General features: G+C 72.8%; 56 protein-coding genes (2 of these 56 cut by a window edge). 14 read left to right on the top strand and 42 right to left on the bottom strand.

The features are described from left to right. Positions 1-812: the 5' portion of an amino acid ABC transporter permease gene (locus miv_RS28070; protein WP_207180199.1), read on the bottom strand. The gene continues 46 nt to the left of window position 1, outside the view; only the first 812 of its 858 coding nucleotides appear in the window; it begins with the start codon at positions 810-812; its stop codon lies beyond the left edge, outside the window. Between the two features lie 32 nt (positions 813-844). Next, on the bottom strand, positions 845-1774 hold the full coding sequence (locus tag miv_RS28065; RefSeq protein ID WP_244749101.1) for an N-carbamoyl-D-amino-acid hydrolase: 930 nt from the start codon (positions 1772-1774) through the stop codon (positions 845-847). Positions 1775-1953: 179 nt separating this feature from the next. Here miv_RS28065 and miv_RS28060 point away from each other — a divergent pair, with 179 nt between their 5' ends. Together miv_RS28060 and miv_RS28055 are read left to right on the top strand one after the other, a co-directional pair. After that, positions 1954-2862 carry a LysR family transcriptional regulator gene (locus tag miv_RS28060; protein ID WP_207180195.1) on the top strand — a complete coding sequence of 303 codons (909 nt, stop codon included), beginning with the start codon at positions 1954-1956 and terminating at the stop codon, positions 2860-2862. Positions 2863-3028: 166 nt separating this feature from the next. After that, a complete protein-coding gene (locus miv_RS28055; RefSeq protein ID WP_207180192.1) occupies positions 3029-4390 on the top strand; it encodes a pentapeptide repeat-containing protein in 1362 nt (453 codons plus the stop codon). Positions 4391-4428: 38 nt separating this feature from the next. Here the strand turns inward: miv_RS28055 and miv_RS28050 are convergent, their stop codons facing one another. From miv_RS28050 to miv_RS28040, 3 genes are read right to left on the bottom strand one after another with little or no spacing between them, the layout of a single operon-like run. Next, positions 4429-5178 carry an ABC transporter ATP-binding protein gene (locus tag miv_RS28050; protein ID WP_058618603.1) on the bottom strand — a complete coding sequence of 250 codons (750 nt, stop codon included), beginning with the start codon at positions 5176-5178 and terminating at the stop codon, positions 4429-4431. Next, positions 5166-5921, bottom strand: a complete 756-nt coding sequence (locus miv_RS28045) for an ABC transporter permease (protein ID WP_207180190.1) — start codon at positions 5919-5921, stop codon at positions 5166-5168. Before miv_RS28045 ends, miv_RS28050 begins: the two co-directional genes overlap by 13 nt. Positions 5922-5931: 10 nt before the next feature. Continuing rightward, the gene (locus tag miv_RS28040; RefSeq protein ID WP_207180187.1) at positions 5932-6972 is read right to left on the bottom strand and encodes an ABC transporter substrate-binding protein; all 1041 of its coding nucleotides are present in this window, start codon (positions 6970-6972) and stop codon (positions 5932-5934) included. Between the two features lie 332 nt (positions 6973-7304). Here miv_RS28040 and miv_RS28035 point away from each other — a divergent pair, with 332 nt between their 5' ends. Next, positions 7305-8819 carry an amidase gene (locus miv_RS28035; protein WP_207180185.1) on the top strand — a complete coding sequence of 505 codons (1515 nt, stop codon included), beginning with the start codon at positions 7305-7307 and terminating at the stop codon, positions 8817-8819. Between the two features lie 22 nt (positions 8820-8841). Here the strand turns inward: miv_RS28035 and miv_RS28030 are convergent, their stop codons facing one another. The 4 genes from miv_RS28030 to miv_RS28015 all read right to left on the bottom strand — a co-directional run bounded on the left by miv_RS28030 (position 8842) and on the right by miv_RS28015 (position 11963). Next, a complete protein-coding gene (locus tag miv_RS28030; protein ID WP_058618627.1) occupies positions 8842-9165 on the bottom strand; it encodes a YnfA family protein in 324 nt (107 codons plus the stop codon). A gap of 54 nt (positions 9166-9219) precedes the next feature. Then, positions 9220-10218 (bottom strand): SDR family oxidoreductase, encoded by a 999-nt coding sequence (locus miv_RS28025; RefSeq protein WP_048426441.1) that lies wholly within the window; start codon positions 10216-10218, stop codon positions 9220-9222. An 84-nt stretch (positions 10219-10302) separates the two neighbouring features. Next, positions 10303-11151 (bottom strand): formyl transferase, encoded by an 849-nt coding sequence (locus miv_RS28020; protein WP_048426440.1) that lies wholly within the window; start codon positions 11149-11151, stop codon positions 10303-10305. Between the two features lie 38 nt (positions 11152-11189). Beyond that, on the bottom strand, positions 11190-11963 hold the full coding sequence (locus tag miv_RS28015) for an SDR family NAD(P)-dependent oxidoreductase (protein ID WP_048426439.1): 774 nt from the start codon (positions 11961-11963) through the stop codon (positions 11190-11192). Between the two features lie 387 nt (positions 11964-12350). On the opposite strand from miv_RS28015, the gene miv_RS28010 reads away from it, so the two are divergent. Then, positions 12351-14207 (top strand): capsular polysaccharide biosynthesis protein, encoded by a 1857-nt coding sequence (locus miv_RS28010; RefSeq protein ID WP_244748751.1) that lies wholly within the window; start codon positions 12351-12353, stop codon positions 14205-14207. Between the two features lie 93 nt (positions 14208-14300). Here the strand turns inward: miv_RS28010 and miv_RS28005 are convergent, their stop codons facing one another. Next, complete coding sequence (locus tag miv_RS28005) at positions 14301-15599, bottom strand: capsule biosynthesis protein (RefSeq protein ID WP_048426437.1); 1299 nt, start codon at positions 15597-15599, stop codon at positions 14301-14303. A gap of 773 nt (positions 15600-16372) precedes the next feature. On the opposite strand from miv_RS28005, the gene miv_RS28000 reads away from it, so the two are divergent. Continuing rightward, the gene (locus miv_RS28000; RefSeq protein WP_058618611.1) at positions 16373-17605 is read left to right on the top strand and encodes a polysaccharide biosynthesis/export family protein; all 1233 of its coding nucleotides are present in this window, start codon (positions 16373-16375) and stop codon (positions 17603-17605) included. A gap of 102 nt (positions 17606-17707) precedes the next feature. Here the strand turns inward: miv_RS28000 and ettA are convergent, their stop codons facing one another. The 4 genes from ettA to miv_RS33560 all read right to left on the bottom strand — a co-directional run bounded on the left by ettA (position 17708) and on the right by miv_RS33560 (position 21033). Next, a complete protein-coding gene (ettA, locus tag miv_RS27995) occupies positions 17708-19360 on the bottom strand; it encodes an energy-dependent translational throttle protein EttA (protein ID WP_048426435.1) in 1653 nt (550 codons plus the stop codon). A gap of 186 nt (positions 19361-19546) precedes the next feature. After that, complete coding sequence (locus tag miv_RS27990; RefSeq protein WP_058618612.1) at positions 19547-19819, bottom strand: hypothetical protein; 273 nt, start codon at positions 19817-19819, stop codon at positions 19547-19549. A gap of 12 nt (positions 19820-19831) precedes the next feature. Next, positions 19832-20737: a DNA/RNA non-specific endonuclease gene (locus miv_RS33565; RefSeq protein ID WP_425312995.1), complete on the bottom strand. Its 906-nt coding sequence runs from the start codon at positions 20735-20737 to the stop codon at positions 19832-19834. 59 nt (positions 20738-20796) lie between these two features. Next, the gene (locus miv_RS33560) at positions 20797-21033 is read right to left on the bottom strand and encodes a hypothetical protein (protein ID WP_244748750.1); all 237 of its coding nucleotides are present in this window, start codon (positions 21031-21033) and stop codon (positions 20797-20799) included. A gap of 271 nt (positions 21034-21304) precedes the next feature. Between miv_RS33560 and dxs the strand changes: the two genes are divergently transcribed. The 7 genes from dxs (at position 21305) to miv_RS27950 (ending at position 30762) form a co-directional block, all read left to right on the top strand. Continuing rightward, complete coding sequence (dxs, locus tag miv_RS27980; RefSeq protein WP_207180180.1) at positions 21305-23278, top strand: 1-deoxy-D-xylulose-5-phosphate synthase; 1974 nt, start codon at positions 21305-21307, stop codon at positions 23276-23278. Positions 23279-23462: 184 nt separating this feature from the next. Further along, entirely contained in the window at positions 23463-24500 is a 1038-nt protein-coding gene (gene hpnA / locus miv_RS27975) for a hopanoid-associated sugar epimerase (protein WP_244748749.1), read from the top strand. Then, positions 24497-25381 carry a squalene synthase HpnC gene (gene hpnC / locus miv_RS27970; RefSeq protein ID WP_048427287.1) on the top strand — a complete coding sequence of 295 codons (885 nt, stop codon included), beginning with the start codon at positions 24497-24499 and terminating at the stop codon, positions 25379-25381. The genes hpnA and hpnC overlap by 4 nt, the downstream gene beginning before the upstream one ends. Further along, positions 25378-26238, top strand: coding sequence for a presqualene diphosphate synthase HpnD (hpnD, locus tag miv_RS27965; protein ID WP_207180179.1), 861 nt, complete (start codon positions 25378-25380; stop codon positions 26236-26238). Before hpnC ends, hpnD begins: the two co-directional genes overlap by 4 nt. Continuing rightward, positions 26235-27530, top strand: coding sequence for a hydroxysqualene dehydroxylase HpnE (hpnE, locus tag miv_RS27960; RefSeq protein WP_207183661.1), 1296 nt, complete (start codon positions 26235-26237; stop codon positions 27528-27530). Before hpnD ends, hpnE begins: the two co-directional genes overlap by 4 nt. A 77-nt stretch (positions 27531-27607) precedes the next feature. Further along, positions 27608-29647 (top strand): squalene--hopene cyclase, encoded by a 2040-nt coding sequence (gene shc, locus miv_RS27955; RefSeq protein WP_207180178.1) that lies wholly within the window; start codon positions 27608-27610, stop codon positions 29645-29647. An 83-nt stretch (positions 29648-29730) separates the two neighbouring features. Then, positions 29731-30762: a TIGR03885 family FMN-dependent LLM class oxidoreductase gene (locus miv_RS27950; protein ID WP_207180177.1), complete on the top strand. Its 1032-nt coding sequence runs from the start codon at positions 29731-29733 to the stop codon at positions 30760-30762. 78 nt (positions 30763-30840) lie between these two features. Here miv_RS27950 and miv_RS27945 read toward each other — a convergent pair whose 3' ends face one another. Together miv_RS27945 and miv_RS27940 are read right to left on the bottom strand one after the other, a co-directional pair. Then, the gene (locus miv_RS27945; RefSeq protein WP_048427284.1) at positions 30841-31137 is read right to left on the bottom strand and encodes a GCG_CRPN prefix-to-repeats domain-containing protein; all 297 of its coding nucleotides are present in this window, start codon (positions 31135-31137) and stop codon (positions 30841-30843) included. Positions 31138-31319: 182 nt separating this feature from the next. Further along, a complete protein-coding gene (locus miv_RS27940; RefSeq protein ID WP_207180176.1) occupies positions 31320-31745 on the bottom strand; it encodes a Ros/MucR family transcriptional regulator in 426 nt (141 codons plus the stop codon). A gap of 329 nt (positions 31746-32074) precedes the next feature. On the opposite strand from miv_RS27940, the gene miv_RS27935 reads away from it, so the two are divergent. Further along, a complete protein-coding gene (locus tag miv_RS27935; RefSeq protein ID WP_058618620.1) occupies positions 32075-32956 on the top strand; it encodes a L,D-transpeptidase in 882 nt (293 codons plus the stop codon). An 81-nt stretch (positions 32957-33037) separates the two neighbouring features. Here the strand turns inward: miv_RS27935 and miv_RS27930 are convergent, their stop codons facing one another. From miv_RS27930 to miv_RS27815, 24 genes are all read right to left on the bottom strand, one after another. Continuing rightward, entirely contained in the window at positions 33038-33307 is a 270-nt protein-coding gene (locus miv_RS27930; protein ID WP_048427281.1) for a Pam3-gp28 family putative phage holin, read from the bottom strand. Positions 33308-33339: 32 nt separating this feature from the next. Then, complete coding sequence (locus tag miv_RS27925) at positions 33340-33912, bottom strand: glycoside hydrolase family 108 protein (protein ID WP_207180175.1); 573 nt, start codon at positions 33910-33912, stop codon at positions 33340-33342. A gap of 94 nt (positions 33913-34006) precedes the next feature. After that, on the bottom strand, positions 34007-34627 hold the full coding sequence (locus tag miv_RS27920) for a hypothetical protein (protein WP_207180173.1): 621 nt from the start codon (positions 34625-34627) through the stop codon (positions 34007-34009). Between the two features lie 8 nt (positions 34628-34635). Next, positions 34636-36114, bottom strand: coding sequence for a DUF2793 domain-containing protein (locus miv_RS33555; RefSeq protein WP_244748748.1), 1479 nt, complete (start codon positions 36112-36114; stop codon positions 34636-34638). Then, positions 36107-40048, bottom strand: a complete 3942-nt coding sequence (locus miv_RS27910) for a baseplate multidomain protein megatron (protein WP_207180171.1) — start codon at positions 40046-40048, stop codon at positions 36107-36109. Before miv_RS27910 ends, miv_RS33555 begins: the two co-directional genes overlap by 8 nt. Continuing rightward, positions 40045-40545: an NlpC/P60 family protein gene (locus miv_RS27905; RefSeq protein ID WP_207180169.1), complete on the bottom strand. Its 501-nt coding sequence runs from the start codon at positions 40543-40545 to the stop codon at positions 40045-40047. Before miv_RS27905 ends, miv_RS27910 begins: the two co-directional genes overlap by 4 nt. After that, the gene (locus miv_RS27900) at positions 40523-41410 is read right to left on the bottom strand and encodes a DUF2163 domain-containing protein (RefSeq protein WP_207180167.1); all 888 of its coding nucleotides are present in this window, start codon (positions 41408-41410) and stop codon (positions 40523-40525) included. The genes miv_RS27905 and miv_RS27900 overlap by 23 nt, the downstream gene beginning before the upstream one ends. Positions 41411-41415: 5 nt before the next feature. Beyond that, complete coding sequence (locus miv_RS27895) at positions 41416-42051, bottom strand: DUF2460 domain-containing protein (protein WP_207180165.1); 636 nt, start codon at positions 42049-42051, stop codon at positions 41416-41418. 36 nt (positions 42052-42087) lie between these two features. Further along, entirely contained in the window at positions 42088-43455 is a 1368-nt protein-coding gene (locus miv_RS27890; RefSeq protein WP_053220770.1) for a hypothetical protein, read from the bottom strand. Next, positions 43452-44015, bottom strand: coding sequence for a gene transfer agent family protein (locus miv_RS27885; protein WP_207180164.1), 564 nt, complete (start codon positions 44013-44015; stop codon positions 43452-43454). The genes miv_RS27890 and miv_RS27885 overlap by 4 nt, the downstream gene beginning before the upstream one ends. 7 nt (positions 44016-44022) lie before the next feature. Next, positions 44023-44469, bottom strand: coding sequence for a phage tail tube protein (locus miv_RS27880; RefSeq protein WP_207180162.1), 447 nt, complete (start codon positions 44467-44469; stop codon positions 44023-44025). Positions 44470-44495: 26 nt separating this feature from the next. Further along, positions 44496-44915, bottom strand: a complete 420-nt coding sequence (locus miv_RS27875) for a DUF3168 domain-containing protein (RefSeq protein ID WP_048426033.1) — start codon at positions 44913-44915, stop codon at positions 44496-44498. Beyond that, positions 44915-45199 carry a hypothetical protein gene (locus miv_RS27870; RefSeq protein WP_122982730.1) on the bottom strand — a complete coding sequence of 95 codons (285 nt, stop codon included), beginning with the start codon at positions 45197-45199 and terminating at the stop codon, positions 44915-44917. The genes miv_RS27875 and miv_RS27870 overlap by 1 nt, the downstream gene beginning before the upstream one ends. Next, on the bottom strand, positions 45196-45498 hold the full coding sequence (locus miv_RS27865; RefSeq protein ID WP_058618026.1) for a hypothetical protein: 303 nt from the start codon (positions 45496-45498) through the stop codon (positions 45196-45198). Before miv_RS27865 ends, miv_RS27870 begins: the two co-directional genes overlap by 4 nt. Continuing rightward, positions 45498-45872 carry a DUF4054 domain-containing protein gene (locus tag miv_RS27860; protein WP_048426031.1) on the bottom strand — a complete coding sequence of 125 codons (375 nt, stop codon included), beginning with the start codon at positions 45870-45872 and terminating at the stop codon, positions 45498-45500. The genes miv_RS27865 and miv_RS27860 overlap by 1 nt, the downstream gene beginning before the upstream one ends. A 1-nt stretch (position 45873) precedes the next feature. Continuing rightward, a complete protein-coding gene (locus tag miv_RS27855; protein ID WP_207180160.1) occupies positions 45874-46128 on the bottom strand; it encodes a hypothetical protein in 255 nt (84 codons plus the stop codon). A gap of 15 nt (positions 46129-46143) precedes the next feature. Beyond that, positions 46144-47091, bottom strand: coding sequence for a DUF2184 domain-containing protein (locus miv_RS27850; protein ID WP_207180158.1), 948 nt, complete (start codon positions 47089-47091; stop codon positions 46144-46146). 14 nt (positions 47092-47105) lie between these two features. Next, entirely contained in the window at positions 47106-47549 is a 444-nt protein-coding gene (locus miv_RS27845; protein ID WP_207180156.1) for a structural cement protein Gp24, read from the bottom strand. After that, a complete protein-coding gene (locus miv_RS27840; protein ID WP_207180154.1) occupies positions 47549-48550 on the bottom strand; it encodes a DUF2213 domain-containing protein in 1002 nt (333 codons plus the stop codon). Before miv_RS27840 ends, miv_RS27845 begins: the two co-directional genes overlap by 1 nt. 360 nt (positions 48551-48910) lie before the next feature. After that, positions 48911-50176 carry a DUF1073 domain-containing protein gene (locus miv_RS27835; RefSeq protein ID WP_207180152.1) on the bottom strand — a complete coding sequence of 422 codons (1266 nt, stop codon included), beginning with the start codon at positions 50174-50176 and terminating at the stop codon, positions 48911-48913. Further along, positions 50176-51525 (bottom strand): phage terminase large subunit, encoded by a 1350-nt coding sequence (gene terL / locus miv_RS27830; RefSeq protein ID WP_244748747.1) that lies wholly within the window; start codon positions 51523-51525, stop codon positions 50176-50178. The genes miv_RS27835 and terL overlap by 1 nt, the downstream gene beginning before the upstream one ends. A gap of 40 nt (positions 51526-51565) precedes the next feature. Further along, a complete protein-coding gene (locus tag miv_RS27825) occupies positions 51566-52000 on the bottom strand; it encodes a hypothetical protein (RefSeq protein WP_048426025.1) in 435 nt (144 codons plus the stop codon). Between the two features lie 502 nt (positions 52001-52502). Next, on the bottom strand, positions 52503-53174 hold the full coding sequence (gene nusG / locus miv_RS27820; protein ID WP_244748746.1) for a transcription termination/antitermination protein NusG: 672 nt from the start codon (positions 53172-53174) through the stop codon (positions 52503-52505). 34 nt (positions 53175-53208) lie between these two features. Then, positions 53209-53373: a hypothetical protein gene (locus tag miv_RS27815; protein WP_165602303.1), complete on the bottom strand. Its 165-nt coding sequence runs from the start codon at positions 53371-53373 to the stop codon at positions 53209-53211. A 329-nt stretch (positions 53374-53702) separates the two neighbouring features. On the opposite strand from miv_RS27815, the gene miv_RS27810 reads away from it, so the two are divergent. Next, on the top strand, positions 53703-54401 hold the full coding sequence (locus tag miv_RS27810; protein ID WP_244748745.1) for a LexA family transcriptional regulator: 699 nt from the start codon (positions 53703-53705) through the stop codon (positions 54399-54401). Between the two features lie 28 nt (positions 54402-54429). On the opposite strand, the gene miv_RS27805 is transcribed toward miv_RS27810, so the two are convergent. Beyond that, positions 54430-54834: a hypothetical protein gene (locus miv_RS27805; protein ID WP_058618020.1), complete on the bottom strand. Its 405-nt coding sequence runs from the start codon at positions 54832-54834 to the stop codon at positions 54430-54432. 261 nt (positions 54835-55095) lie between these two features. Continuing rightward, on the bottom strand, positions 55096-55251 hold the end of the coding sequence (locus tag miv_RS27800; protein ID WP_207180150.1) for an aldo/keto reductase. The gene runs 768 nt beyond the window's last position; 156 of the gene's 924 nt are visible here — the last part of the coding sequence; its start codon lies off the right edge, out of view; it ends in the stop codon at positions 55096-55098.

Here is a 55251-nt window from a genome sequence, read left to right as displayed (position 1 = left end):
AGCATCTGCAGCGGCGTCAGGATCGAGACCACCAGCAGGTACCAGAGGCCGGCGACGATCAGCAGTTCGATGACCCGGGAATTGGCGTAGTAGATGTTCTCGGCGGCGTGCAGCACCTCCGGGTACTGGATCACGCTGGCGAGCGAGGTCGCCTTGACGAGGCCGATGAACTCGTTGCCGAGCGGCGGCAGCACCACCCGCATCGCCTGGGGCAGGATGATGCGGACGAGCGCCTTCAGCCGCCCCATGCCGATCGCCTGCGCGGCCTCGTACTGCCCGGCATCGACCGAGAGCAGGCCGGCGCGCATCACCTCCGAGGTGTAGGCGCCCTGGTTGATGCCGAGGCCCAGCAGGGCCGCGAGGAACGGCGTCATCAGCTCGACCGACTTCGCCGACCACAGGCCGGGGATGCCGATGACGGGAAAAACCAGCGCCAGGTTGAACCAGAGCAGCAGTTGCAGGATCAGCGGCGTACCGCGAAACAGCCAGGTGTAGCCGGCCGCCACCCCCTTCAGGACCGGGTTCGGCGAGAGCCGCATCACCGCGACGACGAGGCCGAGCACGATGCCGAGGCTCATCGCCAGCACGGCCATCACCAGGGTGTTGACGATGCCGTGCAGGATCACCGGCACGGTGAGGAAGCGGCCGACATAGGCCCACTCGATCTGGCCTTCCGCGAAGGCGCGCCCGACGAGGGCGAGGACGACGACGATCAGGCCGGCGGCGATCCAGCGGCCCCAATGCGTCCGCCGGGCGGTCGGCAGGCCGGTGAGATCGGGAAAGCCCTCGGCGAGGGCGCGTCCGCTGCTCATGGATCCCTCGTTCGTGGGGAAGGGTCGTGCGCTCAGGCGGCGGAGGACGCCGCCCGCGGCGGCTCGATCACGCCGGCGCGCTCGGTGATCGGCCCGTACTGCGCCGGCTGCCGGTGCTGGCCGAAGTTGAACATCTTGTCCTTGCCCTGCCGGCAGCGGTCAAGGTCGCACAGGGCCGTCACGACCTCGTCCCCCAGGGTCTGCGCCTGCGCGACGATCCGGCCGTCGGGATCGACGATGCAGGAGCCGCCGATCAGGCCGGAACCGTCCTCGTCCCCGGCCTTGGCCACCGCCACCGCCCAGGTGGCGTTCATGTAGGCGTTGGCCTGGGCGACCAGGGTCGAGTGGAAGGTGCGCAGGGACGCGTCCTCGCTCGTGCCGCCATTGGGGTCGTAGGCCGCCGAGTTGTAGCCGACGCAGACGAGCTCGACCCCCTGCAGCCCCAGAACCCGCCAGGCCTCGGGCCAGCGCCGGTCGTTGCAGATCATCATGCCGAGGATCGCGCCGCCCCAGGCCTCGCCGGCCCGGAAGGCCGGGAAACCCGTGTCGCCATACGAGAAGTAGCGCTTCTCGAGCTGCTGGAAGCGCGCGCCCGGTCGCGGCTCGACCGAACCCGGCAGGTGCACCTTGCGGTAGCGCCCGAGGATCGACCCGTCCGGCTGGACCAGGAGGCTGCTGTTGAAGCGCTGCCCGTCCGGGGTCAGCTCGGCATAGCCGATGTTGAACCCGACCCCGAGTTCACGGGCGCGGTCGAACAGCGGCTGCACTGCCAGATTGGGCATCGCGCGCTCGAAATACCGGTCGAGGTCGTCCCCTTCGAGGAGCCAGCGCGGGAAGAACGTCGTGAAGGCGAGTTCGGGAAACACCACGAGGGTCGCGCCGCGTCCCGCCGCGTCCTCGAGCAGGCGGATCAGCCGGTCGAGGGTGTGGGCGCGGGAATCGGCGCGCTGGGTCGGTCCCATCTGCGCGGCCGCGACGGTGACGATACGGGACATCATGACCTCGAAATGGGCATAATGCCGATTCAGGGAGCATTATGCGGTGGCAATCCACCTCGTTGATCCGATCATGCACAAGGCTTGATCGATCCACAATCCTCTCATCTATGATAAATACCGTCAGACTATAATGTGGAGTGATGATGAACCTGCGGCAGCTGGAGATCCTGCGGGCGGTGGTCCGGCACCGCACTACCCTGGCAGCGGCCGAGGAACTGGCGGTGTCGCAGCCGGCCGTCAGCAACGCCCTCAAGGCGATGGAGGCGCAGGCCGGCTTCCCGCTCTTTGACCGCATCAACAACCGGCTGTTTCCGACCGCCGAGGCGATGACGCTCTACAAGGAGAGCGAGGCGATCTTCGCGCTCCACGCCAAGCTGGAGGGCCGTCTGCGCGACCTGCGCGAGAACCGGCACGGGCACCTCGCCCTCGTGGCGACGCCGCCTCTGGCCTACGGCCTGCTGCCGCGGGTGCTCGCCGCCTTCATGCGCGGGCGGCCCCAGACGCGGCTGTTCTTCGACGTGCGCCGCTACGAGGGCGTGGTCGAGGGCGTGACCAGCCGGGTCGCCGAGCTCGGTTTCGCGCTCGGCCTATCGAACCATGTCGGCATCGCCCACGAGGTGGTGCACCGGGGCGAGATGGTCTGCGTGATGGCGCCCGATCATCCGCTGAGCGAGCGCGACGCCGTCACGCCCGCCGATCTCGCGCGCCATCCCTTCATCGGGCTGGAACGCGGCACCCGCCTCGGCGAGGCGGTGCGCGACAGCTTCGCGCGGGAGGGCGTGCCGTTCGCCGCCGCCGTCGAGGTCCGCTACTGCAACACCGCCTGCGTGCTCGCCGGAGCCGGCGTCGGCGTCGCGGTGGTCGACCCGTTCTCGCCCTCGCAGGGCGGCGCCCATCCGGTGGTCGTCCGCCCCTTCGTGCCGGTCACGCCGGTCGAGGCCTTCATGCTGTGGTCGGAGGCCGAGCCGCTGTCGCGCCTGGCGCGGGCCTTCCTGGCGGAGGTGCGGGCGGCGCGGGTCGGGCCGGTGGGCGGCGACCCGGCCTCGGGATGAGCGGCTCGCGCTTGGTCATCCCAGGTTGCCCCGTTTGCCCCTTGGCCCCGCCGTTGCATTCCCGGCGGGTCCGTGGCTGATACCGCCGGCATTTCTTCGGTTTCGACAAGGAACACCCCTGCGCCATGGCATGGACGGGCTCGTCACGCGCGGTCGGTTCCGAGCGATGACCCTTCGACCCCAGACACCGCTCGACCCGCGCGTCGGCGCGCTCCTTGCCGAGATCGCCGCGCAAGATGGCGCCCTGCGCCGCGACGCCCTCGACCTGCGCGCGGCGAACCTGAGCCGCGACCGGCTCGCGCCGCTGGCCGGCGAGGCGGCGTGGTGGGACGCCGACCGCCAGGGGCTGAACCTCGCCGGTGCCCAGATCCCCGGCAGCACCCTCGAACAGGCCGATCTCACCGGCGCCACCCTGAAGCGGGCCCGGCTTCCCGGCGCGCTCGCCCGCTCGGCCGACTTTTCCGGCGCGCTGATCGAGGAGGCGGATTTCGGCAAGGCCGACCTCAGCGGCGCCCGCTTCGTCGGCGTGGCCGGCGGACAGGCCGATTTCACCGAGGCGATGCTGGAGGATGCGAGCTTCCGGGACGCCTCGCTGCGCTTTGCCCGCCTGCCCCGCAGCCTGCTCGACGGAGCCGACTTTTCCGGCGCCGACCTCTGGGGCGCCGACTTCACCGGGGCGGATGCCGACTACACCACCTTCCGCGGCGCGCGTCTCGACGAGGTGACGCTCTCCGACACCAACCTGACCCACGCCGATTTCGAGGGCGCGAGCCTGACCAAGGCCCGGCTCGTCGGCTCGCGCCTGCGCAACGCCAAGCTCACCGGCGCCAAGCTCGACGGAGCGGACCTGTCGGAGGCCGACCTCGCGGGCGCGACCCTGGTGCGGCTCGACCTGACGTCCTGCAACCTGCGGGCGGCCCGGTTCGCCGGCGCCTGGCTCAACGGCACCCGGTTCCGGGCCGCGCAGATCGGCGAGGCGGTGGGCGAGGAGATCGCCGGCGACTACGAGGCCGCGAAGGCGAGCTACCTCGCCCTGGAGCAGAATTTCGAGAGCATCGGCAGCCGCGACGAGGCCGGCTGGGCCTATCGCCGGCGTCGGCGCATGGGGCGGCTGCATGCCGGCGCTCTCTTCCGGGCCGCCTGGCAGCGGCGCGATCAGGGGCGCGACCGGCGCGGCCTCCTGCGCCACGGCTACCGCTGGATCGCCGACCGCTTCGTCGAGTGGCTGTGCGATTACGGCGAGAGCCTGTCGCGGCTGTTTCGCGCCTTCGCGATCCTGATCGTGGTCTTCGCCGGGCTCTTCGGCCTCACCGGCGGGCTGATCCCGGAGGGCACGAGCGCGGCGACCTACAACGCCCTCGACCTCCTGAGCTACAGCGCCCTCAACATGATGACGGCGAACCCGCCGGAGATCGGCATCAAGCCGGTGGGACGGGTCACCAACCTGCTGGTCGGCGTGCAGGGCGGCACCGGCATCGTGCTGATGGGGCTGTTCGGGTTCGTGCTCGGGAACCGGCTGCGGCGCTGAGGCGGCCGGCCCTCGTCATGATCGCCGGGGGCAGCCTCTCAGACCCCCGTCCCCACCAGTTCGTCGCGGATCACCTGCGTCATCGCCTTCAGCTCCGGCGCCGCGCGGTCGCGCGGCTGGCCCGCCGCGATCCGGTGCGCCGCGACGATCCGGCCGGGGCTCCCGGCCAGCACCACCACCCGGTCGGCGAGGTAGACCGCCTCCTCGATGTCGTGGGTGACGAACAGGACGGTCTGGCCGGAGGCGCGGCAGAGCCGGGCGAGCTCGTCCTGCAGCGATTCGCGGGTGAGCGCGTCGAGGGCCGAGAACGGCTCGTCCATCAGGAGGACGTGCGGCTCGACCGCGAGCGCCCGGGCGAGCGACACCCGCTGGCGCTGGCCGCCGGAGAGCTGGAACGGCCAGCGCCCGGCGAGATCGGCGAGGCCGACCCGCGCGAGCGCCGCGAGCGCCCGGCGTCGCCGTTCGGCCCGGGGCAGGCGCAGCTTCTCGAGCCCGAAGGCGACGTTGTCGAGGACCCGGCGCCAGGGCAGCAGCCGCGAATCCTGGAAGACCAGGGCGACGGCCCGGCGGCCGGGCTCCGGCTCGCTCACCGTGACCGTGCCGGCGCTGGGCCTGACGAGATCGGCGATGACGCGCAGCAGCGTCGACTTGCCGACGCCCGATGCACCCACGATCGCCAGGAACTCCCCGGGCTCGATGTCGAGGTCGAGATTCGACAGCACGGTGGTCCGGGTGCCGTCGCGGGTGAAGGTGAGGGCGAGGCCCTGGATCGCGATCAGGCCCGCCATCTGAGCATCCAGCGTTGGAGGGCGGTGAAGCCGGCGTCGAACACGCCGTAGAGCAGCGCCATGGTGAGCATGTAGACGACCACGATGTCGGTCGCGAGCAGCGTCGAGGCCTGCATCATCCGCTGGCCGAGGCCCGCGACCCCGAAGATCTCGGCCGCCACCACGGCCATCCAGGCCTGCCCGATGGCGGTGCGCACGCCGACGAGGATCCCCGGCATCGCGGCCGGCCACACCACGGTGACCAGGCGCTCGGGCCCGGAGCGGAAGCCGAAGGCGGCGGCGAGCTCGATCAGGTCACGATCGACGCCGCGGATCGCCCCATGGGCGGCGAAGTAGACGATCCAGAACACGCCGATCGCGACGATGAACAGGGCCGCTTCCGGGGTGACCCCGAACCAGATGATGGCGAAGGGCACCCAGGCGAGGCCCGGCACCGGACGCAGCACCCGCACCACCCAGGCGGTGAGCCCTTCCGCGGTGCGCGACATCCCCGTCACGGTGCCGGCGGCGATGCCGAGGCCGACGCCGAGGCCCAGGCCCGCGAGGTAGTGGCCGAGGCTGCCCCCGACCGCGGCGAGCCACTGGCCCGAGCGCAGCTCGCGCAGGAAGGCCTCCGGCAGCACCGAGGGCGGCGGCAGGAAGGCCGGGTTGACGAGGCCGAGACCGGGCACGGCCTCCCACAGGGCGAAGAAGGCCGCGAGCCCGACGAGCGGGAGCAGGGCCGCGGTGGCGCGGGCTCTCACGGGGCCGGTCTCACTTCCCCGCCACGGCGCGCTCGTAGAAGCGCGGCTCGAACAGCCCGTCGAGGGGCACCTCGCGGTCGAGCGCCCCGATCTTCACCTGGTAGCGCTGCATCGCCGCCGTCGCCTCGACGATGGCGCGGGGATCGGCGGAGAAGCGCGTCGCCGGCGAGACGAGGGCGCGGCGGATCGTGGCGGTGTCGACGAGGCCCTTGCCGAGGCTCGCCTCGATGATCGGCGCGACGCGCTCGGGGTCGCGGCCGATGAGGTCGATCGCCCGCACGATGCCGGTCACGATCGCCTGCACGGCGTCGGGCTCCTTGTCCACGAGCGCGCGGGTGACCGCCACCACCGTGCCGGGCTGGCTCGGGAACATCTCGCCGCCGAGCGCCATCAGGCGGATCGCGGGGTTGCGGCCGGTGACGATCGAGACCGCGGGCTCGCGCAGGATCCCGCCCTCGACTGCACCGGCGAGGATCGCCTGCTGGGTCGCGTCGATGCCCATCGACACGATGGTCACGTCCTTCGGGTCGGCCTTCGCCACCTCCCACAGCCAGTGCTGCAGGGTGGTGTTGGGCACCGAGCCGAGGGGCTGGGTAGCAAGCCGCGCCGGCGTGCCGTTCGCCGCGCGGTAGCGCCGAAACACCTCCGCGGGGGCGATGCCGGCCTCGGCGAAGCGGGCGAGCTTGGGGCCGGCGACGAAGACGTTCTCCTCGACGGAGGTGGCCGCCACCACCTTCACGTCGATGCCCTTCGAACGGGCGACGCCGAGCGGCGCCACGCCGGCGACGTAGACGTCGAGGGTGCCGGAGGCCAGCGCCTGGATCATGTTCGGGCCGGACTCGAAGGTCGTGATGCTAAGGGAGAGCCCGGCCTCCTTCAGCCAGCCCTCCTTCTCGGCGACGATGATCGGCGCCACCGCCAGGATCGGGATCAGGCCGACCCGCAGGGGGGCGCTCCGCCCCTGCGCGAGAACCTGCGTCCCGGAACCCAGCACGGCCCCGGCTGCGAGGGCCGGGGCTGCCCCGAGGATGCTGCGTCGCGTGAGAGTCATGGCTGGCCGTCTGACGGAAAGGATCACGCCCGCTTAGGGTATCGTCCTGCCGCAGCGCAAGAATGGCGGCGACATAAGAAATTATCGCTACATCCGTGCTGTATGGTGGTTGGAAATTCTCTCGATAGGCATTGCTGGAGAAAATCATCCGGGGCGCGTCCGGGCCGTGCACCTTGTGCCGGGGATGCGCCGCGCGGCCTGGCTGCGTTCTTGCCTCCCGGTCCATCATGCCCGTGCCGGCCCGTCGTTGCGCCGGAGGGCGGAAAGCCCGGGCGGAGGGGAGGCGGCGAACGACGCCTCCTCGTTTCGCCGACCAGACGAGGAGACGCCCCATGGCCATCACCCGCCCGAGCGCGGCCCAGGTCCGCGATCTCGCCACCAGCCTCCACATAACGCTGTCGCCCGAGGAGGCCGCCGCCTACCGCGCCCTGATGGATGCCTCGTTCGACGCCTACGACCTCGTCGACGCCCTGCCGGACGTGACGCCCCCGGTGAGGTTTCCCCGCACCCCCGGCACCCGGCCGGCGCCGGAGGACAACCCCCTCGGTGCCTGGGCCTGGAAGAGCACCGTGACGGGTGCGCCGGAGGGCAAGCTCAAGGGCAAGACCGTGGCCCTGAAGGACAACGTCGCGCTCGCCGGCGTGCCGATGATGAACGGGGCCTCGACCCTCGAAGGCTTCGTGCCCGTCGCCGACGCCACCATCGTGACCCGGATGCTGGAGGCCGGCGCCACCATCCTGGGCAAGGCGACCTGCGAGCATTTCTGCCTCTCGGGCGGCAGCCACACCTCGGATCCGGGGCCGGTCCACAACCCGCGCCGCCGGGGCTACTCGGCCGGCGGCTCGTCCTCGGGCAGCGGCGCCCTCGTCGCGGCCGGCGAGGTCGACCTGGCGATCGGCGGCGACCAGGGCGGGTCGATCCGCATCCCGGCCGCGTATTGCGGCGTCTACGGCATGAAGCCGACCCACGGCCTCGTGCCCTATACCGGCGTGATGCCGATCGAGACCACGATCGACCATACCGGGCCGATGACCGCGAGCGTCGCCGACAACGCCCTGCTGCTCGAGGTGCTCGCCGGTCCGGACGGGCTCGACCCGCGCCAGGCTGCGCCGCAGGTCGCCGCCTACGCGCAGGCCCTGGGCAAGGGCGCGCGCGGCCTGCGCATCGGCCTGATGCTGGAGGGCTTCGCCGCCCCCGGCATGCAGGAGGCGGTGGCCGACAAGGTCCGGGCCGGCGCCGCCCGGTTCGAAGCCCTGGGCGCCGTGGTCGAGGAGGTCTCGGTCCCGGCCTACCGGCTCGCCGCCGCGATCTGGCAGCCGATCGCCCTCGAGGGGCTGACGCAGCAGATGATGCTCGGCAACGGCATGGGCTTCAACTGGAAGGGCGCCTACGATGTCGGCCTGCTCGATTGGCATGCCGGCTGGCGCGAGAGGGCCGACGACCTCTCGCAGACCCTCAAGATCTCGATGCTGATCGGCCAGTGGGGCCTGACGCATTACCGCGGCCGCTACTACGCCAAGGCCCAGAACATCGCCCGGCAGGTGCGCGCCGAGTTCGCCCGGGCCTTCGACCGGTACGACCTCCTGCTGTGCCCCACCCTGCCCTGCACCGCCACGAAGCTGCCGGAGCCGGGCGCGCCGCTGGAGGAGGTCATCGTCCGGGCCTTCGAGATGGTGGCCTCGACCTCGCCGATGGACGTGACCGGCAACCCGTCGATGTCGATTCCCTGCGGGCTCGTCGACGGCCTGCCGGTCGGCCTGATGCTCACGGCCAGGGACTGGAACGAGGGTGCGATCTACCAGGCCGCCGCCGCCTTCGAGGCGGCGGGCGACTGGACGGCGGTCTGAGCCGGTCGCCCGGTCCTCCGTCTCATCCCCGCGGCGCCAGCAGGATCACGCCGGCGCCGGCGAGGCAGAGGACGGCGCCCGCGCAGTCGAACCGGTCTGGCCGCTGGCCTTCGGCGGCCCATAGCCAGACCAGCGAGGCCGCGATGTAGATGCCGCCATAGGCCGCGAAGGCGCGCCCCGCGGCCTCCGATTCGGTGAGCGCCAGCAGGAACGCGAAGGCCCCGAGGGACGCGGCTCCCGGCACGAGCCAGAGCGGCGAGGCGCCGAGCCGCCACCAGGCCCAGACCGAGAAGCACCCGGCGATCTCGGCCAATGCCGCGGCGGCGTAGAGAAGGAGGGTCGGCATCGTGGGCGGCATGGCGTGGCTTGTTCCACGCCATGCCGGTCCGGGGAAGCGGTCTCAGGCCCGCCGCTTCATCAGCGCCGCCGCCGCGAGGCCGACTCCCGCCATCACGGCGCCGGTGGTGAGCGGGTGGAGCTTCGCCCGCGTGTAGGTGCTGGTGTGGCGCACCATCCCCGGATGGTCGCCGCGGACGTGGCCGTCCTGGGCCGGCCGGTGGAGCGCGCCGTGCGGGTCCCGCGGCGGCTCGGAGCGCAATTGCTGCGAGGCCATCACGGCGCCCAGCCGGTCGAAGGTGCCGGGGGCGAGCTTCTTGAGGCCGGTCATCGCCCGGCCGCCGCCGCCGACGATGATGTCGCGCTGGGGATAGACCGCGGCGTGCAGGATGGCGTGGGCGACCTCGTCCGGGTGGTAGACCGGCGGCGGCAGCTTCGGCTCGCGGTCGAGGTAGTTGCGGGCGTGCTGCGGCAGCGGCGTGTCGATCGCCGAGGGCTTGATCAGCGTCACCGAGACGGGGGCCCGGTCCTGCTCCAGTTCCGAGCGCAGGGCGTCGGTGAAGCCCCGGATGGCGTGCTTGCTCGCCGAGTACATGCCCTGGAGCGGGATCGCCATGTCGGAGGCGATGCTGCCGAGGTTGATGATCGCGCCGCCGTGCCGGCGTAGATGCGGGGCCGCCACCAGCGAGCCGTAGACCACGCCCCAGAAGTTGGTCTGGAAGAGGCGGTCGTGATCCTCGTCCGAGACCTCCTCCAGGCGTCCGTAGAGCGAGATGCCGGCATCGTTGACCCAGGTATCGAACCCGCCGAAGCGCTGCACCGCCCTGTCGGCGATGGCCTGGACGTCCTCGCGCCGGCCGACATCGGCGACGACATGGGTCGCCTCCCCGCCCGCCGCCTCGATCTCCTCCTGGATCGCCGCCAGCGCCTCGGCGTTGCGCGCGGCGAGGACGACCCGGGCACCGGCCCGCGCCGCCATCCGGGCGGTGGCGAGGCCGATGCCGCTCGAGCCGCCGGTGATCACGATCACCTGCCGGTCGAGTGGCTTGTGCGCGTGGCTCATGAATTCCTCCGTACAGGGTGGGGGTATCATGGCCACAACGAAGCCGGACGCGCTTCGTTCATTCGGGTCGAACCCCGCGCGGCCTCACGGCCGGAGCGACAGGCTCAGCGCCTCGCGCAGGTCCCCGGCATCGACCAGACGCCGGCCTCGCCGCTTCAGGTCGCGCAGCTGGCCCGGCGTGGGAAAGCCGCAATAGGGCAGCACCGGGACGCGCCGCCCCTCCGGCAGCGCCCCCGCCCGCTCGGCCTCGGCCAGGACACTCTCGAGCAGCGGACGTCCGGCCTCGTGCAGCAGCATCGCGGCGCGCGAGGCGGTGACGCCGGAGGGCAGCGCCACCGCCTCCTGGGCCAGGATCCCGCCGGCATCGATCTCCGGCGCGAGCCGATGCACCGTGACGCCGAATTGCGGCCTCTCGTCGAGGAGGGCGTGCAGGGTCGGCACCGGGCCGCGATGGCGCGGCAACAGCGAGGGGTGGACGTTGAGCCCGCCCCCCGGCGCCGCCGCCAGGGTCGCGGCATCGAAGATCTGGTCGAAGTGGAACGACAGGATCAGGTCGGCGCGGTGCTGGCGCAGGTGCCCGGTCGTCTCCGGCCCGTTCACGTCCGTGATGGTGGCGTGCGGCAGGCCGAGGCGCCGGCACAGGGTGCGCAGCGGGGTCGCCTCCGGCACGTCGCGGCTGCCCGACAGCGCCTGGGTCGCGGGAGCGAGGCCCCGGGCGAGGTCGGGCAGCCCGAAATTGACCGCGAGATAGGGCAGGAAGCCGGGGCCGGAGCGCCCGAGATGGCGCCGGACCTGCCCGGTCAGCCCGCCGGTGCTCGGCCGCTCGGGGTCGGACAGGCCGACGAAGGCGATCCGCGCGGCGTTGTCGGCGACGAAGCGGCGCACGGCCCGGGCGTTGGGCAGGGCTTCGAGGGTGAACAGGGCGATCCGCAACCGGGTCTTCTCCGCGACGGGATTGTTTTGAGGTGGGATCAGCGCTGCTGGCGCTCGCTCATGCGGAAGCTGAAGCCGCGCATGCCGAGGCGCCGCCAGGATTCCGGGATCAGCGCGGCGCCCCGCGCCGCCGCGGCGAGCGCCGCCGGGAAGGCGATCACCCCCTCGTCGCGGGCGAGCCCCTTGGCGATGCGCGCCGCCGCCGCCTCGGCGCTCATCTCGAGCGGGCGCCAGCCCTCGTAGTCGGCGCCCATCGCGGTCTTCACGTAGCCGGGGCAGACCACGTTCATCCGCACGCCGCGGGGCGCCAGCTTCTCGCGTAACGCGAGGCCGTGGGCCAGCAGCGCCGCCTTGGTGCCGCTATAGGCCGGGGCGTCGGGGAGCGGCGCGTAGGCCGCGAGCGAGGAGATCAGCGCGATCTGCCCGCGGCCCCGCTCCGCCATCCGGGCGACGGCCGGCAGCGCGACGTTGAGGGCGCCCATCAGGTTCACGTCGAGGACGAGGAAGGCGGTCTCCTCGGTCTCGAGCCCGCCCTGCGGGTGGCCGCCATTGACCCCCGCATTGGCGATCACGAGATCGAGACCGATCCGTGCATCCACCTCGCCGATCCAGACCCGCACGTCGTCCCGGTCGCGAACGTCGAGGGCCCGGGTCTCGACGGTCGCGCCCTTGCCCCGGCAGGCTTCGGCCACGGCTTCCAGGCGCTCAGGCCCGCGGGCGTTCAGGACCAGCGTCGTGCCGGGGGCGGCGTAATGCCGTGCCAGGGCCGCGCCGATGCCGCTCGAGGCGCCGGTGATCAGGATGACGGGCATGGCTTCTCTCCTGACGATCGGAATGCCGCGGCATGGCGCGCGCCTGTAGCATGCCGGCTCCGGCGGGCGCGCGAAAAAATCCCGCACCGGCAGGACTGGGTTCATCGGAATTCGTCTAAGGAGGGACGGCGTGGGGCCGCGGTTGCTGCGCCGGAGCGCGGCGCGGACCCCGCGACCTCGCCCGGTGCGTGTGCTTGACGGGCCGGAATGAGTGTGGAACGGCGCCTGCTCCGGGTCGCGAGCGCCCGGGCGGCACGGTCCGCAGTGAGTGAGAGGCGGATGGATCGCGGCAAGCTGAAGCGGTTGTGGCCCCGGATGCCGTCGGAGTCGGAAGGACCCGGCCCGCGACGCTCGCGGCGTCTGGGCAGCGAGCCGACCTCGCGGCGGGTGCGTCTGAGCGACCGCTGGGACGAAGGCTTCCTGCGCCTCGGCGACGTCCGGGTGGAGCGCTCGCTGAGCTACATCATCGACGGGCTCGGCATCCACTACGACGCGACCGCGCCGAGCGAGCTCGAGGTCATGCTCGAGGAAGGCGGCTGGGAGGCGGACGAGCTGATGGGCCGGGCCAGAGCCGGCATCGCGCGCCTGCGCGAGCGACGGCTCGGCCTCGACAACGACCCGCGCCGCCGCGACCTGCCGGGCCGGAATGCGGGGCGCCGGCGCGTCGTCATCGTCGACCAGGCGGTCGGCGACCCGACGGTCGGCTTCGGTCTCGCCGGTGCGAGCGCCTTCCGGGCGATGCTGGAGGCGGCCGCCGCGGACGCGCCGGAGGCCGAGCGCCTGGTGGTGATGGACCCGGCCGCTCCGATCGGCCGGCGCGGGCATATCGACGAGGCTGCCGCGACCGCGGCCGGGGCGCGTCTCGTGAGCGACCCCGTGACCGCCTGGTCGGTGGCCGAGGACAGCGATCGCGTCTACGTCGTCTCGGCCCATTCCGGCTTCGAGGCGGCGCTCGCCGGCACGCCCGTGACCTGCTTCGGCCTGCCGTTCTATGCCGGCTGGGGCTTCACCGACGACCGTCTGCATCTGCCCCGGCGCACCCGCCGGCGCAAGCCGGAGGACGTCTTTGCCGCCGCCTACCTCGTCTGCTCGCGCTACTTCGATCCCTATACGTGTGCGCCGGTGCGGTTCGAGGATGCGGTGGCGATCCTCGACCTCGTCGCGTCGCGCTGGCGCGAGAACGCGGTGCCCACGCTCTGCGTCGGCTTCTCGGCCTGGAAGCGGGACTGGATCACCAAGACCCTGTCGGCGCCGGGCCACCGCCCGGTGGTGCGCCGGGGCGATGCCCCGGTCACGTCCGACGAGCTGTCGGGGATGCGCCGCGTCGTGTCCTGGGCGAGCCGGATGCCGGCCGGCACCGAGGAGGCCTGCGCCCGGGCGGGCCTGCCGCTCCTGCGCATGGAGGACGGCTTCCTGCGCTCGATCGGCCTCGGCGTCGCCCTGCGCCCGGGTGCCTCGCACGTCCTCGACGCCAGCGGCGTCTACTACGACGCCACGGGTCCGAGCGACCTCGAGCAATTGCTCGAGACCGGGGCCTTCCCGGACGACCTCCTCGCCCGGGCCGCGCGTTTACGCGAGGCGGTGATCGCCGCGCGGGTCAGCAAGTACAATGTCGGCAGTGCCGCGATGCCGCCGATGCCGCGACCGGGCCCGGTGGTGCTGGTCGCCGGCCAGGTCGAGAACGACGCCTCGATCCGCCTCGGCGGCGGGTCGGTTTCCGGCAACGCCGCGCTCCTGCGGCTCGCGCGCGAGCGCAACCCGGACGCCGTCATCGCCTTCAAGCCGCATCCCGACGTCGAGGCGGGCCTGCGGCCCGGCTGGGTCCCGCCGGACGTGGTCGCGGCCCATGCCGACGTGGTGCTGCGCGACGTCTCGGCGATCGACGCCGTCGATGCGGCGGACCGGGTCGAGACCGTGACTTCGCTCATCGGCTTCGAGGCGCTCCTGCGCGGCAAGGCCGTGACCACCCACGGCCTGCCGTTCTATGCCGGCTGGGGCCTCACCGACGACCCGGGCAGCCCGCGCCGCACCCGCCGCCTCACCCTCGACGAACTGGTGGCCGGCGCGCTCGTTCTCTACCCGCGCTACGTCGATCCGCGCACCGGTCTGCCCTGCCCGCCCGAGGTGCTGGTGCAGCGTCTGGCGGCCGGCGATCCGGAGCTGGCACGCCGCGCCCGCACCCCCGAGGCCGTCCTCAAGCAGGTCTGGTCGGTGATCTGGCGCGGCGTGCTGCGGCGGGGGTGATCGGGGGCGCCGGTCGACGCGTAGGCGGCCTTCGCAAAAAAAGACGGGGCCGTTTCCGGCCCCGTCTAGTTTCTCGGTCGAAGCGGATCGCGGTCAGGCGTTCTGCAGCGCCTCGATGCCCGGCATCTCGTCGCCGGTGTCGAGGGTGCGCGCCCGGGAGCGGGTCTCGAGCCAGGCGCCCTGGGTGAGGTCGAGGCGCGAGGCGGTGGCCTCGACCGCCGCCGCCATGCCCTCGGCCTTGTAGTAGACGCCGCGGATCTGGATGTTGGCGACGATCGCCTTGATGAAGGCGTCCCATAGCTCGCGCCGGGGCGGCTCGGCCTGCGTCCAGAATGTCTCCAGCGCGCCCTGATAGGTCAGGCCCTGGATGTCGTAGATCGCGGCGCCCAGCGTCATGGTCGGCTTGTTGGCGCGCATCGACCACAGGCCGACGGTGCTGTTGACCGTGACGACGCCGCGGCAGCCGTCCAGCATCTTGCCGAGGTCGCCGCCATCGGCGAAGTCGACCCGGTCGGACACGCCCCACTTCTCCGCGGAGCGGCGCACGATGCGCGCCCAGTTGCGGATGCCGGGATCGAGAGGATGGATCTTGACCAGCAGCCGTGACTCCGCCGGCGCGTGCTCCGCGAAGGAACGGATCACCGCGTGGATCGGCGTCTTCAGGTCGAAGAACGGCGAGTAGGCGCGCAGCTGGAAGTCGTTCTCCATCTGCAGCGGCAGCACGTAATAGGTCGTGCCGGCTTCCCGCAGGCGGCGGACCAGCGCGTCGACCCGCGGGCCGGTGCGCCTGGAGCGCAGCATGTGCAGGCCGGTGCCCAGATAGATCAGGGCGTTGTGGTGCACCTGATGCGACTTGTAGCCGGGATACAGCCACCAGAGCCAGTTGCTCATCAGGTGGTAGCCCATGTCCCAGACCGCCTGGAGCCAGAAGCTGTCGCGGTAGCGCGGCACCAGATCGGGCTCCGGCGCCTGGGCGGCCAGCGCCAGCACCGCCTCCGGGTCCTTCGGGAAGCAGCTGTCGCCCGACATGCCGTCGCGCTCCAGCGTGATCCAGTCCGGACGCAGGTAGCCGAAATCCGTCACCGTGACGTTCAGGCCGCGCGCCTTGGCGGCGGCGACGGCGACCTTGTGGTAGTAGCGCTGCTCGCCGAGCAGCATCAGGTCGGTCACGCCCTCGCGGTCGATCAGGTCGGCGATGAAGGCCGGCCAAGTCTCGCGGGTGCCGCGGAAGTTCACCCCGCCGGCGCGGCGCCAGAACATCCAGTCGCCGAAGCAGAGGTTCACCCGCAGGCAGCGATGGCCCCGCGCCTCCAGGGCGTCGGCAACCCGGGCGAAGTACGGCGTGATCGGGCCCTGCAGGAACAGGAACACCTGGCGCCGGCCCGGCTGCATGGCGCGAGAATCCTGAGAGCGGGCGTCTTGAGAGCGGGAGTCCTGGCGGGCCTGGTCGACGTTACGCACGGGATCAGCACTCACGGGCACACCTCGGGTCTGGGCGGGGCCGGCGGCCGCAGACGACCTGCCGGCGGAGCCCTGGGACGGCGAAGGACCGAGCGGACCGCGGATGCAGCCTGCCCGGACGGACATTCGGGGCGCGCGAATCGCGCGCGAGCCGCTGACGAGGCGGACAGTACCGACGACTCCGGTGTCGACAATGGCATGAATGCAACAGTCTCGAAAAAATCGTGGTGTTGCACAACGTCAATGCGGAGCGTCCCGAAGGGTCGGTCGTCCCTCGGACGACGACGGCCATTAGGCTGGTGATCTGGGCAGGAACATGGAGAGCGGACGTCATGCCCGTGATCCACACGGCCGATGCATCCGTGCCACGGACGGGCCAACCGCCACGCTCGCGACGCATTTCCGGTCGACGGGCTCCCGGGCCGGGTCCTGCGCCGGATCTTCCGCAGGGTCCCGGGCCGTGGGCGTGGCGCCACACCGGCGGGACTTGTGCACACCGGAGGCCCCCGGGCCGCCCCGTCGATTCGATCGCGGCGGTCCCGAGTGCTAAAGGGAGGGTGGCGAAGCGTGGCCGCAGGCGGCCGCATTCGTCGGAGTTTTCGCGGACCGGGCCGAATCCGGGCGGCCCGCGGCGGGACCGGCGTCGAGTGAGAGAGACCGAGCGGTCGTCGCGGACGGCCCCGCGTGGTTCTGGAGGGTGAGGCATGGTGCGCGTCGGAATGCCAGCGGTCCTGGCGATGGCTTGCCTGGTCGGGGGCTGCAGCAGCTTCCTGCCCGCGGCCGGCCCGACGGCGAGCGCGATCGCAGACGGGGCCGACGTCGCCACCGACCAGGGCCTGCTTGCCCGCTACGAGATCATCGACGTCGACGCCGCCGTGGTCGAGGCGCTGCGCGGCCGGCCCCTCGACAGCCTCCTCGCCTCCTTCGGCGACCGCCGCCCCTCGGTGCAGCCGGTGATCGGCGTCGGCGATGCGGTGACGGTGACGATCTGGGAGGCGGGCAGCGGCGGCCTGTTCTCCGCCCCCATGATGGGGGGCCTGTCCACCGGTTCAAAATCCTCCAGCATCCCCGAGCAGATCGTCGCCCGCGACGGCACGATCTCCGTGCCCTATGCCGGCCGCATCAAGGTGGCGGGCAAGCGCGCCCCAGACGTGCAGGCCCAGATCGAGCAGGAGCTCGCCGGCAAGGCGATCCAGCCGCAGGTGCTCCTCACGGTCAACTCGCCGCTCAGCACCAGCGTGACGGTGCTGGGCGAGGCCGCGGCCCCCGGCGGCGGCGCCCGCCTGGCGGCGGCGAGCCGCGGCGGTCCGGTCTCCAACCTCGGCGGCGGTCGCGTGCCCCTGACCGAGAAGGGCGACCGCCTGCTCGACGTCATCGCCACGGCGGGCGGCGTCGCGGCGCCGGTGAACGAGACCTTCGTGCGGCTGTCGCGCGGCTCCACCACCGCGACGGTGCCGCTCACTGCCGTCGTCTCCAACCCGCGGGAAAACATCTTCCTGCGGCCGGGCGACACGCTCACCCTGGTGCGCGATCCCCAGACCTTCCTGGCCGTCGGCGCGACGGGAGCGAATTACGAGATCCCGTTCTCGGCCGAGGGCATCACGCTGGCTCAGGCCCTCGCCAAGTCCGGGGGCCTGCGCGACTTCCAGGCCGATCCGGCCGGCGTGTTCGTGTTCCGGTTCGAGCCGGCCTCCGTGGTGCGCCGCCTGCACCCGAACAGCCCGCTGCTCACGTCGAACTTCGTGCCAGTGGTCTACCGGATCAACATGCGCGATCCCAACAGCCTGTTCGTCTCCCAGGCGTTCCGGATGCGCAACCGCGACCTCGTCTACGTCTCGAACGCCCCCTTCACCGAGGTCCAGAAGGTGCTCAGCGTCTTCTCCACCGTCACCTCGCCGATCGCCTCCGGCGCTTCGCTGTACTCGGCGACGAGGTAAGCCCGGCACCGGATGCCGGACACGAGAAAGGGCCCCGCGGGGCCCTTTTTTGTTGTGCGGATCCAGATGATGCGGGGCGGCCGGCGCCGCCCCGCTCACGGTTCAGCGGCTGAACTTCTTGTACTTGATCCGGTGCGGGATGGTGGAATCGACGCCCAGGCGCCGCTTCTTGTCCGCCTCGTAATCGGCGAAGTTGCCCTCGAACCACTCGACGTGGCTGTCGCCCTCGAAGGCGAGGATGTGGGTCGCGATCCGGTCGAGGAACCAGCGATCGTGGCTGATGATCACCGCGCAGCCGGCGTAATCCTCCAGCGCCTCTTCCAGCGCGCGGAGGGTGTCGACGTCGAGGTCGTTGGTCGGCTCGTCGAGGAGCAGCACGTTGGCGCCGCTCTTCAGGATCTTGGCGAGGTGGACGCGGTTGCGCTCACCGCCCGACAGCACGCCGACCTTCTTCTGCTGGTCGGAGCCCTTGAAGTTGAAGGCGCCGCAATAGGCTCTGCTGTTGATCTCGCGCTTGCCGAGATACAGGATGTCGTTGCCGCCCGAGATCTCCTGCCACACGGTGGCGTCGGGGTTCAGGGCGTCGCGGGACTGGTCGACGTAGCCGAGCTTGACGCTCTCGCCGACCCGGATGTCGCCCTTGTCGGGGGTCTCCAGCCCGTTGATCATCCGGAACAGGGTGGTCTTGCCGGCGCCGTTCGGGCCGATCACGCCGACGATGCCGCCCGGCGGCAGCTTGAACGACAAATCGTCGATCAACAGGCGGTCGCCGAAGGCCTTCTCGAGGTGGTCGAACTCGATGACGTTGTTGCCGAGCCGCTCGGCGATCGGGATGACGATCTGGGCGGTCGAGGGGCCCTTCTCCTGCGCCTTGGCGACGAGGTCCTCGTAGCGGGCGATACGGGCCTTGGACTTGGCCTGCCGGGCCTTCGGCGAGGCCGAGACCCATTCCTGCTCGCGCTCGATGGTGCGCTGGCGCGACTCCTCCTCGCGGCCCTCCTGGGCGAGGCGCTTCTGCTTCTGGACCAGCCAGGACGAGTAGTTGCCCTCGTAGGGAATGCCCCGGCCGCGATCGAGTTCGAGGATCCAGCTCGTGACGTTGTCGAGGAAGTAGCGGTCGTGGGTCACGATCAGGATCGCGCCCGGGTAGGACCGAAGGTGGCCTTCGAGCCAGCCGACCGTCTCGGCGTCGAGGTGGTTGGTCGGCTCGTCGAGGAGCAGGAGTTCCGGCTGCCACAGCAGCAGGCGGCAGAGCGCGACGCGGCGGCGCTCGCCGCCCGACAGGGTGGCCACGGCCACGTCGTCGCCCGGGCAGCGCAGGGCGTCCATCGCCTGATCGACCTTGGAATCGAGATCCCACAGACCCTTGGCCTCGATCTCGTCCTGGAGGCGGGTCATCTCGTCCGCCGTCTCCTCGGAGTAGTTCATCGCGAGCTCGTTGTAGCGATCGAGGATCGCCTGGGACTCGGCGACGCCCTCCATCACGTTCTCGCGGACGGTCTTGTCCGGATCGAGCTGCGGCTCCTGCGGCAGGTAGCCGACCCGCGCGCCCTCGGCCACGAAGCCGTCGCCGTTGAACTCGGTGTCGATGCCCGCCATGATGCGCAAAAGCGTCGACTTGCCGGCGCCGTTGACGCCGAGCACGCCGATCTTGGCGTCCGGGTAGAAGGACAGGTGCACGTTGTCGAGCACCTTCTTGCCGCTGGAATAGGTCTTGGTCAGACCCCGCATGTGGTAGATGAATTCACGGGCCATGGCGGTGATCCTTCAGAGTTCTGGCGCGCGGTCCGGATCGGGCGGCGTCTGCCGGATTCGGGCCATCTCCCGGGACACGATCGGATCGCCGGGCGTCGACGCGGCCGGCCGCGCGCGGGAATGGGGAGTGCTCCCGCGCTTACCAGGGCCGCCGGGGGGGTGCAAGGCGGCGGGACGAGGCGCCCTTCACCCGAACGGGTTCTTGACCTCGGTGGTCGCCCCCCGGGCCTCCTCCGCCCGTTCCGGCAGGTCGGCCTCGTCCTCCAAAGCCGTGACGATCGCCGTCAGCGTCGTTGTCAGCGCGCGGGCCCGCTCCAGGCTCTCCCGGTCGCGGGCGAAATCGAGGGAGCCGTGGAGCGCGATGCGCGTCGTGCCGTTCTCCAGCGTCAGGTCGCCGAGAGTCTGGACCGCGGCATCGTCGGCGAAGGGGGTGAAGGCGGACTTCGCGGGTGCGGGCATGGGAAGCGTCCGTCAGAACAGCGAACGGAGGAAGTCGCGCCAGGCACGGCGGGCGGCGCGGCGCAGCTCGGCGGCGAGCCAGTCGAGGAAGCCCGGCTCGCGGCGGCTGCGCGGCCCGCCGACATATTCGTCGCGCTTCGGCTCCGGCAGGGGCATGATGCGCCGGCGGACGGAATCCGGCAGGTCCGGAAAGGCGACGATGCCGCCGATCGCCGCGAGCCGATCGAGGGAGATCGCTTCCCACTCCTCGCCCGGGGCGTTGCGGGCGAGGTAGACACCCGCCTCCCCCCGGTTGGCGTCATAGACCGCCTTGAACAGGCGGGTCGGGATCAGCACCCGGCCGCGCAGCGATTGCACGCTCGCGCCCTCGAACAGCGGTCCGGTGACGACGAACAGATCGCCGCGCTCGATCGCGAGCGCCCGCACGCTGCTCTCGATCCCGGCCCAGAGCCGGCGGTTGAGGTCCGGGTTCTGCGGGACGATGTTGGCGAGGCTGAAGGATTCGCTCTGCGTGCCCGGGCTCGGCATGTCTCCGGAGGGCGCCATGTGGCCCCGGTCCCAGCCGCTGCCGGCGTAATCCGCGAGTTCGGAGCGGGCCGCCGCCGGCAGTTGCATCTCCTCGTGGAAGGCATCGACCCGGTCGATCCGGCGGGCCGCCTCGACCCGCGCCGCGGTGAGGTGCTCGGCGGCGTAGAGCGGCGTGCGGGCGAGGCCCGAATAGAGGACGGCGAAGGCCTGGTAGCACAGGAGCGTGGTGTCCGCGGCAAGCCGCGGATTGGTCAGCACCGGCTGCGTGCCGCCGGCGAAGTCGCCCAGGCAAGTCCGGGCCTCCCCCGCCGCCGGCAGGGCCACGAGCAGCAGGCAGGCAAGGCCGGCCGCCGGCCGCGCCGTTCCGAGACCGGTCTTGCTGGATCCGATCTCTTTCGAACCCGTCTTGCCCGCGCCGGTTCTGCCCGCGCCAGCTTGGCCGGAGCGGATCACGCGCAGATCCGGACCCGCCGCGGGCCCTCGGGTGTCGGTCGCACCCGCCAGGTGCAGACGGGAATCCGCCGCCGCGAGATGGTGTCGCAGGTGCGGTCGGTCGGCCGGCAGGTGGGCCAGTGCGGCAGCCAGGCGGGATCGAGCGCCGGATAGAGCGGCACCGCCCGCGCCTGACCCGGGGCCAGCAGCACGAGGCTCAGGACGAGCCCGCACGCCGGTATCGATCGTCCCATCTGAACTCCGTGCGGGAATGCGTATTGGCGCAATCGCGCCGTCGACTCGCAGCCTAGCGCATCCCCGCGCAGCTGTCGCCTCGCGGGCGAAATTCACCGTGAGTTCAGGATGTTCTTGGGAGTTGTTGTGCAGCATGCGGTCGCAACCGTGGCGTTCGCGGGCCGGCGATGGCGCGAACGGCCGCTTGCGGTATAACGGCCGCCATCTGCGAGGATCCCGGGGCCGCGAGGCCGGGCGGGGTCCACCTTCGACACGAGCGAGCGTCACCCCTTGTCCGATCTGGTCCTTCCCCTCCTCGACCGCGTCCGCGTTCCCGCGGATCTGCGCCAGCTGCCCGAGAGCGACCTCGCCCAGCTCGCCGCCGAACTGCGCGCCGAGACCATCGACGCCGTCTCGGTCACCGGCGGCCATCTCGGCGCCGGCCTCGGCGTCATCGAGCTCACCGTCGCCCTCCACTACGTCTTCAACACCCCCGACGACCGCATCATCTGGGACGTCGGACACCAGGCCTACCCCCACAAGATCCTCACCGGACGCCGCGACCGCATCCGCACGCTCCGCCAGGGCGGCGGCCTCTCGGGCTTCACCAAGCGCTCCGAGAGCCCCTACGATCCCTTCGGCGCCGCCCATTCCTCCACCTCCATCTCCGCCGGCCTCGGCATGGCGATCGGCCGCGACCTCGCGGACGCCGCCGCGAAGGCGCGCGGCGAGACGCCCCCGCGCCGCAACGTCGTGGCGGTGATCGGCGACGGCTCGATCTCGGCCGGCATGGCCTACGAGGCGATGAACAATGCCGGCGCGCTCAAGAGCCGCCTCATCGTCATCCTCAACGACAACGACATGTCGATCGCGCCCCCCGTCGGCGCCATGTCGTCCTATCTCGCCAGGCTCGTCTCGGGCGACACCTACCGCTCGCTTCGCGACACCGCCAAGCAGTTCGGCCGGCTGCTGCCCAAGGCCCTCTACGACACCGCGGCCCGCGCGGAAGAGTATGCCCGCGGCATGCTGGCCGGCGGCGGCACGATGTTCGAGGAGCTCGGCTTCCACTATGTCGGCCCGATCGACGGGCACAACCTCGAGCACCTGCTGCCGGTGCTCAAGAACGTGCGCGACGCCCCCGACGGCCCGGTTCTGATCCACGTCGTGACCCAGAAGGGCAAGGGCTACGCCCCGGCCGAAGCCGCGGCCGACCGCGGCCACGCGGTGGTGAAGTTCGACGTGGTGTCGGGCAAGCAGACCAAGGCCAAGCCCAACGCCCCGGCCTATACGCGGGTGTTCGGCGAGAGCCTGATCAAGGCGGCGGATGCCGACGACAAGGTGGTGGCGATCACCGCGGCGATGCCCTCGGGCACCGGCGTCGACCTCTTCTCGAAGGCGCATCCCGACCGGACCTTCGACGTCGGCATCGCCGAGCAGCACGCGGTGACCTTCGCGGCGGGGCTGGCGACGGAGGGGTTCAAGCCGTTCTGCGCGATCTACTCGACGTTCCTGCAGCGCGGCTACGACCAGCTGGTGCACGACGTGGCGTTGCAGAACCTGCCCGTGCGCTTCGCGCTGGACCGCGCGGGTCTGGTCGGCGCCGACGGGGCGACGCATGCGGGCGCCTTCGACCTGGCGTATCTCTGCTGCCTGCCGAACATGACCGTGATGGCGGCGGCCGACGAGGCCGAGCTGGTGCATATGGTGGCGACGGCCCACGCGCATGATACGGGGCCGATCGCGTTCCGGTATCCGCGCGGCGAGGGCGTCGGCGTCGAGATGCCCGAGCGGGGCGAGGTGCTGGAGATCGGCAAGGGCCGGGTGATCCAGCGCCCGGAGGGAGCGCGGGTGGCGCTGCTCAGCCTCGGCACGCGTCTGGCGGAAGCGCTGAAGGCGGCGGAGCGTCTGGAGGCGGCCGGCATCGGCGTGACGGTGGCGGATGCGCGGTTTGCCAAGCCGCTCGACGAGGCGTTGATCCTGGATCTCGCGGGAAGCCACGAGGTTCTGGTGACGCTGGAAGAGGGGTCGGTCGGCGGCTTCGGCGCGATGGTGCTGCACCTGTTGTCGTCGCGCGGGGCGCTGGACGAGGGCAAGGTTCGGGTGCGGACCCTGACGCTGCCGGACAGCTACCAGGACCACGACACGCCGGACCGGATGTACGCCGAGGCCGGGCTCGACGCGCCGTCGATCGTCAAGGTCGTCGAGGCCGCGCTGCCGGTGCACGAGGCCTCGGCCGAGCGGTCCGGGCGTCTGCGCCTCGCCTGAGACGTCTCGCTGGCCGATTTCATCCCGGGGTCACGATGCTGATGCGCGGGCGGCACGCCCGGCCGCGATCGGCGGCCTGCGCCTTGCGAGCATGGCGCGGGGCTGGCAGAAGCGGCCCGGCTTCCCGAATTGATGTCACTGTCGGACGAGTGGGCGCGCCGCCCGAGCCGCCGAGAAGGAACGCATGACCGAGGCCCCGCACAGAACCGCGTCCACCCCCGGATTCGAGCCCGGCCCGATGCTGATCACCGGCGCCAGCGGCTTCCTCGGTCCGGCGCTGGTCGACGTGTTCCGCGCCGCCGGCTTCCCGGTGCGGGTGCTGGTGCGCGCCACCAGCCCGCGCACCAACCTGACCTGGCCCGACGTCGAGATCGTCGAGGGCGACATGCGCGACCCCGAAGCGGCGGCGGCGGCCATGCGCGGCATGCGCTACCTCGTCCACGCCGCGGCCGATTACCGGCTCTGGGCGCCGGATCCGGAAGAAATCGTGCGCACCAACCGCGACGGCACCCGGGCCCTGATGCGGGCGGCGCTCGATGCGGGCGTCGAGCGGGTCGTCTATACGTCGAGCGTCGCCACCATCAAGCCGCATGACGACGGCACGCCCGCCGACGAGACCCGGCCGCTGACGCCCGAGACCGCCATCGGCGCCTACAAGCGCAGCAAGGTGGTGGCCGAGCGGGTGGTCGAGGAGATGGTGGCCCGCGACGGTCTGCCGGCGGTGATCGTCAATCCCTCGACCCCGATCGGCCCCCGCGACGTGAAGCCGACCCCGACCGGGCGGATCATCGTTGAGGCGGCGAACGGCAAGATGCCGGCCTTCGTCGATACGGGCCTCAACCTCGCCCATGTCGACGACGTGGCGAAGGGCCATCTCCTCGCCCTGCACCGGGGCCGCATCGGCGAGCGCTACATCCTCGGTGGCGAGGACGTGCTCCTGTCGCGCATGCTCGCCGACATCGCCGGCCTCGTCGGGCGCAAGCCCCCGACCGTGCGGCTGCCGCGGGCCGCGGTCTACCCGGTGGCGTTCGTGTCCGAGCTCGCCGCGCGGATCACCGGCAAGGCGCCGCTCGCCACGATCGACGGCATCCGGATGTCGCGCTACCGCATGTTCTTCTCCGACGCCAAGGCGCGGGCCGAGCTCGGCTACGCGGCCCGGCCCTACCGCGACGGCCTGTCTGATGCCGTCGCCTGGTTCCGTCAGGCGGGATACATCCGATGACCACCGTCACCGAGGCGCGCTCCGGCAAGGGGCACCGCGACGAGAACTTCCCGGTCGCCTCGCACCTGATCCATCCGCGCCACCGCGGCCCGATCCTGGACTTCTACTACTACGTCCGGGCCGGTGACGACGTCGCCGACAATGCCGGCCTGTCGCCCGAGCGCAAGATCGCGCTCCTCGATCGTCTCGCCGACGCGCTGACCGGCAAGGGGCCCGACGATCCCGAAGCCGCGCCTCTGCGCCGCTCGCTCGCCGAGCGTGGGCTGCCGCCGCGCCACGCACTCGAACTCCTCGACGCGTTCCGGATGGACGCGCACAAGACGCGCTACGAGACCTGGGACGAGCTCGCCCATTACTGCCGCTACTCGGCGGTGCCGGTCGGCCGCTTCGTCCTCGACGTGCATGGCGAGGATCCGGGCCGCACCTGGCCGACCTCGGACGCGATCTGTACCGCCCTGCAGGTGATCAACCACCTCCAGGATTGCGCCAAGGATTTTCGGAGTGTCGACCGGGTCTACCTGCCGCGGGAGACCCTCGAGAAGCACGGGGCCCGGATCGAGGATCTGGGGCTTGCGCGCGCCACGCCGGCGCTCCGCGCCGTGATCGCGGATCTGGCGCAACGCTGCCTCGACCTCCTCGAGGAAGGACGCGCCCTGCCCGACCTCATCGACGACACCCGGCTCGCCATGGAGATCGCGGCCATCCATCGCCTGGCGGTGCTGCTCGCCCGCGGCCTGCTGGTCCGCGATCCGCTGAGCGAGAAGGTCCATCACGGCAAGGCCGCCTTCGCGCTCACCGCGCTCGGCGCCGCCGCCACCACGCTCGCCCGGCGGCCGTTCCGCCGCCACCTCCATCCGGCCCTGCGGGGAGCCCGCCCGTGACCGCCCTCGCCTCCCAGCCCGCGCCGCAGCTCCAGGCCTCCGAAGAAGCCCCGGCCCTGCCGGCCGCCGGGTCGTCGTTCTACACCGCCATGCGGCTGCTGCCGGCCGAGCAGCGCGACGCGATGTACGCGGTCTACGCCTTCTGCCGCGCGGTCGACGATGTGGCCGACGACGGCGGTGCCCGCGAGGTCCGCGCCGCCGAGCTCGATCGCTGGCGCGCCGACATCGACGCCCTCTATGCCGGCCGGCCGGTGCCGCGGACCCAAGCCCTCGTGGGGCCGGTGCGGCAGTTCGGGCTGAAGCGCGAGGATTTCCAGGCGGTGATCGACGGCATGGCGATGGATGCCGAGGCCGACATCGTCGCGCCCGATTCCGCGACCCTCGATCTCTATTGCGACCGGGTGGCGAGCGCCGTCGGCCGGCTCTCCGTGCGGATCTTCGGCCTGCCGGAGGAGCCCGGCATCCGGCTCGCCCACCATCTCGGCCGGGCGCTGCAACTCACCAACATCCTGCGCGACATCGACGAGGATGCCGAGCGCGGCCGGCTCTACCTGCCGGCCGAGCCGCTGGCGGCGATCGGGCTTTCGCACCCGACCCCGGAGAGCGCGCTGGCTCATCCGCGCCTCGGAGAGGTCTGCGCCCGGCTCCTCGACGAGGCGCAAGGGCATTACGATGCGTCCTGGGCGATCATGAACGGTCAGTCGCGCCGTGCCACCAAGGCGCCCCGCATCATGGGGGGGGCCTACCACCTGATCCTCGTCGGCCTGCGCAAGCGCGGCTGGGCGGCGCCGCGTGCGCGGGTGAAGCCCGGCAAGCTCGCGCTGATCGGCGTCCTCCTGCGCCACGCGATCGTCTGATGGGTACGATCCATGTCCTCGGCGCCGGTCTCGCCGGCCTCTCCGCGGCCCTCAGGCTCGCCAAGGCCGGCCGGCGCGTCGTGGTGCACGAGGCGGCCAAGCAGGCCGGCGGGCGTTGCCGCTCCTACTTCGATCCGGCCCTCGGGCTGACGATCGACAACGGCAACCACCTGCTGCTCTCGGGCAATCGCGACGCCCTCGACTTTTTGAAGCTCGCCGGTGCGCCGGACGGCGTGCTGGCCGGGCCTGACGAGGCCGCGTTCGCCTTCGCCGACCTCGCGACGGCCGAGCGCTGGACCCTGCGCCCCAATGCCGGGCGCCTGCCCTGGTGGGTGCTCGATGCCCGTCGCCGGGTGCCGGGCAGCCGCGCCCGCGACTACCTCGCGCCCCTCGGCATCTTTCGCGGAGCCGCCAAGGCCGCCACGATCGGCGAGAGCATGTCGTGCGAGGGGCTGCTGTGGGACCGGCTCTGGCACCCGGTGCTGCTCGCCGCGCTCAACACCGAGCCGCAGGAGAGCGATGCGGGGCTTGCCGCCACCATCCTGCGCGAGACGCTGGGAGCCGGCGGCCGGGCCTGCCGGCCGCTCATCGCCGTCGAGGGGCTGTCGGCGGCCTTCGTCGATCCCGCACTGACAGCTCTGGCGCAGGCCGGTGCCGAGGTGCGCTTCGGCCGTCGCCTGCGGGCGCTCGGGATCGAGGGCGGGCGGCTCACCCGGCTCGACTTCTCGGACGGGCCGGAACACCTCGGGCCCGACGACGCGGCGGTGCTGGCCCTGCCGGCCTGGGTCGCCGCCGACCTGATGCCGGGTCTGAGCGTGCCGCAGAGTCACCGCTCGATCGTCAACGCGCATTTCGCGCTGGCCCCGAAGCCGGGGGCACCGCTGCTGCTGGGCGTCGTCGGCGGCGTCACCGAGTGGCTGTTCTCCTACCCCGACCGGCTCTCGGTGACGATCAGCGGCGCCGACCGCCTGCTCGACGTCCCGCGCGAGGAACTGGCCCGCACGATCTGGGACGAGGTCTCGCGGCTCTCGGGGTACGCCGGCGAGCCGCTGCCGCGCTGGCAGATCGTCAAGGAGAAGCGCGCCACCTTCGCGGCGACGCCGGCGGAAGCCGCGCGCCGCCCGGGTGCGCGCACGCACATCGAGAACCTGGCGCTCGCCGGAGACTGGACCGCGACCGGGCTGCCCTCGACGATCGAGGGGGCGATCCGGTCCGGTGCGACGGCGGCGCAGGTTCTGACGGGGACCGGCGCCGGTAACCGTGTCAACGCTGCGTTGCGTGGAGCGGCTTGACGCCGGGGGCCTGTTTCGGGAACAGCGTGGGCCTGCGCGGCGTTTTGTGCGCTGCGAAAACATATCGGGATGGCATCATGGGCGGCGGGGCGGAGCCGCCCTCCCTAGAGGAAGGCAAGGATACCGTGGGCAAGGTCGAGACGCTGCAACGCAAGAGCACGCAGGACATCACCCTCGACGAGGTCGAGCGGCGGGTCTCGGCCGCGTCCCGGGCCTTGACGCAGATGGCCCATGGCGACGGGCATTGGTGCTTCGAGCTCGAGGCGGACGCCACCATCCCGTCCGAGTACATCCTCTACCACCAGTTTCGCGGCTCCGAGCCCGGGCGGGAGCTGGAGGAGAAGATCGCCGTCTACCTGCGCCGCACGCAGAGTGGGCTGCATCACGGCTGGTCCCTGGTCCATGAGGGGCCGCTCGACATGAGCGCGTCCGTCAAGGCGTACTTCGCCCTCAAGATGATCGGCGATTCCCCCGATGCGCCGCACATGCGCCGGGCCCGGGACGCGATCCTGCAGCGCGGCGGCGCGGCGCATGCCAACGTCTTCACCCGCACGCTGCTCGCCCTCTACGGCGAGGTGCCGTGGAACGCCGTGCCGGTGATGCCGGTCGAGGTGATGCTGCTGCCGCGGTGGTTCCCGTTCCACCTCGACAAGGTGTCGTACTGGGCCCGCACCGTGATGGTGCCGCTCTTCGTGCTCCAGGCCAAGAAGCCGCGGGCCAAGAACCCGCGTGGCATCGGCGTGCGCGAATTGTTCACCCAGGATCCCGAGCGGATCCGGCGGTGGCCCTCCGGCGCCCAGGAATCCTCGCCCTGGCGCCCGGTCTTCGCGGTCATCGACGACGTCCTGCGGGTGGTCGAGCCCCTGTTTCCCAAAAAGCCCCGGGCCCGCGCGATGGACAAGGCGGTGGCCTTCGTCAGCGAGCGCCTGAACGGTGAGGACGGCCTCGGAGCCATCTTTCCGGCCATCGCCAATTCAGTGCTGATGTACGAGGCGCTGGGCTATCCGGAGGACCATCCCCTGGTGGTCACGGCGCGCTCGGCGGTGGAGAAGCTCGTCACCGTCAAGGAGCACGAGGCCTACGTCCAGCCCTGCCTGTCGCCGGTCTGGGACACGGCGCTCGCCGCCCACGCCCTGATGGAGGCCGGCGGGCCGGAGAACGAGCGCCAGGCCCGCGCCGCCCTCGAATGGTTGAAGCCGCTCCAGGTGCTCGACATCAAGGGCGACTGGGCGGCCCGCAAGCCGGACGTGCGCCCGGGCGGCTGGGCGTTCCAGTACAACAACGCGCATTATCCCGATCTCGACGACACCGCCGTGGTGGCGATGGCGATGGACCGGGCGCAGACCCGCCTCGGCCCCGGCGAGGGCGGCTCGGACTACACGCAGTCGATCGCCCGCGCCCGGGAATGGATCGAGGGCCTGCAGAGCCGCGACGGGGGCTTCGCGGCGTTCGATGCCGACAACACCTACCACTACCTCAACTACATCCCGTTCTCCGACCACGGCGCGCTGCTCGATCCGCCGACCGCCGACGTCACCGCCCGCTGCATCTCGATGCTGGCGCAGCTCGGCGAGACCAAGGAGACGAGCGCGCCCCTGGCCCGGGCCGTCGACTACCTGCTCGCCGACCAGGAGGAGGACGGCAGCTGGTACGGCCGCTGGGGCATGAACTACATCTACGGCACGTGGTCGGCGCTCTGCGCGCTGAACGCCGCCGGCCATGACCCGGCTTCCGCACCGGTCCGCAAGGCCGTCGACTGGCTGGTCTCGATCCAGAACCCCGATGGCGGCTGGGGCGAGGACGCGACGAGCTACAAGCTCGAATATCGCGGCTACGAGCGCGCCGGCAGCACCGCCTCCCAGACCGCCTGGGCCTTGATCGCCCTGATGGCGGCCGGCGAGGCCGACCACCCGGCGGTCGCCCGCGGCGTCAACTATCTCGCCCGCACGCAAGGGGCGGACGGGCTGTGGGGCGAGGAGTTCTACACCGGCACCGGCTTCCCGCGGGTGTTCTATTTGCGCTATCACGGCTACGCGAAGTTCTTCCCGCTCTGGGCGCTGGCGCGCTACCGCAATCTCCAGCGGGGCAACAGCCGCAAGGTCGCGGTGGGGATGTAGCGAGGGGCCGGGCCCGCGGCGCAACCGCGCCGGCCCGGAACGACCGCCCGGGCTCGGGCATTCCCCGGGCCGGGAGCCCCGCCATGACCCTGTACAGCTACCACATCTCCCACGAGCAATGCCCGCCCCGGGCGCTGCTCGCACTCGCCCAGCGGGCCGAGCAGGCCGGCTTCGACGGGGCCTTCTCCTCCGACCACCTCCAGCCCTGGTCGCCGAGCCAGGGCGAGTCCGGCTTCGCCTGGGCCTGGCTCGGCGCGGCCCTCCAGGCCACCGAGCGGCTGACCTTCGGCATCATCTCGGTGCCGGGCGGCTGGCGCTATCATCCGGTGGTGCTGGCCCAGGCCGTGGCGACCCTCGGGCAGATGTTCCCCGGCCGGGTGCCGTGGGTGGCGCTCGGCAGCGGCCAGGCGATGAACGAGCGCGCGACCGGCGGTCCCTGGCCCGACAAGGCCGAGCGCAACGCCCGCCTGCGCGAGGGCGCCGAGATCATGCGGGCCTTGCTCGCCGGCGAGACCGTGACCCAGCGCGGCCGCCTGACCGCCGTCGACGCCAAGGTCTGGTCGCTGCCCGAGACCCCGACCCGCCTCGTGGGGGCGGCCACCAGCGTCGAGACCGCCGCCTGGCTCGGCACCTGGGCCGACGGGCTCCTCACGGTCGGGACGAGTCCGGAGGTCCTGGGGCCGATCGTCGACGCCTTCCGGGAGAATGGCGGCGCCGACAAGCCGGTCTTCCTCAAGATGGACTTGAGCTACGCCCCCGACCCGGCCGAGGCCCTGCACCAGGCCCATGCCGAGTGGCGCTTCAACGCCATCCCGGCCTCGGTCGCCTGGGAGCTGCCCCGCCCCGCCGATTTCGAGGCCGCCGCGCGCCATCTGCGGCCGGAGGACATGCACGAGACGGTGCTGATCTCCCACGACCTGCCGGCGCTGACCGAGCGCATCGCGGCCTGTGCGGCGCTCGGCTTCGACAGCATCGACCTGCATCAGGTCGGCGGCAGCCAGCCCGCCTTCATCGACGCCTTCGGCGAGCGGGTCCTGCCGGCCCTGCACGGCCGCAAGGCACCGGTGATCGAGTTCGATCCGTTCGGGCGCAAGCCCGCGGCGCGGGCCGGGTAGCACCGGAATTTTCTGGCCGAAACGCGAAAAGGCGCCCGACCGGCCGGTCGGGCGCCTCGTTCTGTCGTGCTCGCCGGATCAGTAGCCGTAGTAGAAGCGCCGCGGACCGTCATACGGGCGGCGCCAGTACGGCCGCGGGCCGTAATAGTAGGGACGCGGCCCATAGACCGGCCGGGGTCCGTAGAACGGGCGGCAATAGCCGAAGCGGTTCGGGACGAAGCCGGGGCCGCAGCCACCGGCCACTGTCGTCACGGCCGTTTCCGGCGCGAGCGAGTCCGCCGCGCCGAGGCCGATCGGGCCGGCCTGCGCCGCCGACGCGAGAACCAGGCCGCCCGCAACGAGGCCGGCCATCCCGAGCACCTTGACGTGCATCATCGTGGGATCTCTCCTTCAGGACGGGAGCGACCGCGAGGACCGCCCCGACGCCTGCAGGATAAGAGCTAACGACCTGAACGCAGGCTGAGCGAGCCGGTCGGCTCCCGCTCATCGGGATGGGCCACCGATCCGTCAGTCCGTCCCACCGGCGCCCCGACCTCAGGGGACCGCGGGGCTCGCGTCTATCTGGCCCCGCCGCGGCCGCGCTGGTTCTGGCCGAGGCCCGAGGTCTTGGCGAGCTCGGAGCGCTGGGCGGCGTAGTTGGCAGCGACCATAGGATAGTCCGACGGCAGGCCCCATTTCTGGCGGTACTGCTCGGGGGTGAGCCCGCGGCCCGACAGGTGGCGTTTCAGCGTCTTGTAGGGCTTGCCGTCCTCGAGGCTGATGATGTGATCGGGCGTGACCGTCTTGCGGATCGGCACCGGCGGCGTCGCCTTCTCGGGCTCCGGCGCCTGCGGCGTACCGAGCTGGTTCAGCGATGCATGGACTGCCGCGATCAGTGCCGGCAGGTCTCCTACTGGAACCGAGTTGTTCGCCACGTAGGCCGATACGACGTCGGCGGCGAGCTCGATCAAATCGAGGGATCGGGGCGTATCGTCGTTGGTCATGGCCCACCGGATCGAAGTGACGACCTCAGGAGGCCACGTATTCACGCAGGCGTCAACCGTAGCAGATGTGAATGACAACAGATTTCGACGGTTGTGATACGAACCGGAAAAAGTATCGCACCCGACTTTCTGCGTCGCAGTTCACCGTCCGCGATCTGTCCCTGCCGGGGCGGCGCCGGGGCCACACCGGCACGGGATATCGCGCTAGCGCGTTGGTCCAGACGGTTTTTTGTCCGCGACGGTTTCCCCTCCGGGGGGAAATGCCCTAGCTGTTGCTGCATTGCGCCATCCGGCGCCCCGTTCCTGTCAGCACGATCCCAAGACATCCCATGACCGACAAGAACCGCCGCCTCCTGGTCGCCGGCCTCGGCTCGACGCTGCTCGCGGGCGCGTGGATGCGTCCCGCTCTCGCCTGGACGGATCAGGATTTCGCGCCCGCCCGGCGCCGGCGCTCCCGCGATCCCGTCCCGGCGGATGACGGCGCGTTCTACGACACGCGCGGCCAGGCCGCCGATCCGTACTACCGGGGCGAGCCCGCCCCGGTCGAGACGCCGGAGGAGGATTCGTTCTGGGGCGGTCCGCGGCGCCAGGTGGCGCCGCCGCAAGGCGCCGTCGACCCCAACGCCGCGGTGGTGGTCGATGACGGCCCGATCGACTACGCCCGCGCCTACGCGGCGCTCGACACCGAGCCGTTCCCGGTGCAGGCCTTCCGGTGGCGGCGTGCGAACCCGTCCTTCCTGCGCCAGGAGGTCGCCTATGGCGGCCGCTACGCGCCGGGCACGATCGTGGTCGATCCGCGGGCGCACCACCTCTACCTGGTCCAGGAGGGCGGCCGGGCCCGCCGCTACGGCGTCGGCGTCGGCCGCCAGGGCTTCGCCTGGAACGGGGCGGCCACCATCAACTCCAAGCAGGCCTGGCCGGACTGGTACCCGCCCAAGGAGATGATCGCCCGCCAGCCGGCGCTCGCCCGCAGCGTGTCGAAGCTCCAGAGCGGGCTCGGCGTGCCGGGTGGCCCGCGCAACCCGCTCGGCGCCCGCGCCCTGTACCTGTGGCAGAACAACAAGGACACGCTCTACCGCATCCACGGCACGACCGAGCCGGAGAGCATCGGCCGCAGCGTATCGTCCGGCTGCATCCGGATGATCAACCAGGACGCGATCGACCTCTACGCCCGCGTGCCGGTGGGCGCTCAGGTGGTGGTGCTGAGCTGACGAACCGGCGGAAAGCCGCGCGAACACCCGTTTCCTGCATGGCGGTCCGGGCGGCGGCCCGCCGGTTCCGGATGCGGGACTCTACTCCGACGGCCGGACCTTGGGACTCGGGACCGCCTGCGCGGTCGCCGGGGCTGCGAGGATCGCTTTGACCGCCGGGAGGGCGGCGGCGGCCGCGACGAGGCCGGCGTTGCGGCGCACGTAGAGGCCCCAGACGGTGACGATCAGCGTCACCAGGGCGCCGGTCAGGGTGGTGGCCGTGTCGGCGTCGAGCCAGCCGCACCCGACGGCGATGCCGCCGGCGAATTGCAGCAGGGTGCGCAGCAGCGTGGTGAGTTGTTCCTGGTTCATGGCGCTCTCGCTGTGACGGGGATTCGTGGGGCTCAGGCCGCGACACGCCGGCCGCAGGCGGGACAGGCGGCCGGGACGTCTCCGTCCGGGGCGGCGTGGAGCGCGAGCGCGGCGGCGCGGACTTCCTCCACCCGCCGGCCCCAGCCCCGGCCGAACCGCGGCCAGGTCGAGAGCGCCCGCAGGAAGGCCAGCCGCCCGTCGCACAGGGCGTTCACCAGCCCCGGCACGTCCCGGCCGGCGAGCGCCGCCAGCGTCACCGGCCCGAGCCGCCCGTCATCGGCGACGCCCAAGGCCCGTTGCAGCCCGATCACCGCGCGCTTCGGGCCGCTGTTCACCGCGAAGTCGAACAGCGCGTAATCCAGACCCGCCGGCAGCGCGTCGCCCTGCACCGCGTCCCAGAACCGGCGCCGGTAGAGCGGCGACACGCTCGCGACCGTCAGCGCCTTCACCTCCGCCTTGGTCGCCGGCCGGCCGAGCCACAGGCTCAAGGTGCCGATCGTCACCCCGAGGTTCGTCGCACCCCCCGGGTCGGCCGGGTCGTCGGACCATCCGCCCTCGTGGGCCAGGACGAGCGGCATCGCCCGCTCGAACGTCGTCGCGGTCATCGGTCTCTCCAGGTTGTGCAGAGGGGGGCGGCGCGCCGGCCCGCAGGCCCGGGCGTCGGGCCGCGATCAGGGGCCGCCGGTTAGGGATCGGCGATCAGAGGGTGGCGGCCTGGCGCCACAGCGCGTCCAGCGCCGCCGCGTCGTAGCCGATCGCCGTGCCGAGCTGCGCCACCATCGGGTGGCCGCGCTCGAACGCCGTGGCGCCCGACAGCAGCATCCGGGCGGCGAAGCGCTCCGCCGCCGGCAGCGCCGTCACCGCCGCCTCGATCGGCGCCGGAAGACGGCCGGTCATCACCGCCGCCAGCGCCGCGTCGGGCGTGATCGCCCCGGCCAGCGCCAGCGCCTGGAAGAACTGCCGGTCCGAGATTGCCGGCAGCACGTCGGCCGCCGGCGCCTCCCGCGCGGCGAGCTGCGCCGCCAGGCCGTCGCGCTCCCCGGCCAGGGCGTCGCGCTCGCGCCGCAGCGCCGCCGCCTCGGCCACGGCGGCATCCCGCCCCGCCAGCGCCGCCGCGTCGATCCCCGCCAGCACCGCCGAGAGCGGGAACCCCGCGGCCTCGGCTTGCGCCGGGCTCAGCGCCCCGCTCGCCACGAACTGCGCCTCCGTCGCGCCCGGCGGCGTCACGGACCGGCCGAGCACGACGTGCCAGGCCGGCGCCTCGGCCGAGCCCGCCGGACGGCCGCGATACAGGAACTCGTACAGGTAGGGTTCGCTCATCGTCGTCCTCACGCCGCAACCGCGCTGTCGTCCGACAGCCGCCGCCAGGCCCCATTGGAGTAGGTGGCCGTCACGCCGGTGCCCGCGCCGGCCGCCTCCGTGACCTTGCGGCCGTTCGAGACGTAGACCTGAGCCCCGACCACCCCGGCCGGCAGCGTCGCCACCGTGTAGGAGCCCGGCCGGATCGGGCCGCCGACATCGAGCTTGGTCGCGGGGTAGGCCCCGACCCCGATCCCGACATCGCCACCGTCCTTGATCGCCATCAGCACCGAACTGCCGGCGGAGTTGAAGAAAGCGTGCGCCGCCGCCTGTCCCGCCACGCGCGGGTAGAACAGGAAACCCCATCCGGGATCCGAGTAGATCGCCCCGGGCGTGAACGCGCCGCCGCCCCCGATCATCACCCCGGCGAAGCTCGGCTGATTGGTCGCGCCGAGCCCGAGCGCCGTCGCGCCCTGCGCCGCGGTGCCGGTGAGCACCGTGCGGCCCGCGGCGCTGGCGTCGGTGATCTCGGCCGCGGCCGGGCCGGTGACCGGCTTGCCGGAGGCACGGGCATAGGTGAGCACCCGCCAGGCCCCGGCGGCGTCCGACACCGCCAGGGCCGTGTCGCCGGCGGCGGTGACCAGGTTCGCCCCGCCCGGCAGGACCAGGCTCGCGGCGTTGTGGGTGAGCGTCGCGGCGTCGGTGAAGCGCAGGAACCGCACCCGGTTCGCGGCGGTGCCGAAGCTCGTGACCGTGCCCGAGCCGGTGAGCGCCACCTTCAGCGCGGCCAGCCCGCCGAGGTCGACCGTGCCGGCGACCGCGGCGGAGGCCTCCGCGGCGGCGAGGTCGAGGCCGCCGGTGGCGCGGTCGATCCGCAGGGCCTCGCGCCAGGTGCCGCCGTCAGTGGAGACCTTCACCCTCAGGTCGTCGTCGCCGGTCAAGCCCAGCTCCGCCCGGCCGGAGAAGCCGGACTGGAACAGCAGCGACAGGGTGTTGCCGGCGGCCTGCTTGTTGAGGGTGTAGCGCAGGTCCCCGGTCCCGCCCTCGGCCGCCGTCAGCGCGGTCCAGAGCGCCTTGTTGAGCTTGGCGGCGAAGGGGTTGGCGGCGTCGGCCGTGGTGCCGATGCCGAGCCGCGTCAGGTTCTGGAGCACCGTCAGGGTGGAGCGGAACGAGGCCCAGGCCACACCTGTGAAGGTATACAGGTCCACCTCGTCCGCCACGAAGGCGAGCCAGCCGGGGCGCGGCGGGAAGGACCGCCAGGTCCCGTCCTGGTAGCGCACCACCCGGCCGGCCCAGCCCGCCCACGCCCCCGTGGGGGAAGCACCGGCGATCAGGTAGCGGTCGCCCTCGGCCGGGTTGGCCGGGGGCGCGGTCAGGTCCTTGTCGAGGACGGCGAGCTGGACCAGCGTGTCGAGGCCGACGAGCGCCTCGTTGTGGGTGACGTGCTTTTGCGCCTGCGCCGCCGCCATCAGCGGCAGGGACAGGTTGGCGGTGATGGCGTCAGGCATACAGGGTCGCCCTCAGGGCCGCGCCGCGGCCGTAGGTTGCCGAGACTTGGTGGATGGCGACGGACAGGCTGGTGACCGGCCCGCCGAAATCCGCCGCCTGGTGGGCGGCGGTGTAGGTGAGCGCGGGCGTCCCGACCTCGAACGTCCGCAGCACCGCGGCCCCCGCGCCCGGGCCCGCCAGCACGTCGAGGCTGTAGGCCTCGACCTCTTCGGCGAGCGGCACCTCGACCTGTTCCCACGGGTCGCCGTCGATCCGGGTGCGCCGGACCCACGACAGCCGCAGGTCGCCCGAGACCGCCCGCACCAGCCGGCCTTGCGCCGGCGCGTAGGGCCGCAAGCCCACGCCCCGGAACGCCAGGGTGGCGCCGGTGAAGCTCGGATCGTCCTGAGGCCGGCCGAGCGGCCCCCAGCGCCAGGCGAGCGGCACCGTGCGGGCCGATAGCGGCATTCCCGACTGCACCAGGGCGTCCGTCAGCACCACGAACGGGGCGCCGATCGGCGTCGGGCTGCCCAGGGCGAAGTCCGTCCCGAGCTGGCCGCGCAGCAGCGTGGCGAGCCGGTAGCGGCCGGGCGCCAGCAGGGTCGCTTGCGCCCATTGCAGCACCTCCCACTCGCCGGACGGGGTGAGCAGCGCCGCGACGTTGGCCCCGTTGAGCACGTCGACCTCCGGGGCGGAGGCCAGCTCCACCCCGCGCGGCACCTCGAGATAGACGCTGTTCACCCGGTCCCACCGCCCGCAGGGGCCCGGGTAGAGGTCGGCCGTGAGCCGCCCGATGATCGACCGGGCGCCCACCGTGGCGTCGTCCTCGAACGCCCCGCCGGCGGTGGAGCGCAACACCGCGACGGGCGACCACGGCGCCGTGTAGGCGGCGAGGTAGGGGGCATGGGGCACCGCGTCCGGCCGCAGGAGCGGCAGGTCGAGGAACCGGAACAACGCCACCCCCACGGTCGCCGGCGGCTCGGCCGGCCGCGGCGTCGCGGTGCCGTCCCGGTAGGCGTAGACCGCGAGGTCGGTGCGGATCGCGCTCGCCGGCCGGCCCAGCTCGAGGCCGAGGCGGGTGAGCCGGTAATCGGTGCCGCCCCCGGCGAGGGCGAGGGTGACGACATCGCCGGCATCGAGCGCCAGGCAGGACGGCGGCAGGGTGACCCCGACCTGCTCCCGCTCGACCACGCCCTGATAGAGCAGCGCTTGCGCGATGCCCCGGGCTGCCCCCTCGTCCAGGCAGAGCGGCACGCTCACCCGCTGCACCGCGTTGGCCCGGCCGTTCACCCGGCGCGCCTCCACGGAGGCCGACTGGTAGCCGCGCTGCGGATCGATGTAGGTGAGCGCCACCACCCCCGGCAAAGCCGTCTCTTCGCCCCGGGTGCGCCGGTAGTCCCCGCCGGTGCCGCCCCGCGCCACCAGGTCGTCGGCGGTGAGCTGCATGGCCGGCGCTCGCGCCAGCGGGGCGAAGACCAGCCGCCCGGCCGACTCCGCCGCGTCGAAGAAGAAGCACGCCCGCAGCGGGTCGAGGGAGGCCCGCGGCGTCTGCACCTCCGCGATGGCGTAGCCCTCCACCAGGCCATGGAGCCCGCCGACATCGATCGGCACCCCGAGCCCGCCGCACAGCTCGGCCACCACGTCGGCGATCGGCGTGAGCCCGAGCCGGCCGTTGATCCAATGGCCCAAGCGGTAGTTCGGCCCGTCGCTCCACACGGCGGCCTGACGCGGGAAATCCGGGTAGGGCCGGGCGTCCCACGTCCAGACGAACAGCCGCTCGGGATCGACCATCCGCCCGCCATAGACCGACGAGACCGGGTTGCCGGCCGTCCCCTGCCAGTACGCGAGCGTCGCTTCGAGGTAGGCCCGTTGCGCGGCGAGGTCGCGCCGGCCGTTCGAGTAGTACGGCAGGAACGACTCGGACGACTTCGGATCGACGAAGACGTTGGGTTGGTTCATGCCCTTGTCGACCGCCGGGCACCCCACTTCGATGAAGCGCACCGGCTTGCCCTGCGGCACCCACGCGGTCGCCTGCGCCTGGCGCACCCCGCCCGGCCGGTGGCGGTGCGGGTTCGCCCACCAGCCCCGCAGGTCCTTGAGGCGGAACACCCAGTGCTCGCCGTAAGCCGTATCGGCGATCGGCGCCCGGGCCTGCGCGTCGCGATCGGCCGGCGTCGGATAGTACCAGTCGAACAGCTCGCCGGCCGCGACGTTGCCGGCGAGGTATCCCGGATCGTAGGGCGAGGGCACCCCCGATGTGAACGTGCCGCCCTTGGCGTCTGCGTGGTCGAAGCCGTCGCGCCAATCGGCGAGCGGCATGTAGTTGTCGATGCCGACGAAATCGATATTGGCATTCGACCACAAAGGATCGAGGTGGAAATACACGTCGCCCGAGCCGTCCGCCGGGCGATGAGAGGCGTATTCCGTCCAGTCGGCCGAATAGCCGAGCTTCGTTCCGCTCCCCAGGATCGACCGGGCGTCGGCCGCCAGGCCGATGAGCTGCGCCACCGCCGGGAAGGTCGCGGCGTCCGACCTCACGGTGGTGAGCCCGATCATCTCGGACCCGATCAGGAAGGTCTCGACCCCGCCGGCGGCCTGCGCCAGCCGGGCGCAGTGCAGGATGAAGCGCCGGAACGAGAACTCCGCCTTGGCGCTAGTGACCGTCTTGCCGTTCCACGCCAGGTCCGCCGGCGCCACGCTGCCGAAGAACGCCGCGACCTGATCGGCCGCCGCCGCGGTCTTGTCCGGGCTGCCGGGCCGGCCGGGGGCCGGGTGGCAGGTCACGCGCCCGCGCCAGGGAAACGCCGCCTGCTCCGCCGCCCCGTAGGGGTCGGGCAGGCCGTTGCCGGGGGCGATGTCCATCATCACGAACGGGTAGAGCGTGACCGCGTAGCCCCGGCCCTTGAGCGCCTGGATGAGCTGCACCACCGACAGGTCGGAGGGCGCCCCGCCCAGCATCGGCGCCCCGCCGGCATCCCGGCTGACGAGGCCCGCGCTCGCCCGGTCGACCCCGCCGGCGAGCCATTCCGGGGTGGTGGTCTTGTTCGCCGTCTCGGCCTTCGGGACGATGCGGCAGGCGCCCAACCGCAGGTCGGTGCCCTGCCAGGCGACCACGAGGGAGACGTGCCGGCAGCGCGGCGCCTCGACGGCGAGCTGGTCGAGGGCCTTCAACGCGTCGACCCCGCCCGAGACCGTGTTCTGTCCCGCGATCCCGCCGAAGGTCGAGGCGTTGACCGGCACGGTGGCGTAGGTGAACTCCCCCATGCTGGGGATCATCGTGACGGCCGTCACCAGGTCCTCCAGCGCCGGCCGGCCGGAGGCGTTGGGCGCCCGCCGGATCACCTCGGCGGTGAGGACCGGCACCCGGTTGCCGAAGCCCGCCAGGGGCAAATCCTCGAACACGATGTAGGCCAAGCCCCGATAGGCCGGGGCGTTGGCGGCGCCCTCAATCGCGGCAATCTTCGGGTCCGGGCCCTGCGCCTCGTCGCCGAGATAGACCCGGGCGCCGTAGGCGGCGAGCGCGATCGGCTTGCCGTCCGCGTAGACCTGGCCCACGGCGACGATCGGGCCTTCGCACAACGCAATCGCCACGCTGACGCTGTACGAATACGTCACGTTGAACTGCTTTTGCGTAGCCCCGCCCTTGCCGCCGGCGGACTTCACCTTCTCGACCTTCTGGACTTCCTTGATCTTGGTCGCCCAGATGATCTGCCCGCCGACGCGGACCCGGCCGAACACGCGCGAGATGGCCGCCCCTTCGGTCGAGGCGGTGACGTGGAGATCGGCCAGCCGCGGCCCGATATTGATCTGCGGCTTGGGGCGGGACCCGAACAGGGCGCGGTCGAGGGCGCTGCCGCCGGCGGCGCCCAGCGCCTGGCCGATGGCGCCGCCGATCGGGCCGCCGAGGGCGGAGCCAGCCGCCTGGCCGACCGCCGAGAGGACGAGCGTGCTCATGAGGGGGGCTCCGGCGAGGGGGTGGGCGAGGAAGCCGGCGCGGGATCGGGTCGGATCGCGGGGAACCGGAAGGCGTAGGCGATGCGCCGGGACCAGGCCGGCGGGATCCAGGTCTCCACCACCGCGTGGCCGTCATAGGCGTGGATCATCTGCGCCGGGCCGGTGAGGATGGCGCAGTGCTTGGCCGGCAGGCGATCCCGCCAGCGGAACAGCAGCACGTCGCCGGGCTCGGCCGCGTCGGGCGCGAGCGCCACCAGGTGGCGGGCGGCGGCCTCCCGCAGCGTCTCCCGCCCCCGGTCCTCGGCCCAGCTCGGCGAGTAGGGCGGCGGCACCTCCGGCTCGGCGCCGTAGGCCTCGGCGTAGACGCCCCGCAACAGGCCAAGGCAGTCGCAGCCCGCGCCCCGAAGGCTGGCCTGGTGGTGGTAGGGCGTGCCGAGCCAGGTGCGGGCCAGCGCGACGATGCGCGCCCGCGTGTCAGCCGAGGCGGCCTCCGTCATTGTCTGCCCCCTGCACCGCGTAGGCCACGGCGTAATCGTTGCCCGGAAGGTCCGGGAAGCCGCGGAAGTTGAGGACGTTGGCGAACTTGTCCCGGCAGCTCGCCAGGGACTTGTCGCAGCCGGCGACGACCTGGAACGTGTCGCCGGGGTTGATCGGGGCCGGCATCGGCTCCCACAGGTCGAGGCTGGCGAGCCCGCCGGCGAGGCCGTGCGCCCGCACCTCGACCGCGGCGCCGGCATTGGCACCGGAGGTCCAGACCAGCCGGCCGGCCTCGAACCAGCGCGAGACGTAGGCGGAGAGGCCGGACGCCGTGACGCTGCGGGCGCTCCTCACCGTCGCGACCGTGCCGGCGCCGCGGATCGCGGCGGCCCCGGCATCGATCCCGCAGCGGGCATCGCCCAGCAGCGCGTCGCAGGAGCGTTGGTAGACCCGGCCGCGGGGCTGGTTGAGGCGATCGGCGAGACCCCGCACCTCCGCCGTGAACGCGGTGGGCCCGCGCGAGACCTCGCCCACGGTGCCCGACAGGATCAGCACCCGATCGGCCGGGCTCGCCCAATCGACCCGCCACACCGCGACCGCGGCGCCGTCGAACAGGCCCCGCGCCAGCTCGCTCTCCGCCAGGCGCCCGCTGGTCAGGGCACCGACGATTTCCAGGCTGTCGGCCGCGAGGCCGGTGCCCTGCTCCACGGCGGTGCCGGTGGCGCCGCTCTCGGCCGAACAGGTCACGCCGTCGACCACCAGGTCCTCGTCATGGTCGGTGAAGCCGAGGCGCAGGCCGTCGGTGCGGGTGACGATCCAGCATTGGCAGAGCGTGGTGACCCCGCTCGCGAGGCTTGCAGCGAGGGAGGGAGAAAGCGTCTTCATGGCGGCTACCGGCGGATCTCGATGACCGGGATGTCGGCGACGAGGCCGGCGCGCAGGGCCTGGTGGTCGATCTCGATGCGGTCGGTGGCAAAGCGCACCGGCACGTCGAAGAGAAAACCCGCGGTGACGACCGCGCCCGCGGCGGGCGCCGCTTTCAGGGTGACGAGGCCGGTGGCGACGTCGAGGGTGAAGGCGGCGGCCCCGAGCGCGACGCCGCCGACCGCGATGCTCACCGAGCCGGCGACCGGCTTGGTGATCGGGCGGGCATAGGGGGCGAAGGCGGCGCCGTAGGTCTTGGCGAGGGGAAACGCCCGGGTGGTGCCGTCGCCGGTGCCGAGGCGCTGGTCGGTGGGGGCGGGGGTCTGACCGGGCGCGGCGGAGCTGTGGTCGAAGGTGTCGCGCCAGCGAAAGCCGTAGAGGGGCCCGCGGCGCTCCTCGAAGAAGGCGAGGAGCGTCGCGACGTCCTCGGCCGAGCGCAGGGCGGGCCCGGCATTGTAGCGGCGACGGGCGTGGCGCCAGAGGCTGTTTCTCTCCTCGTCGCCGGAGCCGAGGGTCACGATCTCGGTGCGCCGCTCCGGCCCGCCGCGGGAGCCGTAGGACAGGGCGAGGGGAAAGCGCACCTCGTGGAAGGAGCTGGACATGGCGCGCGGCCTCCTGAGGATGACGGGGCCCGGCCCTCACAGACCCCGGAGGCCGCGCTGCACCGCCCGGGCGAGCGCAGCGCTGACCTGCGCCTCCGAGCGATGGAAGCTCGGGGCGTCGGCGGTGGCGATCGAGACCGAGATCTGGACGGTCGGGACGGCGGGCGTCGGCGCGACGCCGTGGGACGCCGGCAGGATGCGCCCGGGCTGGAGCGGCACGAAGGTCTCGCGACCGCTCTCGCCCACCGTGTAGGCGACGCCCGGGGTGACGGGGCCGCCGGCGGCGCGCCCGGTCGGGTTCTGGGTCAGGCCGAGCGAGCCGAGGGCATCGCCGATCAGGTCGGCCCCGGGGCTGCCGCGGCCGAACAGGCCGTCGAAGGCACGATCGAGGCCCCGGCTCGCCAGCGTCGTGGCGAGCCGGGCGACGACCGTGGTCAGGCGCTCGCCGTGCAGGATCGCGCCCTTGAAGCTGTCGGCGAGCACCGAGCCGAGCTCGCGCGAAGCCGTTTGGGCGGCGCGCTGCGCGGCTTCCGCCCGCTCGACCTGGGCGGTCGCGGCGCCGTAGGCCTCGGCCACCCGGTCGACCTCCGCGCGGAGCGCCGGCGTCACCGCGAGGTCGGCCTTCTTGGCGGCTTCCAGCAGGCGGAACGCCGCCTCGGCCCTGGCGGCGGCGCCCTCCTCCCGGCCGACCGACTCCGCCTCGATCCTGAGGAGGCCGGTGCGGCGGGTGAGGCGCGAGACCTCGTCGCGGAAGCCGTCGTCCCCCTCCTCCGCGCTCGCCCGGGCCGGCGTCGTCCGGACCGGTGCCCGGAGGGGCGCGGGTGCCGGCGCACCACCTTGCGGCGCGGGCTCGGAAACCGGCGCGAGGCTGCCGCGGGGGGCCGCATCGCTGATCGCGAAGGCGTCGGCGATGCGGGCGCGGATCGCCGCGCCCTCCCCCGACGCCGCCTTCACCCGCCGGCCGAGATCGGTGACGAGGTCGGCGGCGGCCGGGATTTTCTGGGCGATGTCCCCGACCGCGCCCGCCACCGCGGCGAACCCCGCCACCGCCTCCCGGGAGGCGGAGCCGGCCTCTCCGAGGCGCGCGGCGAGACCCCCGACCGCGTCGTCGACCCGACGCAGGGCGGCACCGTCGCCCGCAATTGCCGGCAGGGCGTTCGCCTGCTCCATCGCCCGCTGGATCTGACCCAGGGTCTCCGGCGCGGCCATGCGGGCGAGCTCGTCGCGCAGCGAGGCACCGGCCCGGGTCATCGCGGCGGCGATGCGGCCGGACCCGGCCTCGACGGCGCGTTCGGCCTCCGCCATCGCCCGCTCGGCGAGCGGCCCGGCCCGAGAGATCTCCCGCTCGTAGGCCGCGACGTTGGCCTCGAGCGAGACCACCAGGCGCTCGATCTCGGTCGTCATGCGAAGCCCTCGTCGGAGGCGTCCTGGATCCAGGCCCAGAGCGCGTCCTCTTCCTGCGGCGTCGGGGCATCGGCGGCGTCCGGATCGCGGGCACGGTTGAAGCCGTCGATGTAGGCGGCGAGCTGCCACAGGCTCATCGCCCGCAGGTCGGCGGCGGGCAGGCCCATGGCGGCGGCGGCCCCGTAGAAGGCCGCGAAGGCGATCCGCCCCTCGGGCCCGGCGGCACCGGCCGGGCGGCCGACCCGCTCGTCCTCGGCGCCCTCCAGCGCCGCCGCCAAGACCAGGGCGGCCTTGGCGATGAGCGCGATGCAGGGCAGCCCGTCGAGACGGCGGGCGATGGCGTGGGCCCGCGGTACCGGGGTGCCGCCGCCGATCAGGCCGAGGCGCAGGACGTCGCGCACGTCCCGGAACCGGTAGGACAGTCCGGCATGGAGGCGCTGCAGCAGGGCGACCGGGCCGAGGCCCGTCGCCTCCTGCAGGGCCTCGAGGTCGCCGATGGCGAGGCGGAAGCGGTGGGTGGCGCCCTCGAGATCGAGGTCGACATGGCCGTCGCGGCTCATCGGCGCCTCACGCCGCGGCCGTGAAGGCGATCGTTCCGGTCGATTGCAGCGCCACCGTGACGCTGCAGCGCTCGCCCCGGACGGCGCCGACCTCGAAGCTCGTGAGGTGAAACAACCCCTCCCAGGCGCCGCCGCCCTCCGCGCCCGTGCCGCTCACCTCGACCCTAGCCTTCACCGGCACGTCGGATTCGTAGGCTGCGCGCCAGCGCGCGAGGCTCTGGCGGGCCATCACGCCCTTGCCGGAGACCGCGACCGACTTCGACACCGCGAACCGGTCGACGAAGGGCGCGGCGTCCTCGTTGGCGCAATCGGGCACGACCGCGCTGTTGGTTTCCTTGGTGAACTGCGCCGCGCGCTCGGTGAGGCCGCAGGGTGCCTCGAAGGTGCCGGCTTTCGCCGGGCTCTCGAGCTTCACGGCGATCGCCGAGAACGGCAGGGTGGTGGGCTGCGCCATGGCGGGTTCGCTCCCGGATGAGGATGTCAGGTCGTTTCGGCGACGACCGCCCCGAAGCGGGCGACGCCGTGCCAGGAGCCGGGCCCGAGGGGCTCCGGCAGGACGAGGCTGCGTTCGTGGGAGAGCCACAGGAGCTCGCCGCGGGGCAGCGCCAGGTCGGCCTCGTCGAGGGCGGCCGCGACGGCGGCGAGCAGCTCCTGCACGGGGCCGAGGCCGCGAGCGCCGCGCAGGAAGGCGTGGACGGTGAGGCGGCAGGTGCAGCCCCGCCAGCCTTGCGCCTCGTAGGGGCCGACCTCCGGCGGATCGACGCGCAGGAACGGCCATTCCTCCCGGGCGCCGACCACCTCGCGCACCCGGCCCCCGACCAGGCCGCGCAGGGCCGGATCGGCGAGGAGACGCTCCCGCGCCATTCGCAGGAGCCCGGGGGAGAGGTCGAGGCCGGCCATCAGCCCGCCCCCGTCAGGCGCGCGATCGCCGGACCGATCACCGGGCGCGGGCTCTTCGTCGCGGTGCCGAATTCCCGTGCGATCAGACCCCGGGCCTCGACCGTCACGGCGGCACCCGTCGGGGTCGCCGCCGCCTCGGCACGCCCGTCGGGCAGCTCGGCGGCGATGTCGGCCGCGAGCGCGGCGGCGGCCTCCGCCGCGCGGCGCCGCGCGGCCTGCGCGCCGGCCTCGGCCAGCCGCGCGAGCCGCGCCTGGAACGGGCCGGTCTCGACTCTCTGGGTCACAACGGTCTCCCCTGAATGAGGGCGTGGCTGCCGGCGGGGTCGGTCTCCACCGCGACGATGCGGTGGCGGATCCCCGCCAGGGTGATCTCGTCGTCGAGGTCCGGGGCGGCGCCCGGCGTCAGCACGACCGCCCGCACCAGGCGGCCCGGCAGGCCGGGCTCCTCGCCCGCCTCCCGGGCCCCGTCGATCCGGGCGCGGACAGGCTCGTTCCCGAGGCCGGCCCGGTGCAGGATGGCGGCGTCGAACAGGGGAGCGATCACCCCTCCGAGATGGCGGCCGAGGCCGTCGAGGAGCCCCATCACACCACCGCCACGCCGGGGCTGTTGCGGCGCATCACCTCGTGGAAGCGCCGTCCGTAGGAGGTGAGCCCGAGGGTGCCCGGGGCGGCGTCCGGGGCCGGGTCGCGGCGCTCCAGGTGGAGCGTGCCCGAGCGCAACGCCTTGAGGTCGAGGGCGCCCGCCCGGGCGAGCTCGGCCTCCGGCCCGCCCTGCCCGTCGAGAGTGAGGGTATGGGCGGCGTGGAGCATCCGCCCGAGCCTGGCATCCGCGTCGGGCCAGGACGCGCCGACCCGCGGGGCGGCCTCAGCCAGCGCTCCGGCGATGACCGCATCGGCGATTCCCGCGAGGGCCGGGAAGCGGGTCCGGAAGGCCTCGGGCGTGATCGCATCCGCCATCTCACGCCTCCTCGCCGGAGGTCGGCCGCTCGCGGCCGCGGCGGCGCTCGGGCCGGAGATCGGGCCGGGGATCGGGGCTTGGCTCCGCCGCCTCGATCCGCACCTCCCCGGCCGCCGCCCAGGCGGCGAGGCAGGGGTCGGGCCGGTCGGGGAGCGCGAGGACCGCGCTCTCGCCGGGCACCAGGAGCCGAGGCGCCCGCGCGCCCTTCGGCCAGACCAGCCGGGGACCGGCGGCGTGGTTCGTCACCCGCATCATGATGGTGGTTCTCCGTCAGATGCCGTCGAGGTAGCGGCAGGCGGCCGGGCGGCGGATGTCGAGGCCGCCGAGCCGGAAGGCACCCGGCACCTCGAAGCGCCACGGGCCGGTCTGCCAGGCCGGAAAGAACCGGAACGGCATCGGCAGCCACAGCTTCAGCACGGAAGGGTCGCGGCGATAGGCGACGAGGCGGGCGCTGCCGCCGGTCCCGGCGGTCTCGAGCGCCCGCACGCCGTAGACCGTCAGCTCCTGCCCGGTCTCCAGGGTGTAGACGTTGTGGCGCCGGATCCAGTCGAGCAGGGTGAGCGGGCTGATGCCGTCGAGGCGGCGAAGCCCGATGCCGAGCATCTGCTCGTAGGGGAGCAGCAGGGTATCGGCCATCTCGACGGTGTTCGAGCCGGTGAAGATGCCGATCAGCTGGCCGTTGACGTCGGCGAGGATCTGCTCGGGGGTTTTCTGGGCCCAGGCGGTGCTGCCGTTGGTACCCGTCGCCGCAGCGCTGCCCACCGTCACGCCCGGATGGTTGAGGAGGCCGGAAAACCCCTTGCCGGGATCGCCGAACAGCGCGACCTGGTCGATGAACTCCTCGGAGGCGAGCCGCGCCGCGTCGGCCTTGTCGGCGTCGAGGGTCATGCCGAGCAGCTGGGCCTTGCCGAGCTCCTCCAGGTCGTAGCCGTAGCCGATGCCCGCCATGGCGACGGTGGTCTCGTGCTGACGGCGCGTGATCTCGACCTTCGGCACGTCGGCTGCCGCACCATGGACCCAGGTCGCCTGGCCGACCCGGTCGACCGAGAAGTAGGTCACGGTCGGCACCCATTCGGGTGCGGCGGTATCGACCGGGACGAGGCGCGGATAGCGGATCGCCGGGTACTGGGCGCGATAGACGGTGGGCTCGATGAAGGCCTGCTGGCTGACCAGGAAGGCGAGCGCCCGGGGGGTATCGGTGACGAGGGTGCGGGTCATGCGCGTGCCTCTCTTCAGTTCAGGCGCAGGCGGACGAGGCCGCCGGCGGGGGCGGAGGTGTCGAACAGGGCGTTGGCGATGGCTGTGTTGCCGGAGGCGGCGGCCGTGATCGCGCCGGCAGGCGTGACGTAAGCCGGGCTGCCGGCGCTCGCGGCCGAGGCCGTGACGACCCAGACGGCGCCCGACACCATCACCGGGGCGGTCTCGCCCTTGGCGAAGAGGTCGGTTCCGGCCGGGTTCGGCCGGGCGTTGCGGTCGGCGAGCACGATGCCGCGGAAGACCGCGCCCGTGGCGGCGATCCCGTCGTCGCGGCTGCCCTGGAAGGCGGCGCGGCCGAAGCCGATCCCCTCCGGGGTCTCGACGGTGCGGCTGAGGATGGTCGCCGGGTTCTGGTCGGCGGCCATGCCCTCGTAGGCCGCCGCCGGGCGGCCGGGATAGCTGGTCTGAACGGGAGGCATCAGCGGGCTCCTGCGGGTTTCCAGGCGTTGCGGAGGGTCTCGACCATGGCGGCGTGGGCCGCCTCCTGGGTGAGGGCGTCGGGCCGGCGGTCGCGCAGGGCGTCCCGCAGCGGGTCCGGGGCGTGAGACGGCGCGGGCCGCGGGCCGGCGACGACGACCCGGAAGGCGCCCTCGATCGCGGCGGCGCCCATGCCGGCGGCCTCCGCCTCGCCGAGGGCCTGGGCGACGGCGGCGCGCCGGATCGCGCCGGCGTCGAGGCCGGCGGGATCGAAGGAATCGCCGAGGATGCGGCGGGCCTGCGCCACCAGGGCGCCGCGCTCCGCCGCCAGCGCGTCGAGGGCCGCCATGTCCGGCACCCGGGCGCGGAGCGCCGCGACCTCGCCCTCGCGGGCGGCGAGCGCGGTCTCGGCGGCCTCCGCCCTCGCCTCGGCCTCGGCGAGGCGCCGGGCGAGGTCCGCATCGCCGATCCGGCAATCCGGCCCGGCGCGGCCCTGCGCGACGATGGCGACGTGGTCGACGATCACCTGCGTCTGGCGGGCGTCGTAAGGGCTGCCGTCCGGGGCGGTGCCGGGGGTCCAGTCGAGGTCGCAGGTATAGCCGACCGAGACCTCGCGCCGCCCGCCCTGCACCGCCGCGATCGCCGCCGAATCGGCGAGCATCATCGGGATGCGGACGAACTCGCCGTCACGCACCACCTCGTCGCCGACATGGCCGCGCGCCACCCCGCGCCAGGTCCGGGGCGTCACCGCCTCGGGCGGGTGGTCGAGGGTGACGGGCTTGTGGCCAAAGCTGCGCAAGCTCTCGGGCCGGAAGATCTCGTCGGGGTCGCGGTAGATCCGGACCTGCGGGAGGTCCGGCCGGGCGACCTCGTCGCCGCGATAGACCTGGACGTTGCCGGCCCGCGCCGCGCGGGCCTGCACCACCAGGGCGCCGTTGCCGAGCGGGCGCGCGCCCGCGATCCCGGCCGCGGGGCCGAGGCTGAGTCGGTCGAAGATGTGCATGGGGGATGTCTCGCGTGGGAGGTGGGAAGCGCCGCGCCGGTGCAAAGGTCGGTTCACATGCTGGGTCGCGCGCATCGCTCCTCTCCCCGCGGGCGGGGAGAGGGCCGCGTCACCGTTCAGGTGACGCGGCGCGGCGGCGCATCGATCCCGAAGGGATCGACCCGAGGGTGAGGGGGTGGTGCCGGAGGAGCCTCATCCGTCGAGACCCCCTCACCCTCGCTCCGGCTTTCGCCTGCGCTCGTCGCTTGCACGACAAGGTGCAAGCGACCCTCTCCCCGCCCGCGGGGAGAGGAGATGAACCCGCGCCTTGTTCGGCGATGTGACCGTGTCGGCCCGCTCGGGAGTGGGTGGGAACCCGGCTCAGCCCGCCGGCCGCGCGAAGGCCGCGGCGATGCCGGGGAAGAGATCGGCGGCGGAGAGCCAGCCCTCGACGCCGCGGGCGAGGACGTGCGCCGGCACCACGCCCTCGCGCGCGAGCATCGCGGCGGTCTCGGCCTTGAGGCGGCCGATCTCCGCCTTCTCGCGCTCGCTCGCCTGGGCGAGCGGCCGCCAGGCGTAGCGCAGGGCGGGCTCGTCGCGGCCGAGGGCGTCGCGGATCAGCAGCCGGTCGAGGCGGGCGATGGCCGGTGTCAGTTCGACGGTCTGCCGCGCCGCGACGTGGTCGTGGTAGTTGCGGATATCGGATTCGCCGGTGGCGTTGAGGCCGGCGGGCGACTGGCCCAGCAGCCGCGTCACCGGGATATCGGCCGCGCCCGCCGCGACTTGGAGAAAGAGGCGGGCCACCTCCGGCAGGCCGGAGAAGTCGAGCTGCTTCTGCTGGTAGCGCTCGCCCTCCGGCGAGCGGCCGTCGCCTTCGAGCAGCAGCATCCCGAACAGGCCCTTCATCCGGGCCGCGTAGGCGAAGCGCTCGGTGAGCAGGCGGGTGCCGTCCTCGGTCGAGAGGGCTTGCGACAGGCCCGGCACCGAGATCACGTCCTGCTTGGCCTCGGGCAGCATCGCGGCGATGTGAGCGGCCGCCGCCGTCGCCTGGTCGATCGCCTCCAAGAGCGCCTGGAGCACGCTGTCGCCCCAGCCGTCGCCGACGATGTCGTCCGGCAGCGCCGCGCCGAGGAGGCGCACCACCCGGGAGGGATGCACCACCTGTCCGCCCGCGATCGTGTAGGCGATGGGCTCGCCGAACCAGGGCGAGAGCGGGTCGCGCTCGATGGCGCCGGCCTGGATCCGGCCGCGGGGCAGGACGTGGAGGTAGCGCAGGCCCCCCTGCCCGACCGTCTCGGGTTCGAGCGGCAGGCTCGGATCGGGCGCACCGTCGCCGATCAGGAGTGCAGCGCCGCCATGCAGTCGGGCGAGGCGTAGGGCTCGCAGCAGGCGGTCCTGAAGGCCCAAGCGCTCCTCGCTCGCGGCGAGCGCCGCCGCGACCTCCGGCGGGGCCTGCCAGGCGCGCCACTCGCGCAGCATGTCGAAGGGCACGATGTCGACGACCTTGCGGGCGAGCCAGTTGTCCCGGTAGGCGGCGTCGAGCTCGGCCCGGGCCCGGGGCACGTGGACGTGCAGGTTGCCGGTGCTCTTGTCCCGCGGCCCGCCGAGGCCGGAGACGAGGTTGGCGAGGCGGTCGGCGAGCCACATCACAGGACTCCGAGCAGGCCGTATCCCGGCCGGGCCAGCGCCGAGAAGGCGCGCGAGAGGGCATCGACCTGGTCGAGGAAGGCCCCGTTGGGGAAGGTGCAAAGCTCGTCGAGGAAGGCCTCGTTCCAGGGGCCGGCGACGAGGTGCAGGTTGCCGGCCTCGGCCTGGGCCGAGACCGGGGCGGCGCGGGTCGCCTTGTCGCCGCTCTCCGGCGAGGCGCGCGCGTCGTAGCCGGCAAGCCGCCCGACGAGGTACTGCGCCTGCGCCTTGCCGGCCTGGCCGGGATCCTGCGGCAGCGAGATCCGGCAGGCCGGGCCGTCCTCGGCGGCGGTGGCGAGGATCAGCCGTTCGACGCCCCCGGCCGAGAGCCGGTCGCGGCGGACGTCGACGACGTAGAGATGCCCGTCGGGCGCGCGGGCGAGCTTGACGCCCGCGGTGTAGTCTGGCTGGCGTCCGGCCTTGGGCACGCTCGCCGCGAGATCCCAGGCCCGCACGGCGGTGCAGCCGGCGGGGACCGCCCGCACGAGGGTGAACCAGCCGCGCTTGAACAACCCGCCGTCCCGGGGGGCCGGCCGCTGCTGGTACTGGCCGGCTGCCGCGTAGGCGCCCATCGTCGCGGTGTCGCGCTCCACCACCTCCCTGGGGAAGCGGGCCGGGAACAGCAGCTCGCCCGACTCGCGGCGCGGGTCGCTGAAGCCGATCCGGGTCGCGCAGGCGCGCTCCGGTTCGAACTCCATCGGCAGCATCAGGTGCTCGTAGCCGAGGTTCCGGGCGAGGATCACGCCCGACAGGTCGCGCTCGTGCAGCCGCTGCATGATCACCACGATGGCGGAGCGGACGGGGTCGTTGAGGCGGGTCGGCACCGCCTCCAGGAACCACTGGGCCACCGCCTCGCGCACCCGCTCGGACTTGGCGCCCTCGACCGAGATCGGATCGTCGAGGATCACCCGGTCGCCGCGCGAGCCGGTGATCGAGCCGGCCGAGACCGCCTCGCGCAGGCCGGACGCCGTGGTCTCGAACCGGCCCTTGCGGTTCTGGTCGCGGGTGAGACGCACCCGCTCGCCCCACAGGTCCCGGTACCAGGGCGAGGTGATCAGGCGCCGCGTGCGCAGGTTGTCGCGCAGCGCCAGCCGCTCGGTATGCGAGACCGCGACGGTGCGCAGCGATGGCCGGTTCTTCGGCCCCCATTCCCAGGCCGGCCAGAACACCCCGGCGAGCAGGCTCTTCATCGTGCCGGGCGGCACGTTGATCAGGAGCCGGGTGATCTCGCCGGCGGTGACGGCTTCGAGATGGGCGGCGACGGCGTCGATGTGCCAGCCGTGGATGTAAGGCGCGCCCGGCTCGATCACCGGCCAGGCCCGACGGACGAACCCCGCCAGGCTCTCCTCGCTATCGAGCCGGTCGAGGGCCCGGATCAGGGCCGGCGGGTCGCTGAGCCAGGTGTTCGGCGATGGCCCGAAGCTGGGCCCGCTGCTCGCCGTCGAGGAGGCGGAAGGCGGCCTGGGGATCGGGGAGCGCGGTGTCGTCACGGAGTTTTCCGTCCCCCTTCGCGTCGAGATCCCAGGCCTGGCGTTCGAGGGCGATCCACAGCCGCGCCGCGGCAGCGAGATCGCGAAGAGCCGCGACGCGCTTCTGCAGGGCCGCGGCCCGGGCAAGCCCGCTCTCCTCCGACCCGTCCTCCGGCACGGCCTCCTCGGCAATCGCCGCCCGGAGATCGTCGAGGAGCCGCAGGGTCAGGGCGGCGCCCTGCGCCACCACGATGCGGTGGCCCCCGAGGACACCGCCCGGACGAGCCGGATCCGCGGGTGCGTCACGCGCGGCCATGACGGGTAGAGCGGTATCCCGCTCCCACCCTTCCGCCCGCGCCCGGCGACGCAACGCCGCCGGACTGATGCCGAATTGCCGTGCGATCGCGGCTCCGCGGTCAGGGGCGGCCCGGTAGGATGCCGCGATCCCCGCCCAGTCGATGCTGCGCCGCGCTTCACGCCGTTCGGGGCGCGTCGTGGCCGAAGGCTTCTGTACAGGCGGTTTCTTCGCCGATGGCTTCTTCGCCGATGGCTTCCTGGCCATGTCGCCTCGTCGGAAGGTAGGAGGCACGGCACGGCCGCGGCCCGCCGGCATCCGAGGCCGGCGGGCACGAGCCGCCCTTCGCCTCGGTGATGCCGTGGGCCGGGTCCGGGGACACATCCCCGCATCGGCGGGGCAGTCGAGCGGCCACGTCCCTCGATGGGGCAGGCCGCGGACCCGGATAACCTGAAACCCTTATACCCGCCCCACCGATGTTCGTCAAATGTTCTCTTCAGCGGGGCGCAACTTTTTGGCGGGGTCACTCCCGCGCGATCTGGTCCTCGTCGAGCAGCACCGGCGTCTCGCGTCCGAACAGCGACAGGGCGACCCGATAGCGGCGGCGGGCCGGATCGACCCCCTCGACCGTGCCGCGCAGGGCCGCGAGCGGTCCCGTCGCCACTCGCACGCCGTCGCCGAGGGCGAACAGCACCGCCCTCACCGACTCCTCGTCGGCGCCCTCCGGGGCCCCGTCCCGGCCGCCGCCATGCCCGGTGATCGCGTCGGCGAAGCCCTGGAGCACGGCGGGGGCGATGATGACGGCGCGGCCGTCGCGGAACAGGACCCGGTCGATGCCGGGATGCGCCTCCACCCGCGCGAGGTCGGCATCGTCGCGCAGGCCGACGAAGACCAGGCGGTGCAGCAGCGGGACCCGAGCGGTGCGGCGGCGGCCCGAGGGCGAGGTCAGCTCGACCTCCTCCCGCGGGTCGAAGGCCGCGATGCCGATTGCGTCGAGGTCGCGGGCGGCCCGGGCTGCCCAGCGCGGCTTCGTCTCGGCGACGAGCCAGACCCGGTCGGCGGCGATCACGGTCCGCCCGGGGCGGACCCGCCGCCTCCGGCGCCGCCGGATCTCGGCGACCCGGTCCGCCGGGGCACGGTCATGCGCCAGGGCCTCCCGGCGGCGGCGGGCGATGCGGCGCTTGCCCTTGGTCACGCCGCCCTCCCGGCTCGCGGGTGGGCGGTGCGGTTCAGGCCGCGCCGGGCGGGTCCGGCGGATCGCGGGGGCGGTCCTCCGCATCCCGCGCGGCATCCCGCGTCAGGGCCGTGGTCGCGGTCACGATCCGCGAGCGGACCATCAGGAACAGGCCGACCCCCGCCGCGAGGGTCCAGAGCACGATCAGAGCAACCTTCATGCCCCTCTCCTGCACCGGCGCGAGCCGCGAGGCGAGCGCGATCATGACCGGATGGCCGATCCTCCCCCGCCGCGGCCGGGTATCGCGGCGATCGGCCGTCGGTCCCGTCGTCGGACGGCCCGTGGCAGGGGGCGAGGAAACGGTGGACCATCGGGGAACTCCCGCAACGAGGGGTACGGCGCAAGGCGGGCTTCGGGGTAAACTGGCCGAAGGAGGGCACGCACGAACAACGATGCTTGCCCAGGCCTCGCCACGGTCCTTGCGACCGCGATCACTACATGATGTAATGATCGTCTTCAATACCTCAAGTGTCGGGAGTGGTCGCTGAGGTGATCCAGCTGGGAGACAACCGGGTGCGGGCGGCCCAGGGCGAACGGCTGCGGCAGGCGCGCATCGCCGCCGGCTACCGCTCGGCCCGGGATGCCGCCCTGCAGAACGCGTGGCCGGAGAGCACCTACCGGGCGCACGAGGCCGGGACCCGGACGATCGGCCAGGACGATGCGGAGCGCTACGCCGCGCGCTTCCGCCGCGACGGCGTCGAGGTCACCGCCAAGGGCCTGCTGTTCGGCGACGACGAGGCGGGGGAGTCATCCGCGGAGGGCGGGCAGGTCGTGGGGGTGAAGGGGTTGATCAGTGCCGGCGGCCTGATCGAGACCGGCGACGAGCAGCCCGGGCCGGGGGGCGACCTCTTTCGCATCACGGTGCCGTTCGGGGTGCCGCCCGGCACGGTGGCGTTCCGGGTCGCCGGCCTGTCGATGTATCCGAAATACGAGCCCGACGACGTGGTGCTCTGCGCCGAGGCCGGGGAGAGCCCGGAGCGGCTGCTGGACCTCTACGCCGCGGTCGCGACCGCGGAGGGGCACCGCTACCTGAAGAAGATCCTGCGCGGCTCGCAGCGGGGCAGCTACCACCTCGAGAGCCACAACGCGCCCCTGATGCCGGATTGCCGCCTGGCCTGGGCCTCGGGCATCATCGGCACGGTTCATGCACAGCATTGGAGCCGGCTCTGCGCCGGCGCCAAGGGCTGATCGCTGCGGAGTGCAGCGATCGCTTCGATCAATCGGCCTGCGCGACGCGGGTCGAGCGGCGCTGCGCCGTCCAGCGGCCCGAGCAGAGGGCGGACACGCTCCAGGTACCCGAGCCGGAATTGGCCTGGAGCCGGCCCGAGGCGGCGCCGCTGGCCGAGCCGTGGCGCACCGTCAGGCCGACCTGACCGTCCGACCCGATGCGCCCGCTCACGCTCGCGCCACCCTCCTCCGTCGAGGCCACCCGCACGGCGCCGCCGTCGATCGCGAGCGCGACGGTGTAGCGGCTGTCGCACAGGCCCGATTCGGTGACGAGCTGCACCGACCACGTCCCGTTGTAGCCGGCGCCGGCACCGCGCCCCTCGGCCGCCGCCGGCTGCAGGCTGGCCGGCAGGGCGGCGCACAGGACGAGAGCGGCGACGGACGACTTGCGCATGGAGAAACCCCCTGGACCGTTCGGTTCTTGCCGATGACGAGCGTGGCCGATCCGTCGCACGGCATGGCTTGGCCGTGATGCGAATGACGGGAGGCCGCGTGGTCGGCGTGGAGCGATGTAGATGGAGGTTCCTTAACACGGGCAGAACGGCAGCAATAAGGCGTCAAGGATACGCTTGCCGGCCGGATCGACTTCGACAATGGCCGCGCTTACCCGAGACGGGCACATGATGACTTGAGGGCTCTGGCGTTCAGCTCTAATTCATCGCAGCAGGTCGGCGACCATGCGGCGGCGCAGGGCTTCGTCCGGCAGCGGACCGGTGCCGGCGCGCAGATTCGCCGCCATGTGGCCGGGATCGGCGGTGCCGGGGATCGCGCAGGTCACCGCCGGGTGGCCGATGACGAATTTCAGCAGGAT

Origin of the sequence: Methylobacterium indicum, from assembly GCF_017347565.1 — a bacterium.
Lineage (GTDB): Bacteria > Pseudomonadota > Alphaproteobacteria > Rhizobiales > Beijerinckiaceae > Methylobacterium > Methylobacterium indicum.
Note: the sequence above shows the minus strand (reverse complement) of the source record. Positions and strands in the feature narration are given on the sequence as shown.

Excerpts from the sequence above, each read along its gene's own strand:
- miv_RS28065 (WP_244749101.1), bottom strand. The coding sequence starts at position 1,774 with ATGGGACCGACCCAGCGCGCCGATTCCCGCGCCCACACCCTCGACCGG.
- miv_RS28060 (WP_207180195.1), top strand. The coding sequence starts at position 1,954 with ATGAACCTGCGGCAGCTGGAGATCCTGCGGGCGGTGGTCCGGCACCGC.
- miv_RS28055 (WP_207180192.1), top strand. The coding sequence starts at position 3,029 with ATGACCCTTCGACCCCAGACACCGCTCGACCCGCGCGTCGGCGCGCTC.
- miv_RS28050 (WP_058618603.1), bottom strand. The coding sequence starts at position 5,178 with ATGGCGGGCCTGATCGCGATCCAGGGCCTCGCCCTCACCTTCACCCGC.
- miv_RS28040 (WP_207180187.1), bottom strand. The coding sequence starts at position 6,972 with ATGACTCTCACGCGACGCAGCATCCTCGGGGCAGCCCCGGCCCTCGCA.
- miv_RS28035 (WP_207180185.1), top strand. The coding sequence starts at position 7,305 with ATGGCCATCACCCGCCCGAGCGCGGCCCAGGTCCGCGATCTCGCCACC.
- miv_RS28030 (WP_058618627.1), bottom strand. The coding sequence starts at position 9,165 with ATGCCGACCCTCCTTCTCTACGCCGCCGCGGCATTGGCCGAGATCGCC.
- miv_RS28025 (WP_048426441.1), bottom strand. The coding sequence starts at position 10,218 with ATGAGCCACGCGCACAAGCCACTCGACCGGCAGGTGATCGTGATCACC.
- miv_RS28015 (WP_048426439.1), bottom strand. The coding sequence starts at position 11,963 with ATGCCCGTCATCCTGATCACCGGCGCCTCGAGCGGCATCGGCGCGGCC.
- miv_RS28005 (WP_048426437.1), bottom strand. The coding sequence starts at position 15,599 with ATGCAGCCGGGCCGGCGCCAGGTGTTCCTGTTCCTGCAGGGCCCGATC.
- miv_RS28000 (WP_058618611.1), top strand. The coding sequence starts at position 16,373 with ATGGTGCGCGTCGGAATGCCAGCGGTCCTGGCGATGGCTTGCCTGGTC.
- ettA (WP_048426435.1), bottom strand. The coding sequence starts at position 19,360 with ATGGCCCGTGAATTCATCTACCACATGCGGGGTCTGACCAAGACCTAT.
- miv_RS27990 (WP_058618612.1), bottom strand. The coding sequence starts at position 19,819 with ATGCCCGCACCCGCGAAGTCCGCCTTCACCCCCTTCGCCGACGATGCC.
- miv_RS33560 (WP_244748750.1), bottom strand. The coding sequence starts at position 21,033 with ATGGGACGATCGATACCGGCGTGCGGGCTCGTCCTGAGCCTCGTGCTG.
- hpnA (WP_244748749.1), top strand. The coding sequence starts at position 23,463 with ATGACCGAGGCCCCGCACAGAACCGCGTCCACCCCCGGATTCGAGCCC.
- hpnC (WP_048427287.1), top strand. The coding sequence starts at position 24,497 with ATGACCACCGTCACCGAGGCGCGCTCCGGCAAGGGGCACCGCGACGAG.
- shc (WP_207180178.1), top strand. The coding sequence starts at position 27,608 with ATGGGCGGCGGGGCGGAGCCGCCCTCCCTAGAGGAAGGCAAGGATACC.
- miv_RS27950 (WP_207180177.1), top strand. The coding sequence starts at position 29,731 with ATGACCCTGTACAGCTACCACATCTCCCACGAGCAATGCCCGCCCCGG.
- miv_RS27945 (WP_048427284.1), bottom strand. The coding sequence starts at position 31,137 with ATGATGCACGTCAAGGTGCTCGGGATGGCCGGCCTCGTTGCGGGCGGC.
- miv_RS27940 (WP_207180176.1), bottom strand. The coding sequence starts at position 31,745 with ATGACCAACGACGATACGCCCCGATCCCTCGATTTGATCGAGCTCGCC.
- miv_RS27935 (WP_058618620.1), top strand. The coding sequence starts at position 32,075 with ATGACCGACAAGAACCGCCGCCTCCTGGTCGCCGGCCTCGGCTCGACG.
- miv_RS27930 (WP_048427281.1), bottom strand. The coding sequence starts at position 33,307 with ATGAACCAGGAACAACTCACCACGCTGCTGCGCACCCTGCTGCAATTC.
- miv_RS27925 (WP_207180175.1), bottom strand. The coding sequence starts at position 33,912 with ATGACCGCGACGACGTTCGAGCGGGCGATGCCGCTCGTCCTGGCCCAC.
- miv_RS27920 (WP_207180173.1), bottom strand. The coding sequence starts at position 34,627 with ATGAGCGAACCCTACCTGTACGAGTTCCTGTATCGCGGCCGTCCGGCG.
- miv_RS33555 (WP_244748748.1), bottom strand. The coding sequence starts at position 36,114 with ATGCCTGACGCCATCACCGCCAACCTGTCCCTGCCGCTGATGGCGGCG.
- miv_RS27910 (WP_207180171.1), bottom strand. The coding sequence starts at position 40,048 with ATGAGCACGCTCGTCCTCTCGGCGGTCGGCCAGGCGGCTGGCTCCGCC.
- miv_RS27905 (WP_207180169.1), bottom strand. The coding sequence starts at position 40,545 with ATGACGGAGGCCGCCTCGGCTGACACGCGGGCGCGCATCGTCGCGCTG.
- miv_RS27900 (WP_207180167.1), bottom strand. The coding sequence starts at position 41,410 with ATGAAGACGCTTTCTCCCTCCCTCGCTGCAAGCCTCGCGAGCGGGGTC.
- miv_RS27895 (WP_207180165.1), bottom strand. The coding sequence starts at position 42,051 with ATGTCCAGCTCCTTCCACGAGGTGCGCTTTCCCCTCGCCCTGTCCTAC.
- miv_RS27890 (WP_053220770.1), bottom strand. The coding sequence starts at position 43,455 with ATGACGACCGAGATCGAGCGCCTGGTGGTCTCGCTCGAGGCCAACGTC.
- miv_RS27885 (WP_207180164.1), bottom strand. The coding sequence starts at position 44,015 with ATGAGCCGCGACGGCCATGTCGACCTCGATCTCGAGGGCGCCACCCAC.
- miv_RS27880 (WP_207180162.1), bottom strand. The coding sequence starts at position 44,469 with ATGGCGCAGCCCACCACCCTGCCGTTCTCGGCGATCGCCGTGAAGCTC.
- miv_RS27875 (WP_048426033.1), bottom strand. The coding sequence starts at position 44,915 with ATGGCCGGCCTCGACCTCTCCCCCGGGCTCCTGCGAATGGCGCGGGAG.
- miv_RS27865 (WP_058618026.1), bottom strand. The coding sequence starts at position 45,498 with ATGGGGCTCCTCGACGGCCTCGGCCGCCATCTCGGAGGGGTGATCGCT.
- miv_RS27860 (WP_048426031.1), bottom strand. The coding sequence starts at position 45,872 with ATGGCGGATGCGATCACGCCCGAGGCCTTCCGGACCCGCTTCCCGGCC.
- miv_RS27855 (WP_207180160.1), bottom strand. The coding sequence starts at position 46,128 with ATGATGCGGGTGACGAACCACGCCGCCGGTCCCCGGCTGGTCTGGCCG.
- miv_RS27850 (WP_207180158.1), bottom strand. The coding sequence starts at position 47,091 with ATGACCCGCACCCTCGTCACCGATACCCCCCGGGCGCTCGCCTTCCTG.
- miv_RS27845 (WP_207180156.1), bottom strand. The coding sequence starts at position 47,549 with ATGCCTCCCGTTCAGACCAGCTATCCCGGCCGCCCGGCGGCGGCCTAC.
- miv_RS27840 (WP_207180154.1), bottom strand. The coding sequence starts at position 48,550 with ATGCACATCTTCGACCGACTCAGCCTCGGCCCCGCGGCCGGGATCGCG.
- miv_RS27835 (WP_207180152.1), bottom strand. The coding sequence starts at position 50,176 with ATGTGGCTCGCCGACCGCCTCGCCAACCTCGTCTCCGGCCTCGGCGGG.
- miv_RS27825 (WP_048426025.1), bottom strand. The coding sequence starts at position 52,000 with ATGGCCGCGCGTGACGCACCCGCGGATCCGGCTCGTCCGGGCGGTGTC.
- miv_RS27815 (WP_165602303.1), bottom strand. The coding sequence starts at position 53,373 with ATGAAGGTTGCTCTGATCGTGCTCTGGACCCTCGCGGCGGGGGTCGGC.
- miv_RS27805 (WP_058618020.1), bottom strand. The coding sequence starts at position 54,834 with ATGCGCAAGTCGTCCGTCGCCGCTCTCGTCCTGTGCGCCGCCCTGCCG.